The following is a 57,671-nucleotide window of genomic DNA, read 5'->3' as shown; positions in this document are numbered from 1 at the left end:
ACATCCGCTCATCGGGCGAGGTCGAGGCTCTCTGGGACGGCGGATGCACCGTGCTCTATGCACCGAACAAGAGCCGTCTGCAGGCGGGCAGCGTCTGCACCGCAGAGCAACTCGCGGCCTCCGACGCCAGGGTTGAGCAGCTTCGGTAGGCAGTGTTTTGAAAGCCGGCCAGATGCCCCTCGTGCTGGTCGTCCTCCTGCACCTCCATGTTGCTTGGACGCATGGAGGTGCAGGCCATTCCCAAGGTGAGCGGCGATGGATGGCCACAAGGCGCGCGAAAAGGCCGACAATCGAGGGTGAAAGCGGCCTCAATTGGATAAGCCAGTGCGCAATCAGGATAGTCGGCAGCCTCGCGGAGATTTAATCTGGCGTGACGCACAGCCGAAACCCCGCCGTTTCGCTCCAAGCCTTCCTTCGTAATGTTGTTCCGAAGGGTGGTTTCGATTTCGCCGCTACGACATTCAACGCCTGATACAACGCCGCTCAAGGAAAGGAACGCCGGATGAAATCGAAAACATCGAGGCTTCTCGGTACCGCAGCGATAGCGATTTGTTTTGCTGCCGGCGTACAGGCGCAGGACCTCCCGCCGCTGACGGCGGATGACTTGCTATTCTCGGTCGACAACATGGACCTGAGCGCCGATCCAAAGGAGGACTTCTATCGCTTTGCTGCCGGCGGATGGCTTGATCGCGTTGAGCGTCCCGCCGACAAGGCCTCCTACAGTTTCGTCTCGATCCAGCTTCAGCGGATAACCGATCAGGTCAAGGCGGTTGTGGTGAACGCCGCAGAAGAGGCGGCGGATGCACCTAAGGGCAGCCCGACGCAACTCGTCGGAGATTTCTACACCGCCTACATGGATGTGGATCGCCGCAACGCGAATGGCATGGCGCCGTTGCAGGAGGAGTTCGACCGCATCGCGGCCATCGACTCTCTGGAGGAGCTTGGACGCTATTCGGCCCATGCGTTGAGATTTGACGGGCTTTCGTTGTTCGCGGGCTTTTCTCCACAGGCCGATCTGGCGGACAGCACGCGATACGCCATCTATTCCGGCCCGGGCGGCACTGGGATCGAGGCGCGCGACGTCTACGCTTCAGAAGATGGTTCGCCGCGCCGTGCTGCCTATCGGAAATATGTCAACGATCTGCTGACCATCGCGGGGTACGATCCGGCCGAGGCAAAACGCGTCACCGGTCTCGTGCTTGAGCTGGAGACCGCGTTCGACGCTGCACAGCTGAGCGACGCCGAGAAGCTCGATTTCCAGAAGCTGAACAACCGGATGTCGGTCGAGGAGACGCAGGCCCTGATCCCGAATTTCGACATTCCGATCTACCTGGAAGAACTGGGGCTGGATCTGCCCGAAGAGATTATCGTGACGCAGCCGGATTACCTGATCGCCCTGTCGAAGATGCTGGAGGAGCGTCCACTGCAGGACTTCAAAGACTATGCGAAATTCCGTCTGATCGACGGGTTCGCCAGCGTGTTGTCGACCGATTTCGAGGAACCGATCCGGGCGCGACGGGAAGTGTTTGAAGGTGTCCCGGTGCTGCGCCCTCGGGACGAGCGTGCGCTGGAGCGGCTCCAGGGAACACTTGGGCATCCACTTAGCCAACTCTACGTCGACGCCTATTACGAGCAAGAGACCCGAGACAAGACGCTTGAACTGATTGATTATATCGTCGCGGCTTTCGAGAAGCGCATCCCGACACGCGACTGGCTGACCGAAGACACCAAGGCGGCGGCGCTGGAGAAGCTCCAGGCGTTCGAAAACAAGGTCGGCTATCCCGAACAGTGGATCGACTATTCCTCTGTCGAGATCGTTCCGGATGATCCTGTCGCCAACCTGCTGGCGGTCACCGCGTTCGGCGTCGGTCGCGAATTGGCCAGGTATGGCGGGCCGGTCGAGAATGACGATTTCAACAAATCGAGCACGCTTCCCGTGGCCTTGAACGCAGCCTACGTGTTTGCGCTCAACGGGTTCCGGGTTACTGCGGCGATCTCGCAGCCGCCGGCATTCGAACCTGACGCGGACCCGGCGATTCGATTCTGCCGCTTCGGCGGCATCATCGGGCACGAAGCTACCCATGGTTTCGACACGGCCGGCCGACAGTTCGACGCCAATGGAAACCTGCGCAACTGGTGGACCGAGGAGGATACCCAGGCTTTCGTCGCCGAGGCGAAAAAGTTGGTCGATCAAACCGAAAACACCGAACTCGTCGAGGGTCATACCGGCAACGGCGCGTTGTGGGTGACCGAAAACATGGCGGATGTGGGGGGCATCAAGCTCGGCTACTCGGCTTTGATGGACTACCTCGCTGATCATCCCGAGGAAGACGTCGAGATCGACGGATTCACACAGGCGCAACGCTGCTTCATAGGATGGGCGCAGCTCTGGGCCGAGAATGCGACGGAAGCGTCTCTGGTCAATTACGCCAGCAGCGCCAACCATCCGCCCAACATCTACCGAACAACCGCGCCTTTGCAGCACTTCGACGTTTTTTATGAAGCCTTCGGCATCGAGGAAGGCGACCCGATGTGGCTGCCGCCCGAGAAGCGGGTCCATGCATGGTAGCAATTCAGCGCCCAAGTGTTGGCAAAAGCCTCCGGTGCCGTCGTCGATCTCCCGCGTGCCGTGTTCCTCGATGGCGCGTTCGGGACCCGAAATACCCGAGGAAGGAGACCAAGATGAAAAAGACTCTGCTTGTATTGCCGATCCTGGCGCTTGCTGCAGGATGCGTGGAAACAGAAGGCAGCTATGGCTCGGGGAACAGCACCTCAGGCGGCACGTCATCTGCGTCCATCAATACGCGGAACGATGGAGGGTACACACTTGTCCTGAACCCCGGAGATGGAGTTTGCACGGCGGTCTATGACGAGCCGACTCCGGGCGGAACAGAGATGAGCGCGCTCGATTGCTCGGGCGACAGGAGTGGCAACGCAACGGTGAGCTATGACGGCGCTGGAACGCCCGCTCGGGTGACCTTCGGCGGCGTGGGGATCGGCGGCGGCACTATCACGTTCTGACCGCGAGTTGCTCAACGAAACAAGGCCTCGGGCGTTGAGCGTCAGCGCACGTGCCTTTTCGATTGGGCTGGCGGTGGGAAACGGAGCAGGAAAGAAATGACGAACAGAAAGAACAAGAACGGTCTGTGGAGCCGTCGCAAAACCCTTGCGGGGCTCGCAGGAGTGGGAATCGCAACGGGTCTCCCATTGGTCGCGAACGAGACCGAAGAGATCGTCTACAATATCGAAAACATGCTGCCCGGGGACTTCACCTGGCATCCCGATCGCTCGCCGGACGGTGCTGTCGCCGTCGTGGTTTCGATCCCGGAACAGAAGGTGCATGTCTACCGAAATGGCGTCCGGATCGCTGTCTCGACATGTTCGACCGGGAAAAAGGGGCATGGGACACCGACCGGTGTATTCACCATCCTTCAAAAGGACAAGGATCACCGGTCCTCGACCTATAACAACGCCCCGATGCCGAACATGAACCGGCTCACATGGGACGGGATTGCACTGCATGCCGGCAATCTGCCGGGATACCCGGCGAGCCACGGCTGCGTGCGACTGCCATTGGCGTTCTCTGAGAAACTCTTCACCGTCACCCATATTGGCACACCGGTCATTATTGCCAACTCCCGGAGCGACCCGTGGGAACTCGTCCACCCGGGCCTCGTGCTCGGCGGCGCGACTCAGGAGGAAATGTCGGCAGCCGTCGCGGCGCTGAACGAAAAATCCCATCCCTCGGATTGGGGACATGCCGCCGAATATCCGGTGACCACCGTTCTGGCGACCGGCGCGGACCGCCGTATCGTCCTGATCGAGGACGGCAAGGAACTCTTGGAGGCCGATCTGACTATCGAAGGCTCGCCCGAGCTTGGTGAACACGTGATGATGTTGGTTCAGCCGTCGCCCGGGAACACTTCCCTGGTCTGGCACGCGGTGACCCACCATCCGGATCCGGGCGCCGAGAACCTTGGCATGCCAGAGGCGGGCATCCTCTCTCGGCTGCGGACGCCGAACGATTTCCACGCTGCGATCAAGGCCAGGATGCATCCCGGCATGACGATGATCGTGTCCGACCTGGCGGCGACACCGGACCGGCGCTCAGGCCGGGACTTCGTCATCATGGCCGGAGAAAACCTCACCTCGCCCTGGCCAAAGAGCCGCGGCGACCATATCGACCCGGTATCGCCCTACGACGATCGTGGTTGAATGACCTGAACGTGCGGAAGCACGCCAGACCGAGTTCCATAACTTAAACAGGAGAAAATCAATGTCTTACAGGTTTATTGCCCCGGCGACCATCTTGGCTTCGATGCTGCTGGCCGGCTGCGTCGAATCCACCGGCACTGGATCCACCGACACTGTCACGCCGCCCGTTACTGGCGGGGATCTGAACTCCACCGCCGCCCGCGCCTGTCGCGCCGCCATCGCGCGGGAAACGGGCCTGTCGGAGTCCGATGTCGCAGTCTTCGACGTCGTCGAGGCCGAAGCCGGTGTCGGGGTTCGAGCCACGGTGGCGGGAGCGGATGCGCCCTGGTCCTGCCAGTCGAGCCCATCGGGCAAGGTGGCCGGGGTGATGTACACTGGTAGCGAAGGCACGCTCTGACGAATTGCGTCTTCAGTTCACCGCCGGTCTTTTCAGATTGGCGGTGAATGCCAAACCACGCGCCGTGTGAGCATGTCCATGCACCAAGAACCAGCGTCTGAGTATCACGTTCAATGTCCATGATGGCCTTGCTGACAATGGTATGCAGGCTTGGTGCCGGGCTATGTCTGGCGGATGCCTTGCTGATTATCGGCAGTGCGCTCGGCCGAGGGAACGGCCAAGCCATCGTCATCAGCTTCGTCGTTGGTATCGCCTATATCGCGGCCGTTGTTGTTCTTCTGGGACTTGCGCGCGCAATCCGCAGGATCGACGCAGAGGAAATGCGCCTTGGACGTCGTGTGTCTACAGCAGGTTTGCAAGATGGGGTAAGAGTGCTGGCGGCTTGGCTGCTTGTCGCCGCATCTGCCGCAGCGATTGTCTCGGTACTAAGCCTCGTTGCCATTCTGCAGCGAGTGTCCGAAGGGTTTGCGGTGTTCGGGTGAGCGCTTGTCGCGTCACTGCAACTTTGGGATGTCACGGTCATGCCGGCGTGTGTGAAGGTGCAGCTTGCAATTGCCAGCCAGACCGACGCAGCGATGGGAACACCGCCTCAACCTTTGCTACCGGCGCAGTCGCGTCGGTTTTACTACTGCGAGACGCTGCTTGCCAGCCAGACGGCCCCGAACAGGATCGGCTGGTGCAACAGGTAGAAAGCAAGGCTGTTTCGCCCGGGCCATGCCAGAACACTCTGGATTGTGCTCGGCGGTCGGGCTGGAGCGCGCCACCTTCCCGCGAATAAGCGTGCGAACAGAAGACCCGCAAGGCAGACTCCGAGCCAGGGAAATATCGGCTCGTAGTCCAGCATGCGAGGGCGGCTTGCACCAAGCCCAGTCCAGAGCCAGGCTGGTCCATCGAAGGCGGCTACGTCGATTCGTCCCGCCAGCAGCGCCGCCACGGAGGCCACCGCCAATACTGCGACCGGGACCCGAAGAAACAACAGGCTGATGGTTGTCGAGACGGCAATGGAATGCAGGATCCCGAACCGCACCCAAGCATGCGGCATCGCCAGGCGTGTTGCCGCTGATACGGCAATCGCGGCCAACAGGAGAATGCCCAGGCGGCGCAGAAATGCCCGCCATCGAATGGCGTCACCATGAGCCAGCCACAGGCTGACACCGGAAAGAAACAAGAAACTCCCGGCGATAGTCCAGGCAAAGACCCTCCACGCAACTGCCTGCATTGCGTCGGCCGGAAGGAATCCGAACATCGTGAGATCCCATGCCAGATGAAAGATGACCATCGCGAACAAGGAAACTGTGCGTCCGATGTCGATCGATAGCAAACGGTGCGATCCTGTCGGTGCGGAGGCACGCTTCGTTTCAATTCCACCGCTTTGAATACTCATGTGCCCAAACCCGATTCCGTACTGCATGACCTCCGCAGGCAGCAAAGTACAACAACACTATCTGACCCCCGAATGGTAACGTATCTAAGCCGGGCGTGCGATGGCGTGCGAGATCTGTGGTCGCGAAATGAGTGTAAACCAGTTCGATGTTTTCCAACCTGATATCGGAATCGTCCCCCTCTTGATCGAGAATGATCAGGCCTAGCCGCGGTGATCCGGCTATTCGGGTTATGATCACTGGGACGAGGCAATGATCCATCGGATGTGATCCCGCTTGACGCGCGGGATCGAGGGTTTAGTGGGCGCCGCACCCTCCGCTTCGCTCCGTGTACGTCGGGATTTACCCATTTGATAGGTCCGCCTGCCATTCGGCACCGCCCCTCAACAGGGGTTGTGATGCCGCGCAAGCGTGTCAGCCGGCGGGCAGAACATCGGCTCCCCGGCCCATGGGCGGTCCCCCAATATTCAGCCCTTGGCCCCCTGTCTGAGTTTCGGGTCCGGCCGCAGGTCAGGCTCCGCCCTTGCTGCTTCGCCCAGCCGAAATGCATGGGCATTTCGTCAGTCAAACCAGACGAGGCTCTGCCACTGGCGGATGGAGGCATCAGACCCGACCGCTTCACCAAAAAAGGAGGGTCCGACTATGGGATGCCCCACGCCTCAGCCCGAAAGGGCAGGGACCCAAGCCCACACGATCCAGCACGCCCGCTGGTCTGCTTGGACGAGACCTCCAAACAACTGACCAAAGAAACCCGCGCGCCGGTCCCCATGCAGCCAGGCCAGCCCGCGCGGTTTGACTATGAGTACGAACGCAACGGTGTGGCCAACCTATTCATGGTATTCGCGCCGCTGGAAGGCAGGCTGGCGCCATGTCGCTGTCCGCAAACACGCGATTTTACCACAGATTCCATGTCGTATAGGCCACAAAGTATAGGTACAAAGTTCTACGGGGACGGATGCGCGCGCGTATCCGGGAGATCATCATGCAGACCTGCAATGAGATGGGGGTACATATTGTGCGCGGCGTTTTGGTGCGAGATCACGTGTATATGTTTCTGTCGATCCCGCCCAAGCAATCGCTGTCTGACGTCATGCAGCGCATCAAAGGCCGATCATCGCGCCGCATCCAAATGGAGTTCCCAGAGTTGGGCAAGCGCTACTGGGGCAGGCGGTTTTGGGCCCGTGGCTACTTCTCCACCACGTCTGGGAATGTCATCGACGATATCGTCCTGCAGTATCTGGAATTACATTCCTCCAAATGATGCCACCGGCGTCAGCCGGTGTGTCGTTCACTATCCTCATGTTCTCAAGGACTTGGCTGACACCCACTTCCTGTGTCGCTTAGCAGTTAACTGTAAGAATGCGTTCATTCCGGCGAAATTTAGCACTCTAACCTGAGAATCATCAGCCCCTGATTTCACATCGGTTGCATTTGTCGGGGTGGCTGAGTTCCCGTTCGGAAGAAAGACCGGCAGCATCTGCCTCAGTAGACTGACCGGGATTGCCCTTCAGAAACTCGCGGATCGCACCCATTCGGCGACAGGCCTCTCCCCGAAGGTCTTGCTCTATGTCGTCGAGGAGCGGTTCGGTCATGGCAGAGTCCGGGAATGAATTCGGAGCCACGATTCTCAAATTAGGTGCCAAAGTCCAGCGGCGATTCTCAAATTAACTGCCAATTCTCAGATTTAAGTGATGAGCTAACGCATTGAAAACATATCGATCAAGTTATTGGCTTTAAGTGCTAAGTCACACCTGAGACCATACCCCGGATGCCTTCTTGGGTCACCTCCGGACGTGCGGAATCCCCCGAAGATGTGGCGCTTTTGTCAGGGGCCGCGCTGTGTTGTTGAAAGGCCAATCTCTCTTAAGGCAATGCATCGGGCGTCGCCGACGTAGACGCGGGGGTTTTAGCAGCGTCAATTTAGGCGCGGCGGAAACTTTGCGATACTACCTAAAGTCATGATCACGACTTCCTGCGATCGTTGACGAGTTCATCCCTCGAACAGAACGAAGGGCGACCAATTCTGCGGATCGGCAACGCGCGCGTCTGTCTGGCTGATGTACCAGAGCTTGGTCTGACGCAGGGCGGCGGACGGGTTGCTGACCTCTTGGGCGAGCCAGTTCTCGTAGAAGCGTTGCATAAAGTTGAGGGCGGCAGTGTCGCCGACAGACCAGAGCGCCGCGAGCACATTCTGCGCCCCAGCCACAAAGAAGGCGCGGGGCAGGCCCTCGAGCCCTTCGGAATAGTCGATCACACCCTGGCCGGTAGCACAGGCCGAGAGCACGACCAACTCGGTACCAAAAAGGTTCAGGGTCTGAACCTCAACCGCGTGAAGGACGCCGTTCTCTTCATCGGGTCCGGTGGCACCCCGCAATGCTTGGTTCGCGCCTGCGAGGGTGATGCCGGACTGGAGCAGCGGACGCCCTTCGATCGTTCCGCTGGCGAGGTAGAAGCCGTGGGTCGCGAAGTGCAACACCCGTGGCGGCAGCGCGAGCGACTTGACGGCGGCCTCGGTCGCCTCCCTACCGGTCAGCACGATCGGAGTTGGCTCGCCGGATCGGTAGGCGCTGTATGCGTCTCCGATGTAGGTGACCTCCGCTAGTGTCGCCGAGAGCGGCGGAAATCCGGCGAACTGTGCACGGGTGGCATCAAGAGCGGCGCGTTTCTCGGTCGGTGGGAGCAGGGACGCCGCGGCGACGGCGACCGCCGTCTCACCGAAGTCGATGCCGCCGAGCGCGACAAGGCCCTTGCCGCCAGGTCGGTGACCGCGGCCGACGAGATCACGGCCGGTCTGCAGCATGTGCACCTCGAAGCGTTGGATGAGATGGTGGCCATTGTCATCCACGAACGCCTCGAAAGGAACAGCTTGGAGCGGCCCATCGGGCGCGATGTAGAGCGTGTCGATGCCGGAAAGACGTGGCAAAAGCGGCGCGATCAGGCGGTCGCTGCCAAAATGCATCAAGTCAGTGAAGCCAACCTTCTTGGCTTGTCGCAGATCGGCGTCGACGACGCCCGCATAAAGCGCGAAAAACACTTGGGCCTCGCCGAGGTCCACCAGCGCGGGAGCTGCGTCAGCACGCATCACCAACGCGATAAGCCGGAGCGGATCATATGTGTCATCTTCGAAGTTAAATGGCTCGAAAAATCGGTATTCTATGAGCGCTGCGTCATCCTGAAGCGCCAGACTCACCGTTTCGGCAGTGGCAGCCTGAGCGGTAAGGTAGTCGCGAAAACGGCTGGATCGGGCGCGCAGGTCCGCCTCGGCGTTCTCAAGTGCTTCGCGGAACTGTCTCTTGTCCGTGGGAGAAGCGTTTTCGTCGAAGGCGACGTTCGAGAGTGCCCGTCGGCCAGAACGAACAGCGGCGATGGCCTCAAGAAACTCGGGTTCGTCGCGCTCGCGGGCGATGTTGCCAAGAAGAGCTTCGTCCTGGGCGAGACGCTTTTTCCACTTCAGCGCAAGATCAGCGGCGAAGTGCACCGAGGCCTCGGACGGATATTGTAACGCCAAGCTGAAGCTAATTGCCTGGAATTTGCTTTCAAGCGTGATGATCTGACGTTTGCGTGCCGCTTCGCGTGTGGTGCCAACCTCGACGTTTAGCCACTGCCCAAGCCGAAAGTCGAGAGAGCGTAACACGACAAGCGCCTGCTCAGACCTGTCGGTTTGGACAAGAAGGATCGCAAGTTTACCGAGTGTATTGATTGTCGCGGGATGGTCCGAGCCAAGAATACGTTCTTGCGCCTCCAATGCATGGCGGTAGAGGGGCTCAGCCTCAGCAAAACGCCCGGTGCTCTCATAGAGCGCCGCAAGGTTGGCTGCGCTTGCGGGCATCAGGGGATGTTCCTTGCCCAATACGCGTTCGCTTGTTTCGAGCACCCTCCTGTACAGCAACTCGGCATCCGCAAAACGCCCGGTGCGCGTGTAGAGGCCGGCGAGATTGCTGACGCTCGCCAGTGCATCAGGATGCTCAGCGCCGAGCACTCGCTCTTGCGCCTCCAGCGCTCGGCGGAAGAGCGGCTCGGCCTTAGCAAGCCGCCCAGTGCTTTCATAAAGCGTGGCGAGGTTGTTTATGCTGATGAGCGTGCCTGGATGTTCCGGGCCAAGCACGCGAACTTTAGTCTCGAGTGCGCGTTGATAGAGCGGCTCGGCCTCAGCGTAGCGCCGGGTGCTCGCATACAGGCCGGCGAGGTTGTTGATACTTACCAGGGTCTCTGGATGCTCCATGCCCAACACGCGTTCGCGCAATTGAAGGACGCGCCGATGCTGCACCTCGGCCTCGGCATAGCGACCTATGCTTTCATTTAAGGCGGCAAGGTTGGCTATGCTGTTGAGTGTATCGCGATGCTCAACACCGAGTACACGCTCTCGGACTTCGAGTGCTTGACGGTAAAGCGGTTCGGCCTCACGGTAGCGCCCCATGCTGTCGTAGAGGCTCGCGAGGTTGTTGATACTTGTGAGCGTGTCGAGATGTTCAACACCGAGCAGGCGCTCATGTGTCTCGAGAACACGCCGGTAGAATGGCTCAGCTTTGGAGTGACGCCCGGTGACCTGATAGAGCAGCGCGAGGTTGCCGACACTCAGGAGGGTATCGATGTGCTCGGGACCGAGGACACGTTCCTGCACCTCGATCGCGCGGTCGTAGAGCGGCTCGGCCTCGGAATAGCGTCCCATTTTCTGATACAACAAAGCAAGATTATTGAAGCTGGTTAGAGTGTCGGGGTGCTCGAGACCGAGTCCGCGTTTCTGGGCCTCGAGCGTATCGAGATAAAGCGGTTCAGCCTCTACATAGCGCCCGTTAGCCTGATAGAAATTGGCAAGGTCGCCGATGCTAAGGATCGTTGCGGGGTGGTCGGGACCAAGCGCATGCTCGCTGGCCTCCAGAGCGCGACGATAGAGGCGTTCGGCGTCCGTAAAGCGCCCCGTATTCGCGTAGTGGGCTGCGAAGTTGGCGATGCTGATCAGTGTATATGGATGCCCGGGACCGAGCACTCGCTCGCTTGCGTCAAGGGCCTGGCGATAGAGTGGTTCGGCTTCTGCGAAACGCCCCATGCTGTCGTAGAGAACGGCAAGGTTGTTGACACTATCGATGGTGTCGGATGCCTCCGCGCCAAGCACGCGTTCGCGGGCCTCGAGGGCGCTTCGGTGGAACGCTTCGGCGTCGCCATACCGCCCTATGTTCGCATATAGCAGGCCAAGATTGTCGATGCTGGTAAGTGTGTCGGGGTGTTCCGGTCCGAGCACACGTTTGCGGGCATCCAGAGCGCGGCGGTGTAGTCTTTCGGAGTCTGCATGACGCCCCATGCTCTGGTACAGAAGGGCAAGATTATCGGCACTGGTTAGGGTGTCAGGATGCTCGGCGCCAAGTGTCGCTTCCGCCTGTGCGAGCGTAGAAACGGCCAAGTCAGTTGCCTCGGCAATATCCCCGAGTTCGTAGGCCTCCATGATTGCCGCATTCGCCGTCGCGATGCTGTCCGGCACACTTTGTGCGGCGCAGGGATAGTTCGAACCAAACGCGACGGCCACAAAAGCCGCGAAAAACACGCGCGGGGTCATGATTTCTGACTCCCCTATGAATTGAAACAGGCATGGCTATACTCTCACGAATCGGGTGTTTGGCCAAATCTCGAAGATTGAGTTGCCAATGCGTATGTCACTAACTCTGATTGCATCTTTATCTGCTGCGGTTTGGAACAGCGGGGGTTATGCGCAGGAATCCTGCTTTTGCCTCGCACATGCGGTGACCCAAGATATCGTTCGTTATGGCTGCGAGGCGCGTTCAATCCCGAACCGTGCTGCCGAGCGAGTGGTCTGCCAGACAGCGGACCTGCAGTCTCGAGAAGCGATCCAGAATCAAGCCGAGTTTGGTCGCGTGCAGGCAGGGACTGGCGCTTGCAACCCCTGTACCGCGATTGCATGTGAGCCAGGCAATGCCTGCTCGGAGGACATTCCGAGGCTTCCGGACTCCGGTCCCTTGCGCGAGGAAGAGGCCGTTGACTGACGAAGTAGACGATTCAGCGGCTCTTTCGGGTGTCGTTATACTCATCATCAAGGCGGGGCTTGCTTCGCTTTATCTCGGAGCACTCGTCTTCCTCGCTGGCTGGTCCTATGCGGATAGATACTTTGCCGAACTCGGCCTGAATCTTGCGGCGATTGATGGTCTCGATACATCGACTTACTCGGGCTTCGCCCTCTGGGTCTTCAGGGACGGGGTTCTGACAATCTTTGCTTTCGCGGCAGCTATTGGAGTTGGCCTTTTCCTCGCACACAGATCCCTTGGGATGCGAGGTAGTCCAGTCTTACTACTTGTGGCTTCGGTTCTGGCACTTTTGATGCTTGTTGGTGCTGCGCAGATCGGTGCGGTTCGCGCCGGACGACAGGTTCCTGAACTGTTCGAGCAAAATTACCAGAACTTTGTTCGGATCAGGGTCGTTGCACGAGAGGATAGTCCTCTCAATGATGTCTTCGTCGTTCGTGGCAATCTCGGCGCCTCGACCTGCCTGCGGAAAGTCTTCATGGATCGACGGTATCTTTATGCATACGCTGGCTACATGAGCACAAGGGCGCCACGGCAGCCAATCATGATCATGCCGCTTTCCGAAATCGCACTGATCGAGACGGTGACCAACCAAGCCCTGTGCAGGCCGTGATTCAGTCATCGAACCAATGGAATTCACGTCGTTTGTGATCGATCCCTATACGTTTCTGTCCAGAGGCTGTTTGAAAACCCAGTTCAGCCAAATCTTTCGTTGATTGGGTTTGAACACGCGAAGACATGCTCGTTCTGATATTGGTGGAAGCTGCACCAAAGTGAGGATGACGAGGACTGAGTGGGGCCGTTTTCGTACTGAAGGGTGAGTTGATCAGATCGCCCGGGCGCCACCCGACGGCAGCTAAATCCTCTCTGGTCTGGTGACTTGAAGAAGGCGAGACTGATTCCACAAATCCAAATCGCCTGCGACACGATGTGGTTGCGATGCGCCCACCTAAAATCCTCTCGCCTATGGCCGTGTCCAGCCTGCTTCGATCATTCCGGCTATGATCTTGTCCATAATGTCCTCGCGTGTTCCGTATTGGCTCATGTATTCAAGCGGGGACGTTGCCATCAGGGTCCGGGACGCAGCCAGTTGAGCGAGAGCAGCCTGTGCGGCCAGGGCCGAGCCGGACTGCGCTCGGGTTTGGGCGATGGCTGCGAGGGCCAGCCCCACGGCAGAGCCGCCTGACGCGCTGATCTCGGCCGAGGACAGCATCTCTTCATAGTCATCCGCCATGAGGTCGTCGATCGCCACGAGGTTGTAGTAGCGCGCCGGCGGATCGATGGATCGGGCAATCGCCTCGCGGATATACCCCACGCCCTCTTCAAACCGGCCGCGCACCGCCAACCGCCAGCCCAACTGATGCAGCGTCTCTGGATCGTTCGGGTTGAGTTCCAGCGCCTTGCGGATCGTCGCCTCAGCTCCATCAAAGTCTCCGGTGGACTGGAGAATGGCGGCATGGGCCTGAAGGGCGGCAATGCTCAAGGGGTCCAGTTCGATGGCCCGCTCCACAGCCTTCAGTGCGCTGTCAAGTTTCGCCTGACGCGTTACCTCGTCTTGCTTCTCCATCACTGCCTGATCCCGTCTGATGAACCCGGCCATGGCCCAGGCTTCGGCATTCTGCGGGTCGCGCTTTACGGCGACTTCGACGCACTCGGCAACGCTCCCCCGCAGGCTCGACGCAACGGTCCGACGGTATTCATGTGCCTGGAGCAGGCAGGCAAAGGTCTCGTCGCTTGGCGCGTTCCGTGTGCCGATCCGGCCGGTCAAGTCGACCGTGACGACTCCGTAGATCTGGCCGAGCTGCACGGCAATGTCCGCAGCCAGCCGATCTTGCACCGAGATGAAGTTGGCCGCGTCGCGTGCGATGTCATAGTCGTGGCTCCAGACGACCTCGCCATCGGTGCGCAGCAATTGCGCCACCAAACGACCAGAACTGCCATCCAAGAGACCACGATAGGTGCCGGTCAGAATGTATTCGATCCCGTATTCGGTATTGAGCGCTTTGAGATTGGTTGACGTCGTCGCGATACGTTCCTCGGGCAACGCAAAGACGCGGATGGTGCCGAAAGGCTGCAAGTCGTTGACGACCTGATCCGACAAGCCATGTGCAAAGAATGTATCCTCGGGTGTTGAACTGCGCGCTTCGAACGGGGCCACGGCAAGACCGGGCGGGCCGAGTGGTTCCGGTGGCGTCCGGTCCGGCCACAAGCCAAGAACCACAATGCCAAGTACAACCAGTGCGGCGACAGCGACGGCAGAGATTCCAAGTCTCGGCAGATAAGATTTGTTTGGGTCGGTCCTTGCCGCCTCGGGCGGGATTGGCGCCGCCGGGACGGAGCGCTCTGTGCCCTCACGCCACGTGATCGTCGCGCGATACCCGCCTTTGGGAATCGCGATCAGCACGGGATCATTCGCCCCGGCAACCGCGAAATAATCATCCAGATCCTTGCGCAGGCGGCGCGCTTCGATCCGAACCACCGGATCGCACTGCGGGTCGAAATCGTCGCCACGATTGAACACCGCGACGGCGATCTCATCGCCCCGCAGCGCATCAAAGTTGCCGGAAACCGTGTTCTCGACCACATGGGTCAGGAACGCGCGCCTTTGTGCCGATCTCGTGAAGGTGGGTGAGGCGAGGATGCGCTGAAGCTGCTGCCGCGCCGCCTCATCGGTAACTGGAGCGGAAACAATTGTTCCCTGACGTGTCGCCGGCGCGTCGGACATTGGTCGAGTTCCTCCATCAAGCGATGTTGGCTCGCTCAATTCGATCAGATTCTTGGTTGCTGGCAGCTGGCTTGCGTCATCTTTGTGCCAAACGGCCCGGCAGCTGGCAACAATCCATCCTGAATTATCTCTGAAAAGATCAAAGGATTCATGCGTGTAACGATATTGCTACCTTGCGGTAACTTACCCAGAGACCGTTCTTTCGGCAGGATTGCCCCCAAGAACCGCCGATTGGCCCTTCTGGTTGAGGTAGCGGGAAAAGCGGGAACTTGTTTGGGATGAACGACGACGATCCATTCAAACAGCGCGAACTGGAAGTTCAGCGGCTGAGGCGTGAGAACGAAGAATTCGAGGCCGCCTGGAGCGACTATCAGGAGGTGCGCGAGGTGCTCAGGCGTCTTCACGCGCGTTCTGACCCTTCCGAGGCGATGCTCGACGATTACACCCGGCTGCAATCGGAGCTTCGTTGCGAAATCGAAGAATGGCTCGCGCCGCCACTGGCGCGAAGAACCGGGTCAAATGGAGGCCGTACATGACGCCCATGCTTGCAACGCCGGTTCCGGACCGGCCATTTACCGCTAGCGAAACAGATGCATCTTTGCGGAACCATCCGGGTCCGTGGAGGGCTAAATCCCACAAAAAGGACTTCAGATAATGACCCGCATGATCACTACGGCGACTTTGACCGCAGCGTTTCTTTGCACAACGGCACTCTCATGCCTCGCGCAGGATGCCATCCCACTTGATCAGGCGACGCTCAGTGGTGACGAGGTGATCGATACACCTGCGGGCACGATTGAATTGCAGGACAGCTATTTCGACGAGGACGCATCCCAGCGTCTGTTCGATGCGATGGACCTGCAACGGGCCGCGCAGGCCTATATCTGGTCGACACCGCTTGTCAGCACGACAACCTGGCGCGACAGTCAGGGCGCGGCCTATGGCACGGATGAACCCGGTGCCTTTGCCGTGCTGGAATCGCTCAAGGAAAAGCGTGGCATCGTTACCGCCAACCTGACCACGCCCTATATCTTCAACTTCACCGATCTGTCTGACGGTCCGATCCAGATCGACTATCCGGCAGGCCAGACCGCGGGCGGTGTTCTGGACATGTGGATGAGGCCGGTGTTCGATCTCGGCCTGACCGGGCCCGACAAGGGCGAAGGGGCCACCTATATCGTCGTCGGCCCCGAGGACGATCCGACGCAATACCAGGCCGATGGCATCTATGTCTACCAGAGTGCCACGAACAACGTGCTGGTCGGCATCCGCATCATCGATCCCGATCCGGCCTATTATGACACCTATGTTTCGCAATACAAAATGGGCCCTGTGGGCTCCACCACGACCAGCACTTTCGTCAACGGCAAGGATGTCGAATGGAGTGCAACGTCGCCACGCGGTCTGGCCTATTGGCAAAAGCTGGCTGGTATCGTCAACGAAGAGCCGGTGCGCGAGATCGACAAGCCGTGGATGGCCATGCTGGCCCCCCTTGGCATCGTGAAGGGCGAAGAGTTTGCCCCCGATGAGCGCCAGCAGAAGATCCTGATAGAAGGCGCCGCGCTTGGCGAACTGATGACCCGTAATCTGCAGGTCAATCCCCGCTATACTGATGTCTGGTGGGAGGGCACGTCCTGGTACAAGAGCTTCGATTTCACCGTCGAGCAAGAGACCGACACGATGCAGCAGATCGACGAACGCGCGACCTGGTTTTACGAGGCCGTCGCCTCCACCAAGGGCATGGTCAACCCACAGCCGGGTGAAGGCCAGGTCTACATGACCTCAAAGCGCGACCAGAATGGCGACATGCTGCGCGCCGACCGCAATTACAAACTGCATGTTCCGGCAGATGTGCCCGTGGGGCAGTTCTGGTCGGTCACGCTCTACAGCGAGGAAACGCGCCGCCCCTATGACAATGGCGGCACCGAGATTGCGGATGTCACCAAGGGGAGCCGTACCGAAAGCCTTCAGGTAAACGAGGACGGCAGCGTTGACCTGTTTTTCGGCCCTGATGCGCCTGCAGGGATGGAGAGCAACCACTTCAAAACCGTCGGCGACGACGGCTGGTTCATCTATTTCCGTCTCTATGCGCCGCTCGAGCCGTTCTTCGACAAGAGCTTCACACTCGACGATTTCCAACTCGTGGAATGATGAACGCGCCCGCCGGTCGTGCCGGCGGGTGAACTTCCAGCAAATGTTAGGACTGCGATCATGCGAACAACAATTGTCAAAGCTGCATTGTGGGGCTGTGTATTCACAGCCGCCGCTGGCACGGCCTCGGCGCAATCAGAACATATTCAGGATCTCGCCAATCTGCCCTTCGAGAACAATCGCCCGACCGAGGCAACCGCCCGGACGTTGATGGAGGAACTGACCTTTCAGCGCGCGACGCAATCCTATCTCTGGGCGATGCCACTTCTGAACACGATGGGCATGCGCGACGGTGCGGCCGAGGCCTTCGGCACGGGCTATAACATCATGCCGATCTGGACCCAGCGGCTGGATGCCAAGACAAAGATCACGACGCCGAACTCGGACCTGATCTATGGCATGGTGTTCGCCGATCTGGGCGAAAGTGGTCCGCTGGTGTTCGAGGCCCCTCCGAAACTGCAGGGGATCATCCTTGACGCATGGCAGCGCCCGATACCGGTCGATGGCGGGGCATATTTCGGCGATCTCGGGCTTCCGGGGCCCGATGCGGGTGCGGGTGGCAATTTTCTCATCGTTCCGCCGGGATGGGACGGCGACGTTCCCGCGGATCACTATGTCTATCGCTCAGGAACCAACAACATTTTCTTCTTTCTGCGGTCGTTCTATCAGAGCCTGGACAACATCAGCCCGGCCACCGACCTGCTGAAGCAATCGGTCATCTATCCGCTGGGCGAGAAGGACAGCGCGAAACCGATGGAATTCCCCGATGCGGCAGGCGGCTCCTATGACATGCTGCCGCGCTCTGACGCGACGGCCTTTGATCAGCTCAAGTATCTTGTCGATACCGAGGGCGAGAACCTTGCCGAGCCTGATTGGCTGGGGATGCTCCACGGCATTGGCATCGATGCCGACCGCGATTTCGCGCCCAATGACGAAACCCGTGCAATCCTCGATGCCGCTGCGAAAACAGGGTACAAGACCAGCCGCGTCATCGGCTTTCAGCATGGTCTGAACGATGCCGATTTCCGCGTCTACGAAGACCGCCAGTGGTTGAACCCGGTCAACAATGTTTCGGCGCGCTGGCCCGATGTTCCGGTTGGGCTCGACTGGATGTCAGCGGATGCCGGATACCGCGATCTTGATGCACGGGCATGGTTCTTCACCGACTACTTCTCGATCAGCCCGGGCATGGTGTCGATGACTCCGGGAAAGGGCGCTTATTACATGATCGGCTTCGAGGACGCCGACGGCGAACCGCTCTTGGGCGATCAGAGCTATGTTCTGAACCTCCCTGCCGACATCCCGGCAGAACTGTTTTGGTCGGTCACGCTCTATGAAGCCGAAAACGCCTCGGGCCTCGACAACGGTCAGCCCTTCCCCTCGCTCGGCAAACTCAACGAGCCCGCCCAGAACGAGGATGGCAGCACAACACTCTATATCGGCCCGCAAGCGCCCGATGGAAAAGAAGGCAACTGGTTGGCAACGGCGCCGGAGCGAGGCTTCTTCGCAATCCTCCGTCTTTACGCACCTTCGGCACCCGCATTGGACGGAAGCTGGAAGCCCGGCGATATCGAGAAGGCAGAATAGTAGCCTGAACAGGGGGCGAAGGCCTGAGGGATGGCGGATGGTCGCTTGATGCCCCGGCAGGCGTGCCCCCTGGATACTCGAGTTGACACAGAGGATTATCTTTTCATGAAGAAGACTTTCATTGCCGTGATTGCAGCGTCAATCATTTCAAATGGTGGCATCGCTGCCGCCCAAGATGCCGGTGCGCAGGCCAACAATCCATTGGCGAATACGACCGCCTTTAACATCCAGAACTACTATATCGGCGAATTGACCGGTGACAGCGACAAAGACGCCAATCAGTTCATCCTGCGTTATGCCAAGCCGTTTTCACTCGGGGACAGCAACTGGCTGATGCGCCTGTCTGTGCCGGTCAGCACCTTGCCTGTCGGCACGAATATGAGCGATGTCACCGATCTGGGAGATATCGATGTCTTTGCCGCCTATCTGTTCGACACCGGCAACCCGGCGGTCAGCTTTGGCATCGGCCCCGAAATCGTGGCACCCACGGCGCAGGATGACCGATTGGGAAACGAGCAGTGGCAGGTTGGTTTCGCAAACGTCTATTTCAACGCAACCAGTTCGAAGTTTCAGTATGGCTACCTGCTGACCTATCGAAATGGCATCGGCGACACGAACGGACGTGAACGGGTGAAGCTCGCCGCCCTTCAGCCTTTTGGCTTCTACCAGCTCGGCCAGGGCTGGTATACCGGCAGCGCACCTGCTTGGACGTTCGACCTGGACAACGGGGATTACAACATCCCGCTTGGTTTGCGGCTCGGCAAGGTGATCCAGGCCAATGACACCGTCTACAACATGTTTGTCGAGCCGCAATACAGCGTCGCTCACGAAGGGGACGGGCAGCCGAAATGGCAGATCTTCTTCGCACTGAACATGCAGTTCTGAGCGATCATAAGACGGGAGTGGGCAAAACCTGGTGGTCAGGCGGCCAGTTTCCTGTGAGCGACAGTCAATCGCCCGTCAAGAACGGCAGCTCTGGTGACGGCCACGCGGTGCGCGCCTTTCGGAGACCATCGCATCCTTCGACGTTTTCCCATACGAGCGTTTCCGATATCGTCGACACAGCCTTCGGCACGGGAGGATGAAATCGGAAAACCGTTGCGGTGCCACCAGCCGTAGTTGGTGAGTGCATCCCAGTTATTTGCCAGATAAGTGTACAGTTCGCGACAACGCGCCCAGACGCGTGCTGCAGCCGCGCGCACCATGGTGTCTTCTTTGGAGAGCCTGGAGCAATCGATCATCAGGCACTGAAGACGTGTACCAGCTGTCATGATTTTCCCATGCCACAGGCACCATCGCAATGTTTCCGATGGGCGTTTGAAGAGTTCCGGCATCCCCGGAAAATTCTCCGCCTGCAAAAGCCCGTTGACGGCGTTCGCAACATGTTGAACTCGCATTGAGATATGCCACCAGTCGAGGATGTGACGGACCGGCCCCCGAACGGCGCGCCGCACCAGATTGGAAAGCGCGGGTTCCCCGTCGGAAATGACGGTGACGGGGCGATGGTCGTCCCATCCTAGCGCGCATAGATCCTGCCGGAGTTCATTGGCCGGAGACCGAACGGCTTGTTGCGCGAGGCCGAAGCGGCGGCTCATATCTGGGCTTTCGATCTTCCCAACCACAAGATCGAGGTGCCGCTTTTGATATTCTGGCCGGCATCGAATATGCGCTCCGTCATCCACAGCAGGGACCGATTGTTCACGATCACTAAGTTCTTTGGCAATTCTGCCCAGCCGATTGCGTACCGTGGTGTTCATCTGCGTCGCGCAAGGCAGAAACGTCTCCATGATCCGTGCGGCTTCCCGAAATGAGTGGCGCGACCCAAGTTCGGCTTGAAGGCGGCGCAATTCCGGGGTTGCTCGATCCGGGAATAAGTGTCCGAGCAGGGTATGTGGTCCACCCGAGATAGCTTCCGGTTTGGCGGTACAGCCACAGCCGCGAATACGCGGCACTCGCACGCGAAATCGACCGAAAAGCGTGTCGAGAACCCGAGGCCGGTAATCATGAATGGCCCTCACCTTATTGCAGGCGGGGCAGCTCCGGCCTGCTTCCGATATCTCCTCGATCTGATCGAGCAGCATCGCTTGCTGCAGTTGCCGGAGCAGCGTCCTGGCATCCTCAAGCAGGAGTCCGAAGCTTTCGGGTTGGGCTTGCCGGAACGGGCGTGAGAAATGGCCGAGTTGATGGGAGCGTTTCCTTCCGTTTTCGAAGGTGGTCTCGACAGTTATTCGGACATCCATGGAAGTTCTCCTCGCAAAGAACCGATCCTAGCACGACCAGACCCCCAAGTTTTGCCCACTCCCTGAGGCGCATGGACAATCCTTCATAGGGCATGGGAAAAATGAAGGCGCGGCGATCCATCTGGGGCCCGATGGCGCGTCGCCGTGACGCCAAAGACTTCGGCAAGGAGAGCTTCGTCGAGCACGTCTTGGGGGGAGCCTGTCGCGACGAGCCTGCCTCCGTGCAGCACCCCGATGCGGTCACATTCCATCGCCTGATTCAAGTCGTGCAGGGCCACGACGCGCGTGATCCGAAGATCTCGCACCAGTGCCAAAAGCGAAAGCTGGTGGCGGATATCGAGGTGGTTCGTCGGCTCGTCCAGCAGCAGCAGGTCCGGCGATTGCGCCAGCGCGCGAGCGATGTGGACGCGCTGCTGCTCGCCGCCTGACAGGGTATGCCAGTGGCGCGTGGCAAAGCCCGCCATTTCAACCGCCCCGAGGGCGTCCCCGACCGCCATGTCGTCGGCCACCCCCCAGCCACGCAGGGGCGAGAGGTACGGTGTGCGCCCGAGTTCCACTGCGTCGCGGACGGTCAGCCGGTCGGTCGTGTCGGCTTGCTGCTCGACGAGGGCGATGCGCTGCGCACGTGTGCGGAGGGGCATCCAGGCAAGATCCTCGCCGTCGGCCAGGACGCGCCCCGATGACGGGCGGCGCAATCCTGCCAAGCATCGCATGAGGGTCGACTTGCCCGAGCCGTTGGGGCCCACAAGGCCGAAAAGCTCGCGTTCGTGGAGGCGGAACGACACGTCCGACAGGAGCGGCGTGCCATGGACGCGTGCGCAGAGGTCGCGGACCTCCACCTTCATCTCCGCGCGCCTCGCACAAGGATCAGCGCGAAGGTCGGCGCGCCCACCAGCGCCGTGACCACGCCGATGGGCAAGACCTGTCCAGGCACGAGGACGCGGCTGATCACGTCGGCGGCCACGAGGAACACCGCCCCCGCAAGCGCCGAGGCCGGCACCAGCTGATCGTGACGTGTCCCGACGAGGAACCGCATGGCGTGGGGGACGACCAGCCCGACGAAGCCAATTGCGCCAACCTTCGAAACCAGCACGCCGACCATGATCGCCGTGGCGGTGACGAGCGTGCCGCGCAGCGCCGGTACGTTGATTCCGAGGGAGGCTGCGCTATCGGCGCCGAATGTGAACGCGTCGAGCGCACGTCGGTGCCACAGGCAAAGGCTCACGCCTGCAAGGGAAACGAGGGCGCAGGCACCGACATCCTCCCACCGGATGCCCGACAGGTTGCCCATCAGCCAGAACATGATGCCCCGCGCCTGCTCGGCATTGGCGGAGCGGGCGATGGTGAAGGCCGTCAGGGCGTTGAACATCTGCGACCCGGCGATCCCGGCGAGGATGATCGCGGCCGCGGCCTGGGTGGCGCGCCCTCCCCCCGCGCCGCCGCTGACCGCACGGGCAAGCGCCGCGACGCATCCAAAGGCCAGCAGCGCCCCGGTCAGTGCGCCAAACGACATTGAGATCGCGCCGCCCCCCACGCCCGCGACCGTGACGAGGACCGCCCCGGTCGAGGCACCCGCAGAAAGGCCCATCAGGTAGGGATCGGCAAGCGGGTTGCGCAGAAGCGCCTGAAGCACCACCCCGGTCAACGCCAGCCCCGCCCCGCAACAAGCCGCCACGACGGCGCGGGGGAGGCGATAGCTCCAGATGATCCCCGCCTCTATCCCGTCCACCGGATAACCCGCCTCCCACAGGTGGTTCGCGAGCGTCCGCAGCACCGTGGCGAAGGGCAGCCGGGTCTCCCCGATTGCTGTGCCGGCCAGGATGGCGAGCCCGAGAACGAGGGGAGCAAGCCAGAGGCCGCGCCCCCGTGCGACGCGTGCAGGCGCGGCCACCATTGTCATTCGAAGGACATCTCCGAGAGCGCCTGCGACAGGGTTCCCAGCCCGTAGATCGACCGCATCGTCGCGCTCATGGCGTGGGCGTCCATCTGCACGATCCGCCGCTCCTGCACGGCCGTCATTTGGCTTGTCACGGGATCGGTGCGCAGGAACGCGAGTTTCTTCTCCACGTCGTCCGCCGGGAAGCGGCGGCGGTCCATGTAGGCGATGACGATGATGTCTGGATCCGCGCGGGCGATGCTCTCCCACCCGACCGTCGGCCATTCCTCGTCGGACTCGATGATGTTCTCGATCCCGAGATTCGACATCATGTACCCCGGCGCGCCGAGCCGCCCGGCCACATAGGGGTCAATCTCCAGATCTGCGGAAGAGAACCAGAAGACGGCCGTCAGATCGCCCGGCAGATCGAGGCCTTCCGCACGCGCGATAGCATCGCGTTCGGATGCCTCCAGTTCCGCGACCAGACCCTCGCCGGCCGACTGCACGTCGAAGATCGCCGCAAGCTCGCGGATGCCCTTGTAAACCGAGGCGGTGTCGAAGGCGCCCACGCGCGTGCCGTCCCCGCCGGTGGAATTGTCCTTGGTGTCGCAATCGGCGGGCATGATGTATGTCGGAACGCCAACGTCACGGAACATCTCGCGGGTGCCCACGATCCCGCTTTCGCCCACGTGCCATTCATATTGCACGGCGACCAGCCCCGGCTTCTTCGCGACCACGCTTTCGAAGCTGGGATCATTGTCGGCCATCCGCTCGATCCCCTCGTTCACCTCCGCGAACTCCGGCAGGACCGGATTGAACCAGACGGAGGTGCCCGAGACCTTGGGCGCAAGGCCGAGGGAATAGAGGATCTCGGTCGCGGACTGGCCGATGGTCACGGCACTGCCCGGGGCGGTGTCGAAGGACATCTCCACGCCGCAATTCGTCAGGTTCAGGGGGTAGGTTGTTTCTTGCGCATGCAGGGGCAGCGCGGCGCTGGCCAGCAGGGTGGCCGTGATCAGTGTCTGTTTCATCCGTTCTTTCCCGTCAGATGGGACCGGCAGGGACAAAACGCGAAACAGTGTGCGATCATACGGGACGCGACAGGTTTCCCGCCCCGGCACACCCCGTCCGATCGTGGTTTCACTCGCGTCGGCAGGTCTCCTGACTGGCGGGTCGCGACACCTCTCGCCTTCCCGGAACTCACCCAGTGGCATATCGAGAGGCGCTCGCCGCCTACAGTTGCGGGGGCAGTTCCGTTTCCCGGCCAAGGCCGGAACGGATTCCCTTTTCATTCCCGGAGGAAACCGACGGAACAAGCAATTGCAGGATCTACGGCCAGCGGCAAGCACAGAATGAGCAGGCCCTTCGCCAATCGCAAATTGCCGACAAAGCTGCCGTTCGGAGATTCCGCAGCATTCGGTAGAGTGGGCGCGCAGTCAAATTTCGCGGCACGGTGCCTCAACCCCACTCCCGCCGGAATGTGAAGAATCCAGACCAAACTCTGCAGCGATGTAGGTCCTGATCTCAGCTGTCGATCGGCAGAAGCGAGCCTGCAGCCAGTCGCATAGCACGGTTTCCTGATCAGAGGTCATGCGAGACTTGCCGCCCTTCCAGCCATCAAGGGCAAGCGCTTCCCAGCCACCGTCCCGATAAGACTTGTACCAACTGCGAATGGTGTCGTCGTCCAAGTACAGAAATTTCGCGATCTGCACGCAATTCTCGCCATCGTCGAGCAGCAGGATCGCATTCGCCCTCCGCGCGACGCCATGGTCCTCGCGCTGAATGCGCACGCAGCACTCAAGTTTGAGGCGTTCCGCTGGGGAAAGAAAGTTGTTCCGGATCATTGGCTTACCCGAATCGTTCCAAGCCTCAACGTCAAGTCGCCAAATTCGGCAAGTCAAAGACTCCGAGTATAACTGAGCAATTTCTTCAGCTTCCCGGACAACCCAGCGAGAGCCCGTTTGCGGAAATGGATAGCTTCAGGAACTCGGCCTGATAGCTATTGAGGTCCTCGCCCGTCGGTGCCTTCAGCAACAAGTTGTTGCGGTCCGTCGCATTGTTGGGATCGTGCCGCGGTTCTCCGGGCCGCAGCGGCTCTTTCGATATGTCTCTGTCAGGATGAAGAAGTCCCAGGCCATGACCGATCTCGTGGGCGATGGTATCGCCACCCCCCTCAACAATGCCCACAGGGGTCATGCGCTTGTCCCGGCGGTGCGTCTCCAGTGGACCGCCCACGCCGAGTACCTTGCCGTTTTGATCGTCAGGTTTCTGGGGCGAACGCTGAACGTCGGAGGCATAGAATATGTGAACACAGCGCCGCTTGAAGTCGAGGGTCGCATCGTACTGAAAACCATCGAACAACCATTGGAACGGCCGGATCTTCTTGGGTTCTGTATCGTCCTTGCTGTAGATGACTCCGGTGTTGGTGAAGAGCGTGTCGGCAAGGTTTGGGTCGCCCTGCGACGAATTCATTTCAGTCGGATCGAGCACGCGCACACCGCATAGACAAAATTGAAACCCCGACGGCGCGAAGATCGTGTTGGCGTGATGGATGTCTTCCACCACCTTGTCGACCGAGGCAGGGGCCGGGCGCAGTGAAATGCCCATGCCGGTCGCTCCGGCAGCTAGCGCAGAAGCGCCTACTTCCCGTCCACCGACCTGCCGACCCTTCAAAATCCAGACGTAGAGACAATAGCAGGGCGGAATGACTTCGACCCAATAGGTATGATGCCCGTAAGGGCCCGGCGCATCGCCCGGCGTCGTGGGTGGTCGGTGCATCCAACCGGATCGCAGTTCGTGGAGACTGACCTTCGCATCCGAAAGGCTCCGGTGTTGACCTTCAGCAAGAGGCGGAAGCCCGCCTCGCCGTTTGGCCGCCGGTTCATCACGGGCCTCCATCGCTGACATCGTCGAAAGGCCAGAAAAGAGCTGCGATAGGCCAGACAAGACTTCCGTTAATGGTGCCGGGTGGGCTGGGATCGAAGGACGAGCAATCGGAGGAGTGATTTCTTCGGGTAATGGCAATGGCTGCGGCGCCTGCGTGACCAATGGGTTCCCAAAGTTCAACAGGCCCATTTCGTCAAGCTCTTGCAGCCTTGCTGGGTCGACCTCGACAACCTCAAGCAGGTCGTCGCCCGACCAGAGGGGACGCTGGGACCTCCGATCGAGAAGGGGGGCCAAAACATCCTCGGACACATTAAGGAGAATGGCGATTTCTTCTGGCGGTAGATAGTTGATGTCGCGGTTCAGGCCGACCATATTTTGTCCTTCCAAAGGGCCCGACCAGTCGAAACCAATGTGAGTTCCCTTCCGATTGCGGGCGCCAAAATCAATTCATTCGTGTGCTCTTACTCATCCAAATTTGGGGAGCCGTGATGACGGCTCACCGGACGAACATGGAAAGCCAATTAGAGTTGGCTGGGGCATTCACTTCAGGGTCCGGCGCTTGCAGAGAATACTACAAAAACCGATCTTTTCAAAGAACTACCAAGTTCCTCCCGCTAGGCAATCAGCTCAGCCAAACACCGAGACTGTAGAATTCTGCGTTAAGCACGCAGTTTTCTCGATAGTATTTGTAGCGGTTGAAATTTGACGATTCTGCATTCGATCGCGAACACAATGCTGTTGGTTTTAAAGTCTCCAGGCTACACGATCCGGTGGCAGGCCTGCTCCGGCAGGCCGACCCGCCGGGGGGCCGTGTAAATCTGGCTGGCCGTTGCAACTGCAATTTGATTGGTTGCTGTTGCCAGATTAAACAATTTAGCCTGAAGACAATAATCGCGGATTTTCACAGAACGGTTCGGATAGACTTGCGCGCCCAATGTGATGAGGTACTTCTCAACCATTGGGGAGCAGCCGCTCCGTAACCTGCAACGGACGATGGGATTGAACGCATGGAACATCGCATGACGCAGACAGCGAACTATGCCGCTTTCGCCATTTCGACTGCGCTCATATCCGTATCGGCCCTGGCGGCGGATCGTATTGCAGGGCGCGTGGAGGTCGGCGGCGGGCGATTTCCGGGGCGGGGGTAACCCTTCGGCTGGCGGGATCAGACGCCCCCAGGAAGCTTGCAGAGGCGACGACGAAGGACGATGGCGGCTACGACAGCCAAGATGGCCCTTTGGATGGAAGCGGTACAATGGCCGCAACTCATGTTCGGTACGCTTAATCTGATCATCGCAATCTCCTTTGACGACATGCATGTAGGGCGTTCCGGCGCAGGAAGGTCGATGGCCAGAATTTTATTTTACATGCCTATTGACCTTCCAGTAACTGGAGACCCTATCTGTCGGAGGATCAGATCAAGGAGATTCTCATGTCGGATCCGCGCCCCCTTCGACTTTCCCTGCAAAACATGTCCTGTGCTTCCTGCGTGGGGCGCGTGGAACGTAGCCTCACGGCTCTGCCGGGGGTCAGCGATGTCCGTGTCAATCTCGCCAACGAGACCGCTCAGGCGCAGATCGACGCACCGGAGCGCATCACCGAAATCGCGACAGCCCTTCAGGAGATCGGCTATCCGGCCCGGACCCGGAGCGTACGTCTGAACATCGCATCCATGTCCTGTGCCTCGTGCGTCGGTCGGGTGGAAAAGGCACTGGCCGTGCTGCCGGGCGTGCTGGACGTGAACGTCAACTTAGCATCGGAAACCGCAACGGTCACCTATCTGGAAAGCGCGGTCGCGGTTGTCGACCTCATCAAGGCTGCCAGCGACGCAGGTTACTCTGCCACGCAGGCTGCAGACAATTCATCGGAAGACGCAGGAGCCCGCAAAAGCGAAGAAGCGCGGGATCTGGCGCGCCGGACTGTCGTGGCAGCGACCCTCGCCCTGCCCGTGTTCCTGCTCGAGATGGGCGCACATCTGATCCCTGGCATGCACGGTCTGATCGGTGACACCATCGGCCATCGGGCCAGCTGGATGATCCAGTTCGCACTGACCACGGCGGTCCTGTTTGGGCCGGGACGTACTTTTTACACACGCGGTTTCCCGGCACTGTTGAAAGGCGCGCCGGACATGAACAGCCTTGTCGCGGTTGGCACATCGGCGGCCTACATCTATTCGCTCGTGGCACTTTTCGCCACGACGCTGCTGCCCGCGGGATCGCGCGCGGTCTATTTCGAGGCGGCGGCCGTCATCGTCGTGCTGATCCTTCTGGGCCGCTGGCTGGAGGCCCGCGCGAAGGGCCGGACCGGGGCAGCGATACAGAAGCTGCTGGGCCTTCAGGCAAAGACAGCCCGTGTGCTGGTTGACGGGGAGTCGCAGGATGTGGCCATCGACCGCATCGTCGCGGGCGACATTCTGATCGTGCGCCCCGGCGAGCGGATTGCAGTGGATGGCGAGCTGACCGAAGGCAGTGCCCGTGTGGACGAGAGCATGATCACCGGCGAACCGGTGCCGGTCGCCAAATCCGTGGGCGATCCCGTCACCGGCGGCACCGTCAACGGCAGCGGTGCCTTCCAGTTCCGCGCGACGCGTGTGGGTGCCGACACGACGCTGGCCCAGATCATCCGGATGGTCGAAGAGGCACAGGGCGCCAAGCTGCCGATTCAGGGTCTGGTGGACCGGATCACGCTCTGGTTCGTGCCCGTAGTCATGGCATTGGCGCTGTTGACGGTGATTGTCTGGCTGTTGGTCGGTCCTTCGCCCGCGCTGTCCTTTGCCTTGGTGGCCGGGGTATCCGTGCTGATCATCGCCTGCCCCTGCGCGATGGGTCTTGCCACGCCGACGTCGATCATGGTCGGCACGGGACGTGCCGCCGAGATGGGCGTGCTCTTTCGCAAGGGCGACGCGTTGCAACAGCTATCCAGCGTGGATGTGGTGGCGCTGGACAAGACCGGAACGGTTACTCAGGGCCGCCCGGAACTGACCGATCTCGTTCTTGCGGACGGCTTTGACCGCGCCGAGGTGCTGGCATTGGTCGCCGCTGTCGAGGCGCAATCGGAACACCCCATCGCCGAGGCAATCCTGCGCGCGGCAAAGGTCGAGGGGGTCGCGCGGCATGACGTCATGGATTTCGCATCCATCACCGGCCACGGCGTGCGGGCAAAAGTGGCGGGCCGCGAGGTGCTTGTCGGAGCCGACCGCCTGATGACCCGCGAGGGGCTGGAGATCGGCGATCTGGCCGACGAGGAGCGCCGCCTGGCCGAACAGGGCCGCACCGCACTCTTCGCGGCGATCGACGGTCGTGTCGCCGCCGTCATCGCCGTGGCCGATCCGGTGAAGCCGTCGAGTGCCGCTGCAATCCGCGCCTTGCACGCACAGGGACTGAAGGTTGCCATGATCACCGGTGACAAGCGCGAAACGGCAGAGGCTATCGCCCGCGAAACCGGCATCGACCATGTGATCGCCGGCGTTCTGCCCGACGGCAAGGTGGCGGCGCTGGACGATCTGCGCGGCGCGGGCCAGCGCATCGCGTTCGTTGGCGACGGGATCAACGACGCACCCGCGCTTGCCCATTCGGACGTGGGTATCGCCATCGGCACCGGTACGGACGTGGCCATCGAATCTGCGGACGTGGTGCTGATGTCCGGCGATCTGCGCGGCGTCGTGAACGCCCTGGAGGTGTCGCGAAGCACCATGCGCAACATCCGCCAGAACCTGTTCTGGGCATTCGGATACAACGTCGCCCTGATCCCGGTTGCGGCGGGCGTGCTTTATCCGGTGTCAGGGCTGTTGCTCTCACCTGTTCTGGCCGCGGGTGCGATGGCACTCAGCTCTGTCTTCGTGCTGACGAATGCGCTGCGGCTGCGCCGCGTGCGCCCGGCGATGGACGAGACAGTGCGTCCCGTCTCCGAAGCCTCGGCATCCCCAATTTCAGCTGAATGAACTTTAGGAGGAAACGATCATGAACATCGGAGATGTGGCCGACCTTTCCGGCCTTCCCGCCAAAACGATCCGCTACTACGAAGACATCGGTCTCGTCGAACCACTGCGCAGTTCAAATGGCTATCGCAGCTTCCGGCAGAGCGACGTGCACAAGCTGGCCTTTCTCGGCCGCGCCCGCGCCCTTGGATTCACCATCGAGGATTGCCGGAGCCTGCTGAAGCTTTATGCCGACACCGACCGCGCCAGCGCCGAGGTAAAGCAGATCGCAGAAGAGCACCTTGACCGGATTGACAGCAAGATCGCGGAACTGACCGAAATGCGTGCCACTCTGTCGCATCTTGTGGATGCTTGCGCGGGTGATCACCGCCCCGATTGCCCGATCCTGGCCGATCTGGCCACGGAACCTAATGCGGGCAGTATCAGCAAGGCGTCCGGGTAGCTCCGTCGTTCGCAAAAGTCGGACCTTTTTCTCAAAAGCGACGGAACATTCCAGCGCTGGAATGTTGTTCCTTCAATAGGACATCAACTTTTCGAGACTGGAGGTCGCCAATGACATACCTACGCTTTTTCGCAATGATCGCCACATCCACGGTGGTGATGTTCATCCTGATGTATCTCAACACCTATCTCTGGAGCCATATGTTCTGGTCCGAAACCCGCGCCTATATGGCCGTGCTGATGGGTGCCACAATGGCGATCATCATGCTGGGTTTCATGCTGTCGATGTATTCCAGAAAGGCGATCAATGCCGCCATCTTTCTTGGCGCCGCCGTGGTCTTTATCGGATCCCTCTGGCTGGTCCGGAGCCAGGTGACCGTTGGCGACACAAGCTACATGAGGGCGATGATCCCGCACCATTCAATCGCGATCATGACGTCGGGCCGCGCCAATATTTCTGACCCGCGGGTGCGCAAACTGGCCGACGAGATCATCTTTGCCCAGGACAAGGAAATCGCCGAGATGCGGTATCTGGCGAATGACATCGACGCGAATGGTGACGCGGCTGATGAGGGTCCTGATGGTCCAGCCCGCATCGTCGATCTGAACGAGGCACTCTCATCCGCCGAAATTGCCATCCTCGATCTGGAATTCCTGACCGGCGATGAGATCGCGCAGCTTTTCCCGGATGGGGCCACCTGCACCTACAAGTATACCACGACCAGCAAACCTGTGCTTGCCGCAGGACAGATCGACGGCGCCCCGGCGGCGCTGGCCAAGATCAGCGGCGATCTGGTGCGTCTTGGTTCAACCGACGAAACCGGCACCCTGAGCGCTGAAGGGATGTCCGTGGCCCTCAGTGCGCCGGATGGGGCTGCGGCGCTGGTAAACAGCGGTGAAATGCAGAACGCCAACCTCGTTCTCGAACTCGATGCCGGCCTGCGGGCAGGCTATCGCGGCTTTTATGGCTGCGACGCCTGAACCCTGAAACGGAGGATATGACATGCCAAAAGACACACCCCCGACAGCCAGGCTTTATCGGATGGCAATGCCCGACCACCTCTGTCCCTATGGACTCAAATCCAAGGACCTGCTGGAGCGCGAGGGTTTCGAGGTCGAGGATCATCCTTTGACCACGCGTGAGGAAACCGACGCGTTCATGGAAAAACACGGCGTCGAAACCACCCCGCAAACTTGGATCGGCGACGATCGGATCGGCGGATATGACAACCTTCGAGTCCATTTCGGCATCGATGCGCCCGAAGACGAACGCTCGGACACGTCCTACCAGCCGGTGATCGCGATCTTTGCCGTCGCGTTCCTGATGTCGTTCGGTTTGTCATGGTACAGCTTCGAGACCTTTTTCACCCTGCGCGGGCTGGAATGGTTCATTTCCATCTCGATGTGCTTTCTGGCCGTACAAAAACTTCAGGATGTCGAAAGCTTTTCGACCATGTTCCTGAACTAAGACCTGCTGGCGCGTCGGTGGGTGCGATATGGCAAGATCTATCCGTTCGGAGAGGCGTTCGCAGGCATACTCATGGTCGCCGGGGCGCTGACCTGGCTTTCGGCACCGGTGGCCCTGTTCATCGGCACCGTTGGCGCAGTGTCGGTTTTCAAGGCGGTCTATATCGACAAGCGTGAATTGAAATGCGCCTGCGTCGGTGGTGACAGCAATGTGCCGCTTGGCTTTGTCTCACTCACAGAGAACCTGATGATGATTGTCATGGGGATCTGGATGCCGATCAGGCTCTATCTGATCGGCTGAAAGGCGGGTGCCTTTTTCGCACCCCTCAGACTTGTTTTCCCGACAGGTTTGCAGATCAGACAGCACAGAAAAAGGGGTTTAGTTGAATGGACCAAATTCTCGAAGCATTCACGACCGGGGCGGGCATGCTCTGGAAGGCGCTCTGGGCGCTGATCTTCGGCTATATCATCTCCGCAGGCATCCAGATCTTCGTGACACGGGATCAGATGGCGAGCGTTTTGGGTGATCGTGGTGCCAGGAAGGCAGGCATTGCCGGGTTCTTTGGTTTCGTGTCGTCGTCCTGTTCCTTCGCGGCTCTTGCCGCGTCGCGTTCGATCCTCGTGAAAGGTGCGCATCCGGTCAATTCCATCGCCTTCCTGATTTCATCAACAAATCTGGTGATCGAGCTTGGAATCGTCCTTCTGGTCCTGCTGGGTTGGAAATTCATGGTGGCGAATTTCATGCTTGGCATCCTGATGACGATCTACGCCTATGCCCTTACCCTGATATGGTTTCCAAGGTCATTTATCGAAAGCGCGAAAGAGCATGCGGAGAAGGCCCAGTCCGACGAAGGTATGAACACGGACCAGACCATGAAGGGATCGTTCCGCGACAAACTGCTGTCCCGCGAAGGATGGGACCGGATCGCCCGCGCTTTCTTCATGGAATGGAAGATGGTCTGGAAGGAGATCCTCTTCGGCTTCACGGTCGCGGGTTTCATTTCCGTCTTTGTGCCGCAAAGCTTCTGGAACGTGATCTTCCTGGTTGGAGATGGCGGTGCGCAGGACGCGCCGGGCTTCCTGATCGTTCTTGAAAACGCGCTGGTGGCTCCCGTCGTGGCCTTCTTCACCTTCATCGGGTCGATGGGCAATGTCCCTCTGGCCGCGATGCTCTGGTCGCGTGATGCGTCGTTCGGAGGCGTGATCGCCTTTCTCGGAGCCGATCTTGTTGCTGCCACGGTGATCTGGGTGCACGCAAAGTATTATGGCTGGCAGTATGCGCTCTATCTTTCAGGCTTGCTGTACCTGTGCATGGTCGCTGCGGGAATTACGGTGCATTACCTGTTCGCTCTCGTCGGGATGATCCCGACCGAGCGGCCTTCGCTTCAGGAGATGGTCCGGTTCAGCATCGACTACACGTTCTTCCTGAACCTGATATTTTTCGTCATCGGGGCAATACTGATCTGGCTTCACCTCAGAAATGCCAAGGAGAATTAACCGATTGAGGCCAGGAATGGGAAGGTTCCCAAGAGCCAGTAGGCAAACCGGGACAATTGGCCGGTCATGATGGCAACGCCCATGATGATCATGACGACGCCTGCGCCCTTGTAGAGCCAGCGACCGGCCTTGCCGATCTGTCTGACCCGTGCGGCAATGGCGTCAGTGAACAGCGCGGCCAGCAGAAACGGCACGCCCAACCCCGCGGAATAGATCGACAGCAGCCAGATGCCGTCCGACATACCGCCGGAGGTCGAACTGAGTGTCAGGATCGCGCCAAGGATCGGCCCGATGCAGGGCGTCCATCCAAAGGCGAAGGCCAAGCCCAGGACGTAAGCTCCAAGCGGGCGACCCCCCGGAATGTCGAGTGTGAAGCGGGTGTCACGCGAGAACGCTTCCAGACGGAAGGCACCCAGCATGACCAGTCCGAACAGGATGATGATCGCCCCGCCCAGATAGTTGAGCTCAGTGCGCCAGGTCAGAAGCAGCGACCCGAGCGCGCTGGCCCCGGCCCCCAACGCGACAAAGACCGTGGAAAATCCAAAAACGAAGCAGGCGCTCAGCCCAAGTGCCCCGGCGCGTGCCCGCAGGCCGACCGATCGCGTCATGCGCAAATCCGGCTGGCCCGCAATATAGGAGACATAGCCCGGCACCAGCGGCAGGACGCAGGGCGACAGGAACGAAATGGCTCCCGCCAGAAACGACGCGACGATGCCGGAAATATCCATCATGCGTTACCATGTCCGCTGAAGGGCCGTGATGCCCACCAGAAGGCAATCAGCGGGATTACGATCCATTGCAGTACCGGCGACAACCCTGCATCGAGAATCGGAATGATCGGCATCATGTCCGAATAGGCCCATGCCGCGCGGATCACGATGTTGAGCCATTCACTGAACAGCGTGTATCCCAAACCGAACAATACTGTCAGGACGATCACCGAGCGTCGTGTCGGAGCCACGAAGGGCCAGCCATGGCCGGTCAGCATCAAGGCAAGCATCAGCGCGCTCATGGCAATAAGAATGTCGCCACCGGTGCAATGAACCGCGGCGAAGACGATCTCATCCCAGGTGCCCTCGTCCCAGATCGTGTAGAGCGGCATGTGGGCGAACTCCCAGATCAGATTGGCCGGAATGATCACCGAAAAATATCGACGGAGTGCTGTCAGGGAAATTCTATCCGTCGCGGATTGCATGACGCCAATCGCGATATCACTCATTGAAAAGCCCCTGTCAGGCGGTCCCACCAACCGCGTTCCCGGCGTCGGTGCTGGGCATTGTTGATCAACTCGCTGACATAGAGGATCAGGTTCACGTTCTTGAATTCCATGCCATGGAACTTTGCGGCGAACCGCCCCCCGATATCCACGACATGGGTGACCGCACCGTGCATCATCATGTCGCTGTCGGCGGTCATCGTGAACTCCAGCCCATAGTCCCGCGCCAGAAGGCGCGTTGCGTCGTCAGCTTGATCAGGCCGTTTGGTCAGCATGACCCAGTTGGTCGGATCGAATCCATGCCGGTCCCCATATTCGCGCAGGACGTCGGGCGTGTCATTCACGGGATCGGTCGTGATCGAGATGAATTGCACCAGATCCCTCATCGGCCCGTCGTTGACCGAAGCCTGGACCGCCGCGAACTTTTCCGCATGGAGCGGGCAGATATCCGGGCAGTTGGCGTAGATGAAATGCAGGATGACGACCTTGTCGCTGAAATCCGCCAAGCGCACAGGATTGCCCTCCGCATCCTGCAACTCGAAATCCGGGGCCTGTGCTGCGTCGAGGGCCTGGAAATATGGCTCCATCTCGAACATCCGCGCATCCAGATTTTCACCCGGATGATCGGCGGAGGCCGGAAAGGAGATCGTGGCCGCGAATGTCGCCAAGGCGGCGCGCCGGGTCAGACAGACAATCAACTGCATCACCTTTCGAATTGATCGGGCTTGCCACTACCCGCACCGTTGCATTTCCCGCCGGACCCACCCTTCATGCACAGACCAAGCCCGCACATCGCGGCACAGGGTGCCAGCGAGACCAGAACAGGCGCGAGACCGATCGCGGTGAGCCATCCCCAGTTCAGGGCCATGCCGCCGCCCATCACGGTTGCCGCACCGACGAACAGCAATCGTCTGCGCGTCAACCACCGGAGCCGGTCGCTGGCGCTTTTGAAGCCTGCCGTGCCCGCATCGTTGGAAGATGATATGTCGGTCATCCGGAAAATCCTTTTGAAGTTTGAGTACTGGTCATTTTGAGAACTGGACGGTCAAGGGCGGGCGGCGCTCTTTCAGGGACGCTTATTCGATAAACTCTCGCAAGAAAGACACCATATCGGGCTCGTCCCATTCGGCAGGGCCGACCAGCCGTCCCAGTTCCTGCCCCTGCGCGTCGATCAGGATCGTTGTCGGCAGACCGACGGTGCGCAGCGCGGTCATCGACAGCATGGTCTTGTCGACATACATCCTGAGATTGGTGACACCGATCTCGTCGTAGAACCGCCGCACGACGGGCGACCCGGCCCTGTCGATGGACAGGGCGACAACCTCGAAGCGGTCGCTGCCAAGTTTCGCCTGAAGCGCATCCAGCGTCGGCATTTCCTCACGGCATGGCACGCACCAGGTTGCCCAAACATTCACGAGGATCACCTTGCCGCGAAAATCCTCCATGTCCCCACGGCTGCCGTCTTCGGTCTCGTAGCGCACATTGATCACCGGCTGCGGCGTGTCGTGCAGTGCGAAGCCTTGCGGCCCGGCAAACGCCGCGCCGACGGACAATGCCCAGACGAGCAGCGCCGTTTTGAGATATTTCATGGCGTTGGCTCCTTGAAAGATTGGTTTTTCAGATCCCGGACGATCGGCAACAGGGTTTCGCGCAAGATTGCCCGAGTGATCGGTCCGACATGGCGGTAGGCGATGGTGCCGTCGGACGTGATGACATAGGTTTCCGGCACGCCGTAAACGCCCCATTCGATGCCAACACGTCCGTCGATGTCGGCCCCGATGCGCGCGTAGGGATCGCCCAATTCGTCGAGCCAGGCGCGCGCCTGCTCGGGTGGGTCCTTGTAGTTGATCCCGTAGAGCGGCACCTCACCGGTGGCGCTCAGTTCCATGAACAGCGGGTGTTCGGCCCGACAGGGCACACACCACGAGGCAAAGACGTTCACCAGCGAGACATGGCCGATCAGGTCCTGCGTCGAAAGACCTTCCCCGCGACCGAGAACCGGGGGAAGCACAAATTCCGGCACAGATTTGCCGAGAAGCGCCGATGGCAGGTCGTCAGCACCCCTGAAAAGCCCCCAGCCGAACAGGACCATGAGGGCCAAAGCCAGCACGGGCACCAGCACAAAGCCCAGATTTCTCCGGCGGGGCGCGGGAACAACCTTGTTGTCGCGAATGCTAGTCATGGCTGTGCTTGCTGGTCCTCGTGGGTCCGCTCACTCTGAAAGGCACGCTCTTTGTCGGGCCAGCTGCTCTTGATGTAGTCGATTATCGACGTGATCTCGTCGTCTGTCAGCACGCCCTCATACCCGGGCATGTCGCTTTCATAACCGGTCCCGACAATCGCCGCCGGTCCGCGTTTCACGATGTCGAACAAAACGCGGTCCGGATGATGCCATGTATGACCAGAGGCGTCATGCGGCGGGGCAGGCACCCTGCCGTTCGGCAATCGGGTGCGCCAATCAGGCTGCCTCTCCAGGTTTGCACCGTGGCAACTGGCGCAATTCTCCTGATAAAGGCGTTCGCCCGCGAGCAAGTCACCCTGCGCCGAAACGGGTAAGACCGTTGCCGCCAGCAAGAGTGCGGCGAGCCTAATGGTGTTTTTCATGTCGCTTGTGTCTTCTTCTGGCTATCCAAATACAACGAGAGTGCGACTATCGATGCCACGACAAGCAGGACGCACGCCCCCAGACCAATCCCATCGACAACACGCCGTCGCCGTTGCTGTCGCCCTCATTCCGCATCTTGGCGCATTTCTATTTTCCGCTGTCCGAGCGGATGTATTTGACCAAGGCGATTGCCGCGAGCACCAGCACCGCCACGATGAGTAACCAAACCAGTCCCATCGCGATCATCATGCCGCCACCCATCATTCCACCATCCATCATCATGCACTTCATCCATTGTTTTCCCTTGAAACCGGTCAGGCACGGGATCGCACCAGACCGCGCAATTGATCATTCGACCGCATAGACGGTCGGGTTCACACCTTCTTCGACGGTGTAAATCTTGAACGGTTCCTGCTTCGCGCCCCCCATACCCGGCGATCCCAACGGCATGCCGGGAAGTGTCAGACCGGCAATGTCCGGGCGCTCATCAAGCAACTTCTTGACGACATCAATTGGCACATGACCGCTGACGACGTAGTCACCCAGAAAGGTCGTATGGCAGCCTTGGAAATCCTCCGGGATACCTGCATCACGGCTGATCTGAGCCAGATCATGGGTCGGCTTTACCTCGACCGTGAAGCCATTTTCGCGCAGGTAGTCCGCATAGCTCTCGCAGCATCCGCATTGCGGGTTCTTGTAGAGTGTGGCCTCTTGTGCTGCGACAGGCGCGGCATTCAAGCTCAGGGCGAACACGGCGGCGGCACCTGCGGTGCCAAGACTGCCAAGTCCAATTAACTTCTTCATCGGTTCTTTCCTTTCGTGGTGGTCGATACGTGGGATTGTTTCAGGTTTTGGTCGTGCCGGAATCGACACGTATGACGCCCATCATGCCGGCCGCCTGATGTTCCAGGATGTGACAATGGAACATCCAGTCTCCCGGATTGTCCGCCACGAAGGCGATCTCGACCCGTTCCTCGGGTGCCATCAGGACGGTGTCCTGCCATTCGCGATGCCGTGTCGGTTGCCCGTTCCGCGCGATCACACGGAACGAATGTCCATGAAGATGCATCGGGTGATGCCACGCGGTGCGATTGTCCATCTCGAGCACATGCGACGTGCCCTGCGGCAGGACCAGCAAGGGGTCCATCATATGCCCCGTTGCTGCTTCGCCGTTGATAAACCACATGTTGCCTTCGCGCATCTGCTCCAGCATCGACCCCATGCCGCCGCCCATCATCATCTGCCCCATCATGCCGCCATTGAAGACAATCCGATGCCGCTTGGCCGCTTGCATATCGGGTTCGGCCAGCGGGTTGGGTGGCAGCGCCATCGACCAGTCCGGGACCGCGTCCCGTAACCGATCCGGCTCGTAGGCGAGATCGACCAGACGGTATTCCAGATCCCTGTAGAAGACATCGGTCACGGTCACGCTCTCTCCGGGCTTGCCGGTCATATCAATCACCAGATCGACACGCATGGCCGGGCCGACCAGCACGACGTCACCGTCTGGTGCATGAGGTGCCACGGGTTGACCGTCCAGAGCGACCACGACCGGCGCAAGCCCCCCGAAATCCAGCCCGAATATCCGGGCATTGGCTGCGTTGACCAACCTCAGGCGGATGCGTTCCCCGGATCGCACGGCGATGCGTTCCGGTATCTGGCCGTTGATGGTCACGGAATTGCCGATACGCCCGCCGTGCGCGGCGTCGTGTCGACTTCCGAAATCTGTCGCAATCTGTCCGTCGCCGGTCATCCGCCAGTCATCGAGCATCCAGGTCAGATCGCGATCTACGCGGATCGGGTTTGCTTCCTCGACGATCAGCGGCCCGTAAAGCCCGCGCCCGACCTGTTCCGAACTGCGCTGGTGCGGGTGGTACCAGAACGTGCCAGCATCCGGCGCATCGAATTCGTAGAGAAGATCGCCACCGACAGGGATGGGATCCTGCGTCAGGAACGGCACTCCGTCCATCGCATTGGGTGTGCGAATGCCATGCCAGTGGACCGTAGTCCCTTCATCCAGCCCGTTCCGGGCCAGAACCCGAATGCGGTCGCCCTGGCGTACCCGGATCTCGGGGCCGGGGACGGACCCGTTGTAGCCCCAGACGTTGGTCGGGCCGTAGGGTGCCGGACGCAGGGCGGCCTGCCCGGCCGCCGCGCGCAGCACGAAAGGATCCTCTGTCGGACCTGCCATCGCTACTCGTGCCGGTGACAGGGCGGACATGGCCGTGAAAGCGGCACCGGTGCGCAGCACCTGCCGTCGTGAAATCAGTCTGTTGAGGGTCATTGCATGTGCCTTGATCTGAAAGGGTCGCGCTCAGCCAGCTTCGGCAAAGGCAACGGTCAGGCCTCGCTGCTGGCGAGGCCGATATCGTGTTCAGACAGGCTGCTTGGGAGGAAATGGATCAAGCGAGGGAATCGCGCCATTCGGGATCACAGGTCCCGCGACCGGGATGACAACACCAAAGGCCATCTCAAGCGGCATCGCTGACGTACGAGCTACGATACCGGCCGTACATCCCGCGCCACAAGGGACTGTACACCCCCCATCGCAGGATATCCCGTCAGCAAATCCGATCGGATCGCATGCGCCGCAATGGTCGTCCGCACTTTCGGCGCCCCCAATCTGAGCCATTGCTGCCTCAGCCGCATTCACTGCCGATACATCCGGCGCAACCACGGCACCGAAGCTCAATGCAAGAATCAAAATGAGGCGGAAAACGCGGATCATGCAATTCTTATGCAAGCTTCCAGTAGGGGGAGGTCAAGAAGTATCCTGTAACATAGGCGTGACATTGCCACGCGGGTACTCACTGATTGGCCAACGGATGCCCGAAGTTGGTTTCAGGGGAAAATTCGAGGCGAGATTTACATACTCTTCCAAGGTCTGCTTCGGAGCTAGGCAGCCACCCGCACCCTCTTATGCGGATGGCTTCCCTTGTGTCAACTTGCGTCTTTGAATTCGGTAGTATTCGCCGCGCACCTGGATCGTCACGGTCGCGGGCTGGCTGTCCCGATTTCGCCAGAAACAGCCCTGTTCGCCTTCGTCGCCCGTCGAACCGCGGCTCTTTTCATAGGTCACCGAATTGCCGCCGTCGTGACGGTCTATGGCGAAATTCACCCGACCTCCATCGACCAGCATTCGGTATTCCACTGTCTGGCCCTCTTCCATGACCAGCTTCCACTCGGCACTGTCGCCGGGTGCAAGCGTAAAGGTGGATTCGTCACGCCAGACTTCGGCCTCCTGCGCGTAGGCAGCACCGACAAAAAGTCCGAAGATATCGTCGATAAGGCTCGATGGCATTGTCGGGTTGTTGAGGGCCGGATTGCCGTGTAGCGGCTGGGTATGTTGAATTTGTGTGATCTGTCCCGGCTCAAGGGTTTTCGGTTCCCACGTTCCGTCATTGTCTACGCAGCCTGGGCCTTTCGTCGTCTTGCCCTCAGTCTGCGTGATGTTGAGGATTTCCTGGCATCTCGCGGCATCACGGTTTCCTACGAAACGATCCGGGACTGGGTGTCTCGCTTCGCCGTTCAGTTTGCCGCGAAAGTCTGCCGGGACCGACCGCGCCCTGCCGGCAAATGGCATCCTGGAGAAGTGGTGGTGCCGATCAACGGGCGCAAAAACTGGCTCTGGCGCGCGGTCGATGCCAATGGCGACGTTCTGGATATTCTGGTTCAGTCCCACCGAAACAAGGCGGCCGCGACTCCTTTTTCAGGAAATTGTTCAATATCTGGGGTCAACCAAGGGTAACGGTCACCGACAATCTGCGCTCCTACGGTGCGGCAAAAGTAAAACTGGTCCCGGGGATCGGGCATCGCCAGCACAAGGGGCTGAACAATCGCGTCGAGGCCTCACACAGACATAGGCGGCGGCGAGAGAAGATAATGGGCCGGTTCAAGTCGCCTGGTCAGGCACAACTGTTCTTGTCCGTTCACAATCAAACCCCTCCGTGTTTCGCCCCAAACGCCACCAACTTTCAGCCAGATCTTATCGCCACGCACGCGCCGATGCCTTCGATCTTTGGGTCGAGTATGCACACGAGTTGGCGGCTTGAAATCAACACCTAGTGTTCGCCACCTGACACAAGATTCCCATCGTCGGCTTGATGTGCCACATCCCGGGCATGAGACGCGATGACATCTGCCTTTACCTTGGCCCCGCCGACCGTGCTGAGCTTCAAGCTCTGATCAGCAACCGCAACACCGTGCGCAAGCTTGTTTGGAGGGCCGAGATCGTGCTGGCGACGGCGGATGGTCATGGCACCTTCGAGATCATGCGGCGCGCGAGGACCTCGAAACCCACGGTCTGGCGCTGGCAGCAGCGGTATCTCGAGGAAGGCGTCGCCGGTCTCAAGCGCGACAAGACACGACCGTCACGTGTGCCGCCGCTGTCCATGGAAACGCGGCTGAAGGTCATCGCCAAGACGGTGCAGGAGACGCCGCCCAACGCCACGCACTGGAGCCGTGCTCTGATGGCCGAAGCAATCAACATCTCGCCGTCCAGCGTGGGTCGCATCTGGGCGGAAGCTGGTCTCAAGCCGCATATCACGAAGGGTTTCAAGGTCTCGAACGATCCGAAGTTCGAGGAAAAGGTCACCGATATCGTGGGCCTCTACCTCGACCCGCCGGACCGGGCGGTCGTCCTTTGCGTGGATGAGAAATCGCAAATTCAGGCGCTCGACCGGACGCAACCGGGATTGCCGCTGAAAAAGGGCCGCGCCGCAACCATGACCCATGATTACAAACGGCACGGAACGACCACGCTGTTCGCGGCACTGGATGTGAAGTCGGGCATGGTCATCGGTGAATGCCTGCCTCGCCACCGCGCCAAGGAGTTCCTGAAATTCCTGCGCAATATCGACAAGGCCGTGCCAGCACGGCGCGATGTCCATCTGGTGCTCGACAACTACGCCACCCACAAGACGCCTGACGTGCAGGCTTGGCTGGACAAGCACCCGCGATTCAAGCTGCACTTCACGCCCACCAGCGCGTCATGGCTGAACCTCGTGGAGCGATTCTTCGCCGAGATCACGTCGAGGCGCATCCGACGTGGCAGCTATTCCAGCGTCAATGACCTTGAGGCCTCGATCTACGACTATCTGGCGCAGCACAATGAAAAGCCGAAGCCCTTCAGGTGGACCAAAACCGCCGAAGACATCCTCAACCGGGAACGTCGCGCCCTGAACGCCCTCGATGAACTCCGCGGGAATAGGTAGGATGTGTCAGACTCGGAACACTAGCTTCGTTCTTACGCGCCGCCGAAAACAACCTGACAATGCTGCTGTAGGTGCTATTCCATTCTGGAATGGGCGAATCCCGAGGTCAATCCACGTCTTCCAATTGGCCCCTGCGTCCATCACAAACACGCTCACGACCGGTCAGATGAGTATGAAAAATCTCACGGAGTGAGTGGCGCTTGTTGCGGTGCTGGCACGAACGCGGGCCCCGCAAAAATAGGGCTTGACTGACCGTATTTGGACGGGCACAAAACAATGTGTGCGTAAACCTGTGTCCATAACTCAACTTTTGCAGCTCACCTTGATGGTGGTGAGCCTTTGTGCACTGATTCTTTCCACGACTTCTGCAGTGCATGCCGAGATGGGGCATCATGAAGGCACGTTTGCCGCTGAAGCGGCGGATGGGCATGCGATAGTGGAACATGACACAACCAAGTTGGCTGATTGTACCTCATCGGAACAGGACAAAACCTCCACTGATGGCGGATTGAATTGTTGTTCGGTCATGTGTTCGGCGGTGTTTCTGGTTGAAACTGTTGTCAACACGGCTTCTGATCAGCAGGGCGACCATTTCGGACTGCCGCTGCAGGCGCTCACCTCGCACGAAACGCATGGACTTTTGCGGCCCCCAAGAATCTGAGACATAGGGCCTTCTGGCCCTGATGCTGAACCAGGTCGACGCTTGCGCGTTGATTATTCTTCTATAGTTCTCAGGTAAATACCCATGAAAATTCCAGCGTTGCTCGGGGCTTCGGCCCTGGCGCTTGCTGCGTGCTCGTCCGAGCCGACACCGCTGCCGGACAGTACTGCGCAACTGGCAACCACGTTGCCCTCTTCTTCTTCGTCAGCCGTCGGGTATCAAAACCCGTTTGCCGGCTATCAGGGCTATGGCCCAACAGAGCCAGCCCCGTGGCGGGCTGTGAATGACGCACAGTCGGAGGCGAACTGATGGCGATGATGAGATGGCCGGTCTTGCTGGCCACACCGCTTTTGCTGTCGGCATGTGCGCCGCAGGTGCCAACGAAATACACCGATGCCAAGGCCGGGTTTCTGGATGTGTCCACCCAGACGAGTGGTGCAATCGGCAAGCGAACGGCCTTTGCACAGACCCGGGCCGAGAATGACGCGCTGACCAGAGAGGTGCGCGGCATGGTGCAAGGCAAGACCATCTCGGCGGATACGGCTGTGCAGGCGGCGTTATTGAACAACAAAGGGTTGCAAGCCTCTTACGCGAATGTCGGATTGTCTGCGGCCGAGGTCTGGCAACAGTCAACGCCGCAGAACCCTGTTATCTCGCTGGGTCTGTTTGGCGTCGGAGCCCCTGAACTGGGGTTGTATCAGACGCTTGAGACGATGATCGCCTTCAACCTGCTGGATGTGAAGACGCGTAAACAGCGGATCGCGGTCGCCGACGCCCAGTTTCAACAGGCGCAGTTGAATGCCGTCAATGACACCTTGTCGCTGGCCAATCAGACCCGGCAGGCGTGGATCAACGCCGTGGCGGCTTTCGAAACCCTGAGCTATTTGCGCAAGGCTGGTGAGGCCGCAGGGGCTGGGGCGGAACTGGCCGAACAACTGGGCAAGACCGGAGCGCTGAACAAGGCGGGGCAAGCGCGCGAGTTTGCGTTCAATGCGGAACTCGCCGGACAGGTCGCCAAGGCACGACTGGACGCCACATTGGCGAAAGAAGAGTTGACCCGTCTGATGGGGCTTTGGGGAAGCGATGTTGACTATTTTGTCCCCGATGCGCTGCCAAGCCTACCGAAATCTCTGGGGCATGTTTCCTCAATCGAAGCAGCGGCCTTGTCCAACCGCGTTGACCTGAAGGTCGCCAAGACCGGATTGGAAGCACAGGCGCGGGCGTTTGGATTGACGGATCAGACCCGGTTGGTGACCGATTTGGAACTGATCGCCGGTTTTGAATCCGAGCGCGAGCGTGAGGATGGGAATACCGACACCAGCACCCGGCCACAGATCGAACTGGAGTTCGCAATTCCGATCTTCGACACTGGTCAGGCGCGGATGCGCAAGGCCGAACTTGCATATATGCAGGCCGCGAACTCACTGGCCGAAAAGGCTGTGAACGTGCGTTCCGAGGCCCGTAGCGCCGAGGTTTCCTATCATTCGTCCTATAAAATCGCTCGCCATTATCGCGATGTGGTCGTGCCGCTGCGCACGACCATAGAGGAAGAGGGACTACTGAGCTATAACGGCATGATCACCAATACCTTCGAGTTGCTGACGGATGTCCGCGAAAAACTGGCCAGTTCGCTGGAAGCGGCAAATTCCAAGCGTGAATTTTGGGTGGCTAAGGCCAACCTGACGGCTGCGATCTATGGCGGCGGTAATGGTGCTGTAGGCGACGGCGGCGGCATGACAATCGCCGCTGGTGGCGGTGCAGGACATTGAAAGGGCTGATACAATGATGAACAGACGTCAAATATTGGGGGCCGGGGCCGCAGGAGCTGCACTGGTCTCGTCAAAGGCCTGGGGCCAGACCACCAACATGGGGTTGCCCGAAGCGGCCTTTATGGACACAGCGGCAACCCAATCACCTACGCGTCCGACGACGGGGCCGGATTACACTCCGGTCGTCACGCTGAACGGCTGGACCTTACCGCATCGGATGAATAACGGGGTCAAGGAATTCCACCTGGTTGCCGAACCGGTCGAGCGCGAACTGGCCGATGGGATGATTGCGCATCTCTGGGGCTATAACGGGCAATCGACAGGCCCCACCATCGAAGCGGTGGAAGGTGATCGAGTACGGATTTTTGTCACCAACAGGCTTCCGGAACACACCACTGTCCATTGGCACGGCATGATCCTGCCTTCCGGGATGGACGGGGTCGGCGGGCTCAGCCATCCGGGCATCCCACCCGGCAAGACCTATGTCTACGAATTCGACCTGATCAAATCGGGCACCTTCATGTACCACCCGCATGCCGATGAGATGGTGCAGATGGCAATGGGGATGATGGGCATGTTCGTTGTCCACCCCAAAGATCCGGCCTTCATGCCGGTAGATCGGGATTTCCTGATCATGCTCAACGCTTTTGACATTGATCCGGGCACCTATGTGCCGCGCATCATGGAAATGACCGACTTCAACTTGTGGACCTGGAACAGCAGGATCTTTCCGGACATCGACCCTTTGGTGGTCAACAAGGGCGACCGGGTGCGGGTGCGGGTCGGCAACCTGACAATGACCAACCATCCGATCCACATGCATGGCTATGATTTCAAGGTGACCTGCACCGATGGCGGCTGGGTGCCACCCGAGGCGCAATGGCCCGAGGTGTCGATCGACATCCCGGTAGGGGCGATGCGCGCCTATGAATTCGACGCCGAACATCTGGGCGACTGGGCGATCCACTGTCACAAGTCGCATCATACGATGAACGCGATGGGCCATGACGTGCCGACCTTCATCGGTGTCGACAAGCGCAAGCTGACCAAACAGATCCGCGAGTTGCAGCCCGAATACATGCCGATGGGTACCGCGGGGATGGCCGACATGGGTGTGATGGAGATGCCATTGCCCGACAACACGGTGCCGATGATGACCGGTTGGGGCCCCTACGGCCCGATCGAAATGGGCGGCATGTTCTCGGTCGTGAAGGTTCGCGATGGCATCGGTGCCGACGATTATTCGGACCCCGGCTGGTACGAAAACCCGCCCGGAACGCAGGCCTATGAATGGACCGGTGAACTTCCCGATTTCGCGCAGGTTCACGACGCCAAAACCCGGATTACTCCCAAAACCACTTCAAGGGGCTGACGGGCCCCTTGATCCCTCACTTTGTCGAAACCCAAACATACAGGACATGATCATGAAGAAACGACTTCTCACAACCGCCATCACGCTGGCGCTGGCCGCGCCCGCATTTGCCGGTGGCACCCATGGTGGCGGACATGGAGATGAAATGGATATCGGCCGCCCAGGCGATGACCATCACGCAACCCGCACGGTTGAAATCTCGATGCTGGAAACCGATGACGGTGAAATGCTGTTCGAGCCCAGAAACCTGGAATTTGTACCGGGCGAGACGGTCAAGCTGATCATCACCAACAATGGCGAACTCGAGCATGAGTTTGTAATGGATACCTATGAGGAAAATGAAGAACACAAGGCGATGATGGCGAAGTTCGACATGGAACATGACGACCCCAACTCCGCCCGTCTGGAACCGGGTCAAACCGCCGAAATCGTTTGGACCTTTTCCAATGAAGGCCGGTTCCAGTTCGCCTGCTTGATCCCGGGACACTACGAATCCGGAATGCACGGCGCACTCGATGTTGGCAAACGGGGCTCTTGAGGATTGGATCAGATATGAAACTTTTGAAAATCAGCGCTGCAGCTGCAGTAATTCTGGCGTCCTCGCTGTCGATGGCGATGGCCGGAACCTTCACCAAGGGCACTGTCAAGAAAGTCGATGAAAAAGCTGGGAAGGTTACCATTATTCACGAAGAACTCATCGATCTGGAAATGCCCGCAATGACCATGGTGTTTCGTGCCGACGAGGAAATGATCTCGAAGATGTCTGAAGGTCAAGACATTGAGTTCGTTGCCGATCGGGTGAATGGCAAACTGACCGTCGTCGAGTTGAAATAGCTCTTGAAACCCGCGCGGGCTTTGATGGTCTCAAGGCCCGTGCGCCACGATCCGAAAACGGAAACGACCATGAACAGATACATTGCCGTGTTCGCCGCACTCGCAATTGCCGCAGGCATTGTGATCTGGATGCGTCCTCGGCCACCGCAACCAACTGCCGTCACAACGGAATTAAAGATCCCGCCCCTGACGGAAGCGGAAACCCTGGGTAAACTTGTGTATGATGCAAAATGTGCCACTTGCCACGGCCAAAACGGCGCAGGGGCGGACGGTGCGGGTCCGCCGCTTGTTCATAAAATCTATGAGCCCGGCCATCACGGCGACTATGCGTTTCAGATGGCCGTCTCAAACGGTGTGCAAAGCCACCATTGGTCGTTCGGCGACATGCCTCCCGTTGAGGGTCTGACACAGGCCGACGTCAAGAACATTGTCAGCTATGTCAGGGCATTGCAGCGCGCCAACGGCATTCAGTAGTATGTGTGCTGTTGGACTGGACCGAAGGGAGCTCATCTGGAAGTTTACCGATGTCACCAATTTCAAATTTGCTTGCCTGATTCCAAGCCACCGTGAAGCCGGAAAGTTGGGCATCATCATGCATGATGATCTCGCCGCACACGAAGTGAACTAAGGCCTCCGCAAATGTCTCTCCTGGAAAGATACCATCTGTTCGTTCATCGCGTCGCTTCGATTATCGGGTACAATTACGATGACTCTGCGCCGGAATGGATACGTCCATTCGTCCACTTGATACTTACACTTGCGCCCAGCTTTCTGCTGGGGGTGTTGATTTACCTGGGTATTCGCTTTCTGCTCTCATCTGCCCGCTCACCACGCAAGGAAGCGCTGCCTGAGCTCGTTGCGATCCAAGGAGCCGAACCGAACCTATTCAAGGCAGTGCTTGCCCATTCCCTCCGGCCGCAGCTAATCATGATCGCTCTCAGCTTGACCGCCCTGCCAATCCTCTATGCAACACTTGAGCTACCCAAGCTGATCGTCAACAACGCATTGGATTCGAACAGGTTTCCGGTCAGTTTCATTGGTTGGGAGTTCGATCAGGTTTCGTTGCTAATGCTCTTATGCGGGCTTTATCTGGTCGCGATCTTTGCTTCGGGATTGAACAAATATGTCCTGAACACCTTTAAGGGGTTCGTATCGGAGAGGTTTCTGCGCAGGTTGCGCTTGGCTATTTATCGCCACTGGCGTTTCCGGGAACACTCATCAGAAACTAGGGACGTGTTTCCGGTACTCGCCCAAGAAGTGGAGCCGATTGGCGGATTTGCTGCAAACCTCCTGACGCTGCCTGTTCTTCAGGGCGGCACGCTCTTAACCATCATGCTGTTCATGTTTGTTCAAGATCCACTGTTGGGTGCTGCGGCGCTGTCGGTATTGCCGATACAGATCATCCTGTTGCCCAAGTTACAACGGCATCTGAACAGACTTGCTCGCACGCGAATTCACGAGGTCCGAGCCCTCGGGACCCATTTGCGTCGTTCGGGCTTGGCAAGCGCGCAGCAAGGCCAAGAAATCAGAAGCGTCGCTGCAAGCCTGAAGGAACTGGAACGCATTCGACGCAGAATCTTTAGGCTCAAGTTCTTTGTCAAAGCGTTGAACAACTTTCTGACCTCTTTGACGCCCTTCCTGTTCTATTCTCTCGGCGGCTATTTTGTGATTGAAGGCCGGATATCTCTTGGTGCGCTGGTTGCCGTTCTCGCGGCACACAAGGACTTTTCGGCGCCTCTGAAAGATCTGTTCGCCTACTATCAACAAGTGGAGGATTCCCGAATTAGGTATAAGGAAATTTTCCTGTTTTTCAGGCGACATGGCGACGTCGTCAAACCGACTACGACGGGGAAATGCAAAGCGCTGCGTGACTTCAAGAACGAGGATCACCCACTACCGTGTCGCCGCATGAGTCAGCGATCCGGCGCCAATCCAGTCTGTTAGTGCAGATGCATGAATTTCCCGACCGAGGGTGTGCCGCCCAGATCGACGAGAAAAACCATATACCAACTGCGCTGCGCCAGCGAATGTGGATGCCATCCGTTGGGTGCTGTCGCGGTGATCGTCGTGGGGCCTGTGATGGCGAAATCCAGATGCACAACACGCTGTTCGCTGTCTGTCTGATGCGTTACCGCCATCGGTCGCACCAGAACGATCTTATCGATGGCAGCCGGGTCCGGGGTTTCGATGTCGAAGTCGAGCCCGTGATGCACCTGTGAGGGCAAGCTGGTGATCTCTGGCCGTGCTGCCAATGTTCCGTCGGGTGCAAAAAGATAGGGTGGACTGAAAATCTCGTAGGTCGTGTCGGCCGGGCATTCATTGCCGGCCGTGGCGACTCGCCCATCCGGCAGCAACACCGCCACCGAATGATAGGCCCTGCGATTGGCCAGCACATCACATTCCTGCCATGTCATCGCAACCGGATCATAGATCCAGCAGGCCCCGCCGCCCACGGGGGTGCCGGCTGACGGACGCCCGCCACTTACGAACACGGTGCCATCAGGCAGCGCCACGACATTGACATTGACCCGCGCCAGACCATCCGGCAAGGTCACCGGCGGACCCCATTCGGGGGTCAGCGTCGAAAGGTTGATCATCTGGAATGTGGTCGCACTTTCCGGATCCTGACCTCCGCCCACAACCATGACCTGAACGAAGGGGTAACTTGGCTGCAACAGCAGAACCGACATGCCCTTGACCCGGTCGAGCGCCTGTTCGGCGGCCGCGTCCTGGGTGCCGACATCGGTCCAGGATCCGCGCACTGGCGGCGCGGCACTGATCAGATCGAAATAGGCCGACGGCAGAGCCGAGGGGAAATTCGCCGCCCCTGAACAGCCGCCCGAATGCCAGCCCGTCGGCGTGTAGAATATCTCTCCGCCGGGCAGCAGATTCAAGCCTGGATAGATCTGCGGAAAGGACCGGTCGGCGCTGGTATCGCCGACGCCGGCAGGCCCCCAGACGAGTTCGAACCGATCTGTCGTTTCCATATACATTTCCATCTGCGCCACGTCGGTGCCGCCGGTGTCGTCTCCAGAGACCACAAGGACCCGCCCCGGTTCGTCGCCCATGGTGACAAGTGTCGGGTACCAGCGGTAATAGGCCATATCGCCGTCTCCGGGGCTGCCATTGCCCGCGGTCCGGGTCCAGGTCTCGGACACTGGGTCGAAGATCCAGCCATGGTTGTGGCGCGGTCCGGTGCCGTCGCCGCCGCCCCCGACCACCAGAAGCCGCCCGTCCGACAAGAAAGCGTGACCCGAGCAAAACAGCGAGTCGGTGGGTTTGTTGGCGGTTGGCGCGATCGTCCCCGCGCCCGCGTCAGGAGTCCAGAGCCAGGCATCCTTGCCCGTCGGCAGCCCGAAGAACAACACCTTGCCTGTGTGCAGCACCGCCGCGTGGACGGGGCGGTCGAACCCGGCACCGGGATTCGAGTAGGGTCCGGCCCAGTCGCCTTTGGCGGCCATCGAAAACATCCAGAACCAGCTGCGCAGACGCTCTGCCAGAAAGCCGTGACTTAGAAGATCCTCAATCCTCTGAAATCCGGCGAGCGGAAATGCATTGCGCGCTTTGAGCACTTTTGAAGCTTCGTCAAAACCAGTCTTGTCTGGGTGGTGCATATTCTCAGCGTGCCCGCCATGTTCGCCCTCGACCGGCGGATGCGTTTCAGGGAATTTGCGCTTTCGATATTCCACATGCAGGTGAGTCAGCACGTCAGGCGGGCTCAGCAGATCTTCGGGCCGCTTGGCTGCATTGACCCAAAGCAGCATGCGGCGCGCGGTCTTGACGTCCAGCGTGACTTCCGTGTCACCCGCCTTGCGACGACCAGGCACCGTCAGCTTGGTACCCAGAAGCCTGTCGTCTGGCAGCGCATAGATACCTTTGCGGCGCTTGACGGTGTAGTGGGCATTGGAACTGCCGGCTGGTTCCAGTTCTTCGTTGCCAGAATATTCGGCGCGGATCCGGTGCAGGCCAGGCGCCAGATCGTCGATCGTGATTGCGGCCCGTCCTTTGGCGTCAATCTTGGCCGGTCTGGCCGCACGCGCGCCGTCCACAAAGAACGTAACCGTGCCGGTAAGTTTGGGCGCGTATTTCCCTTTTTCCGGTCGGGTCGTTCCATGCAGCCGCGTCACTGTTGCTGTCGCCTTGACCTGCTCCCCCTGCGGGCCTTCCGCTTTGTCAGTCGAGATCAGCACAGCGGTTCCCGCCAGCATCAGCTGCTGCGCATGAAGATAACCTTCCACCATGGTCTTGTCGCCGGTGGTGGCCACGTCAAAGACGCAATTCTCATGCAGGCCTTTGAGCGTCACGTCCTGACAGATTTTCTTAGCATCCTCAGGGTCGATACCTTCCAGGATCGGATTCGCGCCCGGCACGATGAATTGTTGCTTGAGCTTGCAAGGCGGCTTTTCGGCGGGCCAGTCGCGATCGGTGAAAGTCGCGCTAGAGGCGCCCGAATCGTAGGTGAAGAGGCTGGTTGCGTCGCTTACGCGCCAGGCATCGGCAAAGGTTCGGTAGAGCGTGACATAACGATCCTGCAGCGCCTCGGGCCGGGGGCCCAGTGATGCACCGCTGGGCAACAGCGGCAACCAGTTGCCGTCGTGGATTTCGCCCATGATCCCTTCGACCGCCTGCGTATGGGCCACGTCGACATCCATGATCCAGACTTTCTGGCTGTTCCAGAATCGCGGCGACGCAGTCACGACCGGCCCATGCGCATAGGCGACCCGCAGGGCCGATGTGCCATTGGCCAGCACCTCTGACGTCAAGCGATGAACCCCGAGGTCGAGACCGTCTTGCGGCAGATGCGCCTGTTTGCCGTCGACAAAGAAGCGCAGCACACCCTGTTCGCGGCCGGGCTGGTAGGAAATTTGGTGCGCACCCACACGCAACGCAACGGCCGTGTTGACGCTCACGCAGGACTTCAGCCCGCTATAGCTGTCGGTGATCGGGTTGGCGGTGGCCACGGGCCATTGCCGCGCCTGAATTTCCATTCCCTGGCGGTCGCGCAGCAGGGTAAACTCGCCCACCGCCTGAAAATCGTATCGCTTGCCGTCTACAGTGTGGATGTGCGGATCGCCGATGTCCGCCCCGTCATCCGGGGCACCGACCTTGAGACGGAACACCGCCTGATCCTGCCGCCCGTCGCTGTCGGTCGCAGTGATGTAGACATAGCGCACGCCATCCGGCTCGCCGGCGGAATCGAACTCCCAGTCCCAGGTACCGGCGGCGGCCGGCGCGAGGGGCGGATTGAACGCCCCGTCGCTGGCGGTCAGGGTGACATTGTTGCCATCGGGATGCGCGAACGTGCCCTTGCGTGTCGCTGTACCGCCCGCCGGCGTATAGGTCCAGGACCCACCGACATTGACATAAGGCCGCTCGCTGCCGTCGGCCGATGTGACGACCAGTTCGCTGATCATTCCTTGATGAGCGTGAAAGAAGATGTGGCAGTGAAACAGCCAGCGCCCGAAGGCCCCGCCCATGGTAATGCCATCAGTCAGCGGCCTGTCCTCAAGTCGCACCCTGAAATTCAGTGTGTAATTCGAGGGCATATCGACATTGTCGCGGAATTCGGCGTAGGGCCAGACATAGTCGGGCCCGCCCGGCGTTGTCAGGGATATCGGCTGGAAGGAAAACCCGTGCAGATGGAACGGATGATGCGCCAACGATGTGTTCTGGATCGACATCTCCAGAACGCCACCCGGCGCGGCATAGCGCGACGACCCGACATGCGGCGCGTTGGTATAGGGCATGAACCCTGAAAAACTGCCAGCCACACCGTCGATCGTCACACCGCCGCCCGCTCCGAAAACGATGGTCTGCGTTGGAGCCACGACGCCCGGCTTGGCCGGGGTAAACCCCGCCGGGTCGAGAAAACTGTCGGTCGGTGCAGGCAGCACTTCGATCGCCTGCCCGGGAATGCCGGCGCGCAGCTGGGTTCCGGCGGGCAGTGAAAACGCCGGTGCGACCACGGCTCCCGAGACCTCGAAATGAGCCACCGGAACCGACGGCACCCTGCTGAAGCCCTGTCCCGTCCGCGCGTAGTCGCGGGTCCATAAGGTCAGCGTGCCCGTCGCCGTATCCGGGATCGACGCCACCACATCAACTCGGCTGGCGGGCGGCAAAAGAACCTCGCCCAGATCGTATTTGGTATCGAATCCGCCCGGCGTGCCGCCTTCTTCCACAACCGCGTCGAGCAATCCACCTTCGCCACCCACCCGCATCAGCAAGATCTGAGTCCCGTCGTTATTGGTCAGACGCAGGCGGAAATAGCGCGTGACCGCACAATTGACGATTTGCAGCCGCAGCCCTTGCCCTGGCTGCACCGCATAGCCGATCGCCGCGCCATCGAGCGCGCCGGGCGCATCCGGCGGGCCGGCGCGACCGCCCACATTCATGCCGTTGGTCAGAACCGTCTGACCTTCGTTAGTGCGTCCCGGACCAGCGCGTTGAATGTTTGGCGCCTGCCCGGCCAGAAAGGACGCGGGCGCAGGAGAACCGTCTTCGGCCATCGCACTGCCTGCCGGGGCAATCTCGCACAGGCTCAGGGGCGTCGGACCGGGCTGCGATGTCTGCCCGCTAAGCCACTCGGGCCGGTCGGCAACGGGAAGTGTCGTCGGGTCCACATAGGTCGCCGCATCGTTCGACCCGGCGGTCTCGCAAACGGTCGTATCGCCCAGCACCAGTTGCAGCGTATCGGTGGCGTTCGGCAGCGTACCGGCGGCAATTAACGCAGCCTCGTTCGGGTCCGTGACTATGATCATGCCGTAGAGCCCGCGAAACACCCGGTTAGTCGAGTGGAAGTGATGCGGGTGATACCAGTAGACCCCCGGGCGGGGTAGCTGGAACTTGTAAAGGTAAGTGCCGCCCGCCGGTGCCGGTGCTGGCGGTGGCGCCGCGAAGGCGGCGGCCAGACCGTTCTGTGTGACCGGCGTGCCATCGGTGGCGTTCGCCAGTTCGATCCCATGCCAATGGATGCCAGTCCGGTGCGGTAGGAGATTCACCAGCCGGATGATCGCCGTGTCTCCGACGTTGAACCGCAGTGTCGGGCCGGGAATGGCTCCGTCATAGGTCTCGGCTTCCATCATCACGCCGCCGCCGATGTCGACGGTTTGAATGCTGGCCGTGATGGTCGTCTCGACAACGTTTGCGGCGGGGTCCGAATCTGTGGGGGCAGGGGTGACATAGGGTGTCATGCCAGTTGTCATGGCTCAATATCTCCTTGATGGTCAAATACTTGAGTAAGCATGACTCACGCGGCACAAGAGGCTTTGAACGGGCACCAAGCTTGTGCTGTGACGCACAAACAAATGGAAACAAATTAGCGTATCTTGCGCATACCCCGGAGTGGTGCACACCTGTACCCGGGTAAGAATCCGAGGCCTGAGACCCACTTTTCCCGCTATGAGGGTATCACTTTTTATACTTTCAAGATAGCCGCTTCGTTGCGCTCTCTTGCCGGGAGCGTCGATGATCCGCCGTTTTCGGCGGGCCGGATAGGTGCGGGCCAAGACATTGGGACCCGAATCACGGTGCCCTGACATCGTGCTGACTGCATCTGTTGCAGGGGGTGGCGTTCCGCGCCGACTGCGAGGCTGACGGTGCGGTCTGATGTGGAAAACCGAGGACGATGGAACTTCGGGTATGCCATTGATCGAAGGGATATCTCGTGTAGGTGGAGGGGGGCCTGCCCCATTGATCCTGGCACGGTTCCGTCAATCTGAGGTTGCACTGCTTTTCACCGAGGCGAATTTATGGTAGTATTTGAGGATCTTCTGGTGGTGCCGTAGCGTCCGACCGTTCTGCCTTTGATTGCACGGTCTGACACGCCTTGGGGGGGTGTGTCTGTCGCTCCGGGACGACACAAAGAACCTTGGAACTCAAAGCATTTTTCGCAGGTGAACCTGTGTGGATCCGTAGACCCACTGAGATGATGTGACGGAGTAATAAATAGCGACCAACAACGCGCACCATGAAAATTGTATATGCAGCATTGTTTCTCCTGTTTCTGGCGGCCTTCAGTCTCCTGATCGGGAGCCCAGACAGATTGGAGAAAGAGATGGCGGGAAAAACCCAAAAGAAATCCCAAACAGCCAAGCCCGATGCCTTCAGGATCGGAGACGCCGAGGTGGTGATCACGCAAACCGACGTGCGCGAGGTTTTGCAGATCAACGGCCGTGTCGAGCCGTACTTCAAGACGGACGGCGGATACCGCCTAAAGCGCGACGTTTATCAGAAACCGGCCAAGTCATTGCGCTCCGCAGTAGAGCGCTACCTCAAAGCAGAGGAAGCCCGGTAGACGCAAACTGAACTCTTTATTTTAAGGAGAATTTCACATGCATTGCAGAATTGATTTTATCGAAATGGCTCAGGATAGCGATGCACTGGATCGTCTCGCGGACGGGCTGAACGATCTCTGGGACCGGGGGATCATTCAGGCACGTGCCAATGAGCACGACATCAATTTCATGAACGGCATCCACTGGGCACCGCAATTTATGACCTGGCACCGGCATTTCCTGCTACGCTTGGAACAAGACCTGCAAAGTTTCGACGCACGCATTGTGCTTCCCTATTGGGACTGGACCCGTGCGGATTCGCGCGATCTGGACGTCGAGCCATGGAAATCCTTCTTTGGCGGGCGCAACAATACTGACGGCCGTTTTGACCATTGGACTTATACCCGCGCGGCGACTGGCGGTGCAACCGTGTTGCCCGATCTCGATGTTGTTCAAAGCGAACTCGCCGACAAGGCAGACTATACCGCGTTCCGCGCCATCGAATGCGGTAGCCATTTTCCGGGACACAACTGGATTGGCGGTACCATGGCTTCAGGTTCCTCTCCGCTCGATCCGCTATTCTATTTACATCACGGCAACCTCGACCGGATATGGGCGATCTGGCAGCTCAACAATCCCGGCGCTGTACAATACGACACGACAGCGATCGGCTGCGATGATCCTGTGCCGGTTGTGGAGCTGAACGATCCGATGATCGGCGGTGCAACCCCCGCTTCAATGCTGGATCACACCGCATTGGGCTACCGCTATCCGCGCGATATCCCCCTTGAATTGCATGTTGCCGGCGATCCTGATTTTCCCAACTTCCAGTCCGGCGACCCGATCAACGCCACGCTCGTGACGCCGCAGGTGGTGTTCAATGATGTACCCGCTGACGAAACCGTTATGCGTGCGGCTCTCTTTGACGTCGAAACCTGCGCACCGCTGAGTTTCGAGGTGGAATCCGGGCCGACGGGCGATTTCTCGTTGTTCCAGCCCGGCCCTCATCCGTTCCCGAGCTCAGAGTTCGCCACCAACGAATTCCGCATTTGGGTCATGTTCACAGGTGCCGGCGCCGCAACCATTCCGATGGGCGGCACGGTCAATGACCCCGGCGGGACGATGACAGTCGTCGGTCGTGATCCCGATGGCAACGAGGTGCTGCGCGAAGATATTCTTCTGCTGGCCAACACAGTCGCCCGTCCGACGGCGGCCGTCGCGCTGGTGCTCGATGAATCCGGCAGCATGTTGTCGGACGCTGGCAACAACCGGATCAGACTGGACGTCCTGAGGAATGCGGCCAAATCACTTGTGGACACACTATATGACGACAATGGCCTGACGCTGATCTCTTTCTCCGACACGGCCGCAAAGCTGACCGATCTGACCGAGGCGGGGCCACTTGGGTCGACCGCACGCATGGCCGCCCACGACGAGATTGACCTGCACGGGCCGCCCAATGCCCAGCCGCTCACATCGATCGGGGCGGGGCTGGAAGTGGCGGCCAACGAATTTGCGACCGCACCGTTGGCGGGCAATTTCGATGTCCAGGCCACGGTCGTCTTCACTGACGGTTACCAGACGGCGGCGCCTTATGTCGACGATGTCGCCGCACTGCTGACCGACAGAGTCTATGCCGTGGGCATCGCGGATGCCGATAATGTGCAGAACGACACGCTGGAGGCGCTGGCCAGCGGCAGCGACGGCTTCATGCTGGTCACCGGCGCGCTGACGCAGGATGACGAATTCCTGCTGGAGAAGTTCTTTATCCAGGTGCTGGTCGGCGTTACCAACCAGCAAATCGTCAAAGACCCTTCCGGCTGGCTGAGCCCGGGCGCAATTGCACGCATACCCTTTGACATCGCGGAGTCCGACTATGCCTTTGACACCATCGCGCTGTCGCAGGCACCTCACTATGTTATGACAGCTCTCGAAGCTCCCGATGGAACAATCATCCGGCCTCAAGACCTGCCTACCGCGGCGCATCGGATCGGCCATAACCTGAATGGATTTCGGGTGAATTTGCCGGTCGTCAAGGAAGGCACTGGCCATTGGGCAGGGCGTTGGCATCTCCTGATGACACTTGGCATCAAACGGCCAAAGACCGCGGCGGCGGCCCGTTTCAACGATGATGTCGGTCTGCCCAACGCCACGGTGCTGCGATACGCGGCCATCGTGCACGCGCGGTCCAATCTGCGCATGCGGGTGCGTGCGGAACAGGCAAATACCAACCCCGGTACAGCGATCCGGCTCATGGCATGGCTGACGGAATACGGCCAACCGTTCCGGGGCAGTTCCACGATCGACGTGGCGGTGACTGATCCCGGGGGCGACACCGGCACCTTGAAAATGACCCATCAGGGCAATGGCAGGTTTGCCGCGCAGCACGTGCCGGATCAAAGCGGCGCCTTTCGGTTCCGGCTGATGGCTCGGGGGCTCAGCGCCCGCGGTAGCGCGTTTACCCGCGAGCATCTGGTCACCGCACTGGTTGGCAGGCGCAGGGAAGGGCCGACCGGCGGCGTACCCGTTCCCACGGATGGGGGCGCTGAGCTGATCTGTAGGCTGATTGAGTGCTTCAATAAGAACGGGGTTTTCGATGACCGGTTCCGCAAACAGCTGGAGGAACTGGGAATTGACTGGAAAGCGATGCAGGCGTGTTGGCGAAGAGCCTGCCGCTGATGTTCCACATCTGGCGCCCTTTCGCAGCGCTCGCTACGAGCTACGACCCGCCATTTATAGAGAGCGCCGCGAAAGGGCGGTAGGTATGCCGCAGATTCCGCCAAGGCAGAACGACCGGCATCCGGCATCAGGCATGGCGTGATTTGCAGAATCGCGGAGAATGGCATGCCACGCATGCGAAGTTTTCTGCGCGAGCATTCGCCGCGTCCGCAAGAG

Annotated in this window: 50 protein-coding genes, 3 pseudogenes and 1 riboswitch (1 of these 54 running past the window's edge); of the genes and pseudogenes, 30 read left to right on the top strand and 23 right to left on the bottom strand. The window is 59.7% G+C overall.

The window, feature by feature from the left end:
* The 6 genes from QO231_RS16725 to QO231_RS16700 form a co-directional block, all read left to right on the top strand.
* A protein-coding gene (locus QO231_RS16725; protein ID WP_316778922.1) for an SH3 domain-containing protein crosses the window boundary here: on the top strand, window positions 1-149 show its 3' portion. The gene continues 1,036 nt to the left of window position 1, outside the view; 149 of the gene's 1,185 nt are visible here — the last part of the coding sequence; the start codon falls outside the window, past its left edge; the stop codon is at window positions 147-149.
* Window positions 150-502: 353 nt separating this feature from the next.
* A complete protein-coding gene (locus tag QO231_RS16720; RefSeq protein WP_316778919.1) occupies window positions 503-2,569 on the top strand; it encodes a M13 family metallopeptidase in 2,067 nt (688 codons plus the stop codon).
* A gap of 113 nt (window positions 2,570-2,682) precedes the next feature.
* Entirely contained in the window at window positions 2,683-3,021 is a 339-nt protein-coding gene (locus QO231_RS16715) for a hypothetical protein (RefSeq protein ID WP_316778917.1), read from the top strand.
* Window positions 3,022-3,117: 96 nt separating this feature from the next.
* Window positions 3,118-4,215, top strand: coding sequence for a L,D-transpeptidase (locus tag QO231_RS16710; RefSeq protein WP_316778913.1), 1,098 nt, complete (start codon window positions 3,118-3,120; stop codon window positions 4,213-4,215).
* A 61-nt stretch (window positions 4,216-4,276) separates the two neighbouring features.
* The gene (locus QO231_RS16705; RefSeq protein WP_316778911.1) at window positions 4,277-4,612 is read left to right on the top strand and encodes a hypothetical protein; all 336 of its coding nucleotides are present in this window, start codon (window positions 4,277-4,279) and stop codon (window positions 4,610-4,612) included.
* Window positions 4,613-4,725: 113 nt separating this feature from the next.
* Window positions 4,726-5,094 (top strand): hypothetical protein, encoded by a 369-nt coding sequence (locus tag QO231_RS16700; RefSeq protein ID WP_316778907.1) that lies wholly within the window; start codon window positions 4,726-4,728, stop codon window positions 5,092-5,094.
* 143 nt (window positions 5,095-5,237) lie between these two features.
* On the opposite strand, the gene QO231_RS16695 is transcribed toward QO231_RS16700, so the two are convergent.
* Window positions 5,238-5,996: a heparan-alpha-glucosaminide N-acetyltransferase gene (locus QO231_RS16695; RefSeq protein WP_316778906.1), complete on the bottom strand. Its 759-nt coding sequence runs from the start codon at window positions 5,994-5,996 to the stop codon at window positions 5,238-5,240.
* An 866-nt stretch (window positions 5,997-6,862) separates the two neighbouring features.
* Here QO231_RS16695 and tnpA point away from each other — a divergent pair.
* A pseudogene (gene tnpA, locus QO231_RS16685) lies at window positions 6,863-7,255 on the top strand (IS200/IS605 family transposase).
* A gap of 142 nt (window positions 7,256-7,397) precedes the next feature.
* Here the strand turns inward: tnpA and QO231_RS16680 are convergent.
* Window positions 7,398-7,586, bottom strand: coding sequence for a hypothetical protein (locus tag QO231_RS16680; RefSeq protein ID WP_316778904.1), 189 nt, complete (start codon window positions 7,584-7,586; stop codon window positions 7,398-7,400).
* Between the two features lie 398 nt (window positions 7,587-7,984).
* Window positions 7,985-11,545, bottom strand: coding sequence for a CHAT domain-containing tetratricopeptide repeat protein (locus QO231_RS16675; protein ID WP_316778901.1), 3,561 nt, complete (start codon window positions 11,543-11,545; stop codon window positions 7,985-7,987).
* A 437-nt stretch (window positions 11,546-11,982) separates the two neighbouring features.
* On the opposite strand from QO231_RS16675, the gene QO231_RS16670 reads away from it, so the two are divergent.
* Window positions 11,983-12,639: a hypothetical protein gene (locus QO231_RS16670; protein WP_316778899.1), complete on the top strand. Its 657-nt coding sequence runs from the start codon at window positions 11,983-11,985 to the stop codon at window positions 12,637-12,639.
* A gap of 351 nt (window positions 12,640-12,990) precedes the next feature.
* Here QO231_RS16670 and QO231_RS16665 read toward each other — a convergent pair whose 3' ends face one another.
* Window positions 12,991-14,751 carry a tetratricopeptide repeat protein gene (locus QO231_RS16665; protein WP_316778897.1) on the bottom strand — a complete coding sequence of 587 codons (1,761 nt, stop codon included), beginning with the start codon at window positions 14,749-14,751 and terminating at the stop codon, window positions 12,991-12,993.
* A gap of 278 nt (window positions 14,752-15,029) precedes the next feature.
* On the opposite strand from QO231_RS16665, the gene QO231_RS16660 reads away from it, so the two are divergent.
* The 4 genes from QO231_RS16660 (at window position 15,030) to QO231_RS16645 (ending at window position 19,374) form a co-directional block, all read left to right on the top strand.
* Window positions 15,030-15,287, top strand: coding sequence for a hypothetical protein (locus tag QO231_RS16660; protein ID WP_316778894.1), 258 nt, complete (start codon window positions 15,030-15,032; stop codon window positions 15,285-15,287).
* Between the two features lie 118 nt (window positions 15,288-15,405).
* Window positions 15,406-16,902, top strand: coding sequence for a DUF1214 domain-containing protein (locus tag QO231_RS16655; RefSeq protein ID WP_316778891.1), 1,497 nt, complete (start codon window positions 15,406-15,408; stop codon window positions 16,900-16,902).
* A gap of 60 nt (window positions 16,903-16,962) precedes the next feature.
* Window positions 16,963-18,489, top strand: coding sequence for a DUF1254 domain-containing protein (locus QO231_RS16650; protein ID WP_316778889.1), 1,527 nt, complete (start codon window positions 16,963-16,965; stop codon window positions 18,487-18,489).
* A gap of 105 nt (window positions 18,490-18,594) precedes the next feature.
* The gene (locus QO231_RS16645; protein ID WP_316778887.1) at window positions 18,595-19,374 is read left to right on the top strand and encodes a hypothetical protein; all 780 of its coding nucleotides are present in this window, start codon (window positions 18,595-18,597) and stop codon (window positions 19,372-19,374) included.
* Between the two features lie 35 nt (window positions 19,375-19,409).
* Here QO231_RS16645 and QO231_RS16640 read toward each other — a convergent pair whose 3' ends face one another.
* The 7 genes from QO231_RS16640 to QO231_RS16610 all read right to left on the bottom strand — a co-directional run bounded on the left by QO231_RS16640 (window position 19,410) and on the right by QO231_RS16610 (window position 26,450).
* Window positions 19,410-20,729 (bottom strand): ISKra4 family transposase, encoded by a 1,320-nt coding sequence (locus tag QO231_RS16640; protein WP_316778884.1) that lies wholly within the window; start codon window positions 20,727-20,729, stop codon window positions 19,410-19,412.
* Between the two features lie 83 nt (window positions 20,730-20,812).
* On the bottom strand, window positions 20,813-21,574 hold the full coding sequence (locus tag QO231_RS16635; protein ID WP_316778881.1) for an ABC transporter ATP-binding protein: 762 nt from the start codon (window positions 21,572-21,574) through the stop codon (window positions 20,813-20,815).
* The gene (locus tag QO231_RS16630; RefSeq protein WP_316779012.1) at window positions 21,571-22,623 is read right to left on the bottom strand and encodes a FecCD family ABC transporter permease; all 1,053 of its coding nucleotides are present in this window, start codon (window positions 22,621-22,623) and stop codon (window positions 21,571-21,573) included. Before QO231_RS16630 ends, QO231_RS16635 begins: the two co-directional genes overlap by 4 nt.
* 2 nt (window positions 22,624-22,625) lie before the next feature.
* Complete coding sequence (locus QO231_RS16625; RefSeq protein ID WP_316778879.1) at window positions 22,626-23,636, bottom strand: ABC transporter substrate-binding protein; 1,011 nt, start codon at window positions 23,634-23,636, stop codon at window positions 22,626-22,628.
* 103 nt (window positions 23,637-23,739) lie between these two features.
* Window positions 23,740-23,929: riboswitch (cobalamin riboswitch) on the bottom strand.
* A gap of 112 nt (window positions 23,930-24,041) precedes the next feature.
* Window positions 24,042-24,449 carry a helix-turn-helix domain-containing protein gene (locus QO231_RS16620; protein WP_316778876.1) on the bottom strand — a complete coding sequence of 136 codons (408 nt, stop codon included), beginning with the start codon at window positions 24,447-24,449 and terminating at the stop codon, window positions 24,042-24,044.
* An 85-nt stretch (window positions 24,450-24,534) separates the two neighbouring features.
* On the bottom strand, window positions 24,535-25,863 hold the full coding sequence (locus QO231_RS16615) for a hypothetical protein (protein ID WP_316778873.1): 1,329 nt from the start codon (window positions 25,861-25,863) through the stop codon (window positions 24,535-24,537).
* A 386-nt stretch (window positions 25,864-26,249) separates the two neighbouring features.
* Entirely contained in the window at window positions 26,250-26,450 is a 201-nt protein-coding gene (locus QO231_RS16610) for a hypothetical protein (protein ID WP_316778870.1), read from the bottom strand.
* A gap of 60 nt (window positions 26,451-26,510) precedes the next feature.
* Here QO231_RS16610 and QO231_RS16605 point away from each other — a divergent pair, with 60 nt between their 5' ends.
* The 6 genes and pseudogenes from QO231_RS16605 (at window position 26,511) to QO231_RS16580 (ending at window position 32,833) form a co-directional block, all read left to right on the top strand.
* Window positions 26,511-26,639 carry a hypothetical protein gene (locus QO231_RS16605; protein WP_316778867.1) on the top strand — a complete coding sequence of 43 codons (129 nt, stop codon included), beginning with the start codon at window positions 26,511-26,513 and terminating at the stop codon, window positions 26,637-26,639.
* Window positions 26,640-26,923: 284 nt separating this feature from the next.
* Window positions 26,924-29,431 carry a heavy metal translocating P-type ATPase gene (locus QO231_RS16600; protein WP_316778864.1) on the top strand — a complete coding sequence of 836 codons (2,508 nt, stop codon included), beginning with the start codon at window positions 26,924-26,926 and terminating at the stop codon, window positions 29,429-29,431.
* 19 nt (window positions 29,432-29,450) lie between these two features.
* The gene (gene cueR / locus QO231_RS16595) at window positions 29,451-29,870 is read left to right on the top strand and encodes a Cu(I)-responsive transcriptional regulator (protein ID WP_316778862.1); all 420 of its coding nucleotides are present in this window, start codon (window positions 29,451-29,453) and stop codon (window positions 29,868-29,870) included.
* 110 nt (window positions 29,871-29,980) lie between these two features.
* Window positions 29,981-30,850: a DUF305 domain-containing protein gene (locus QO231_RS16590; RefSeq protein WP_316778859.1), complete on the top strand. Its 870-nt coding sequence runs from the start codon at window positions 29,981-29,983 to the stop codon at window positions 30,848-30,850.
* Between the two features lie 22 nt (window positions 30,851-30,872).
* Window positions 30,873-31,637, top strand: a pseudogene (locus QO231_RS16585) (MauE/DoxX family redox-associated membrane protein).
* 86 nt (window positions 31,638-31,723) lie between these two features.
* The gene (locus QO231_RS16580) at window positions 31,724-32,833 is read left to right on the top strand and encodes a permease (RefSeq protein WP_316778858.1); all 1,110 of its coding nucleotides are present in this window, start codon (window positions 31,724-31,726) and stop codon (window positions 32,831-32,833) included.
* Here the strand turns inward: QO231_RS16580 and QO231_RS16575 are convergent.
* From QO231_RS16575 to QO231_RS16525, 11 genes are all read right to left on the bottom strand, one after another.
* Window positions 32,830-33,564 (bottom strand): cytochrome c biogenesis CcdA family protein, encoded by a 735-nt coding sequence (locus QO231_RS16575; protein ID WP_316778855.1) that lies wholly within the window; start codon window positions 33,562-33,564, stop codon window positions 32,830-32,832. The genes QO231_RS16580 and QO231_RS16575 overlap by 4 nt on opposite strands.
* Window positions 33,561-34,052 carry a hypothetical protein gene (locus tag QO231_RS16570; RefSeq protein ID WP_316778852.1) on the bottom strand — a complete coding sequence of 164 codons (492 nt, stop codon included), beginning with the start codon at window positions 34,050-34,052 and terminating at the stop codon, window positions 33,561-33,563. Before QO231_RS16570 ends, QO231_RS16575 begins: the two co-directional genes overlap by 4 nt.
* Window positions 34,049-34,753, bottom strand: a complete 705-nt coding sequence (locus tag QO231_RS16565; protein WP_316778850.1) for an SCO family protein — start codon at window positions 34,751-34,753, stop codon at window positions 34,049-34,051. Before QO231_RS16565 ends, QO231_RS16570 begins: the two co-directional genes overlap by 4 nt.
* Complete coding sequence (locus QO231_RS16560; protein WP_316778849.1) at window positions 34,753-35,043, bottom strand: hypothetical protein; 291 nt, start codon at window positions 35,041-35,043, stop codon at window positions 34,753-34,755. Before QO231_RS16560 ends, QO231_RS16565 begins: the two co-directional genes overlap by 1 nt.
* 82 nt (window positions 35,044-35,125) lie before the next feature.
* A complete protein-coding gene (locus QO231_RS16555) occupies window positions 35,126-35,638 on the bottom strand; it encodes a TlpA family protein disulfide reductase (protein WP_316778847.1) in 513 nt (170 codons plus the stop codon).
* Window positions 35,635-36,231 carry a DsbE family thiol:disulfide interchange protein gene (locus QO231_RS16550; RefSeq protein WP_316778844.1) on the bottom strand — a complete coding sequence of 199 codons (597 nt, stop codon included), beginning with the start codon at window positions 36,229-36,231 and terminating at the stop codon, window positions 35,635-35,637. Before QO231_RS16550 ends, QO231_RS16555 begins: the two co-directional genes overlap by 4 nt.
* The gene (locus tag QO231_RS16545; protein WP_316778840.1) at window positions 36,228-36,653 is read right to left on the bottom strand and encodes a c-type cytochrome; all 426 of its coding nucleotides are present in this window, start codon (window positions 36,651-36,653) and stop codon (window positions 36,228-36,230) included. Before QO231_RS16545 ends, QO231_RS16550 begins: the two co-directional genes overlap by 4 nt.
* A gap of 148 nt (window positions 36,654-36,801) precedes the next feature.
* Complete coding sequence (locus QO231_RS16540; RefSeq protein WP_316778838.1) at window positions 36,802-36,945, bottom strand: hypothetical protein; 144 nt, start codon at window positions 36,943-36,945, stop codon at window positions 36,802-36,804.
* Between the two features lie 57 nt (window positions 36,946-37,002).
* Window positions 37,003-37,458: a DUF411 domain-containing protein gene (locus tag QO231_RS16535; protein WP_316778835.1), complete on the bottom strand. Its 456-nt coding sequence runs from the start codon at window positions 37,456-37,458 to the stop codon at window positions 37,003-37,005.
* A 40-nt stretch (window positions 37,459-37,498) separates the two neighbouring features.
* Complete coding sequence (locus tag QO231_RS16530) at window positions 37,499-38,938, bottom strand: multicopper oxidase family protein (protein WP_316778832.1); 1,440 nt, start codon at window positions 38,936-38,938, stop codon at window positions 37,499-37,501.
* Between the two features lie 633 nt (window positions 38,939-39,571).
* Window positions 39,572-39,955 (bottom strand): hypothetical protein, encoded by a 384-nt coding sequence (locus QO231_RS16525; protein ID WP_316778830.1) that lies wholly within the window; start codon window positions 39,953-39,955, stop codon window positions 39,572-39,574.
* A gap of 42 nt (window positions 39,956-39,997) precedes the next feature.
* On the opposite strand from QO231_RS16525, the pseudogene QO231_RS16520 reads away from it, so the two are divergent.
* The 10 genes and pseudogenes from QO231_RS16520 (at window position 39,998) to QO231_RS16475 (ending at window position 48,447) form a co-directional block, all read left to right on the top strand.
* Window positions 39,998-40,706: pseudogene (locus QO231_RS16520) on the top strand (IS6 family transposase).
* Window positions 40,707-40,775: 69 nt separating this feature from the next.
* Window positions 40,776-41,867: an IS630 family transposase gene (locus QO231_RS16515; protein WP_316778827.1), complete on the top strand. Its 1,092-nt coding sequence runs from the start codon at window positions 40,776-40,778 to the stop codon at window positions 41,865-41,867.
* A 244-nt stretch (window positions 41,868-42,111) separates the two neighbouring features.
* A complete protein-coding gene (locus QO231_RS16510) occupies window positions 42,112-42,528 on the top strand; it encodes a hypothetical protein (RefSeq protein ID WP_316778824.1) in 417 nt (138 codons plus the stop codon).
* 84 nt (window positions 42,529-42,612) lie between these two features.
* Complete coding sequence (locus QO231_RS16505) at window positions 42,613-42,837, top strand: hypothetical protein (protein ID WP_316778822.1); 225 nt, start codon at window positions 42,613-42,615, stop codon at window positions 42,835-42,837.
* Between the two features lie 8 nt (window positions 42,838-42,845).
* Window positions 42,846-44,297, top strand: coding sequence for a TolC family protein (locus tag QO231_RS16500; RefSeq protein WP_394356614.1), 1,452 nt, complete (start codon window positions 42,846-42,848; stop codon window positions 44,295-44,297).
* 13 nt (window positions 44,298-44,310) lie between these two features.
* A complete protein-coding gene (locus QO231_RS16495) occupies window positions 44,311-45,669 on the top strand; it encodes a multicopper oxidase family protein (RefSeq protein WP_316778816.1) in 1,359 nt (452 codons plus the stop codon).
* Window positions 45,670-45,721: 52 nt separating this feature from the next.
* A complete protein-coding gene (locus QO231_RS16490) occupies window positions 45,722-46,207 on the top strand; it encodes a cupredoxin domain-containing protein (protein ID WP_316778813.1) in 486 nt (161 codons plus the stop codon).
* A 14-nt stretch (window positions 46,208-46,221) separates the two neighbouring features.
* Complete coding sequence (locus QO231_RS16485) at window positions 46,222-46,503, top strand: copper-binding protein (protein ID WP_316778809.1); 282 nt, start codon at window positions 46,222-46,224, stop codon at window positions 46,501-46,503.
* Window positions 46,504-46,572: 69 nt separating this feature from the next.
* Complete coding sequence (locus QO231_RS16480; protein ID WP_316778805.1) at window positions 46,573-46,977, top strand: c-type cytochrome; 405 nt, start codon at window positions 46,573-46,575, stop codon at window positions 46,975-46,977.
* Window positions 46,978-47,142: 165 nt separating this feature from the next.
* Window positions 47,143-48,447 carry an ABC transporter transmembrane domain-containing protein gene (locus QO231_RS16475; RefSeq protein WP_316778802.1) on the top strand — a complete coding sequence of 435 codons (1,305 nt, stop codon included), beginning with the start codon at window positions 47,143-47,145 and terminating at the stop codon, window positions 48,445-48,447.
* Here QO231_RS16475 and QO231_RS16470 read toward each other — a convergent pair.
* On the bottom strand, window positions 48,444-53,705 hold the full coding sequence (locus tag QO231_RS16470) for a multicopper oxidase domain-containing protein (RefSeq protein WP_316778800.1): 5,262 nt from the start codon (window positions 53,703-53,705) through the stop codon (window positions 48,444-48,446). The genes QO231_RS16475 and QO231_RS16470 overlap by 4 nt on opposite strands.
* An 851-nt stretch (window positions 53,706-54,556) precedes the next feature.
* Between QO231_RS16470 and QO231_RS16465 the strand changes: the two genes are divergently transcribed.
* Together QO231_RS16465 and QO231_RS16460 are read left to right on the top strand one after the other, a co-directional pair.
* Entirely contained in the window at window positions 54,557-54,796 is a 240-nt protein-coding gene (locus QO231_RS16465; RefSeq protein ID WP_316778797.1) for a hypothetical protein, read from the top strand.
* Window positions 54,797-54,833: 37 nt separating this feature from the next.
* On the top strand, window positions 54,834-57,455 hold the full coding sequence (locus QO231_RS16460; RefSeq protein WP_316778796.1) for a tyrosinase family protein: 2,622 nt from the start codon (window positions 54,834-54,836) through the stop codon (window positions 57,453-57,455).
* The last annotated feature ends 216 nt before the right edge of the window (window positions 57,456-57,671 follow it).

Origin of the sequence: Sedimentitalea todarodis (assembly GCF_032595355.1) — a bacterium.
Lineage (GTDB): Bacteria > Pseudomonadota > Alphaproteobacteria > Rhodobacterales > Rhodobacteraceae > Sedimentitalea > Sedimentitalea todarodis.
This window is presented reverse-complemented; position numbering and strand designations above follow the sequence as displayed.

What these genes read in the sequence shown, in the direction of transcription:
- QO231_RS16720 (WP_316778919.1), top strand. Translation starts at nt 503, where the DNA reads ATGAAATCGAAAACATCGAGGCTTCTCGGTACCGCAGCGATAGCGATT.
- QO231_RS16715 (WP_316778917.1), top strand. Translation starts at nt 2,683, where the DNA reads ATGAAAAAGACTCTGCTTGTATTGCCGATCCTGGCGCTTGCTGCAGGA.
- QO231_RS16710 (WP_316778913.1), top strand. Translation starts at nt 3,118, where the DNA reads ATGACGAACAGAAAGAACAAGAACGGTCTGTGGAGCCGTCGCAAAACC.
- QO231_RS16705 (WP_316778911.1), top strand. Translation starts at nt 4,277, where the DNA reads ATGTCTTACAGGTTTATTGCCCCGGCGACCATCTTGGCTTCGATGCTG.
- QO231_RS16700 (WP_316778907.1), top strand. Translation starts at nt 4,726, where the DNA reads ATGTCCATGATGGCCTTGCTGACAATGGTATGCAGGCTTGGTGCCGGG.
- QO231_RS16695 (WP_316778906.1), bottom strand. Translation starts at nt 5,996, where the DNA reads ATGAGTATTCAAAGCGGTGGAATTGAAACGAAGCGTGCCTCCGCACCG.
- QO231_RS16680 (WP_316778904.1), bottom strand. Translation starts at nt 7,586, where the DNA reads ATGACCGAACCGCTCCTCGACGACATAGAGCAAGACCTTCGGGGAGAG.
- QO231_RS16675 (WP_316778901.1), bottom strand. Translation starts at nt 11,545, where the DNA reads ATGACCCCGCGCGTGTTTTTCGCGGCTTTTGTGGCCGTCGCGTTTGGT.
- QO231_RS16665 (WP_316778897.1), bottom strand. Translation starts at nt 14,751, where the DNA reads ATGTCCGACGCGCCGGCGACACGTCAGGGAACAATTGTTTCCGCTCCA.
- QO231_RS16660 (WP_316778894.1), top strand. Translation starts at nt 15,030, where the DNA reads ATGAACGACGACGATCCATTCAAACAGCGCGAACTGGAAGTTCAGCGG.
- QO231_RS16655 (WP_316778891.1), top strand. Translation starts at nt 15,406, where the DNA reads ATGACCCGCATGATCACTACGGCGACTTTGACCGCAGCGTTTCTTTGC.
- QO231_RS16650 (WP_316778889.1), top strand. Translation starts at nt 16,963, where the DNA reads ATGCGAACAACAATTGTCAAAGCTGCATTGTGGGGCTGTGTATTCACA.
- QO231_RS16645 (WP_316778887.1), top strand. Translation starts at nt 18,595, where the DNA reads ATGAAGAAGACTTTCATTGCCGTGATTGCAGCGTCAATCATTTCAAAT.
- QO231_RS16640 (WP_316778884.1), bottom strand. Translation starts at nt 20,729, where the DNA reads ATGGATGTCCGAATAACTGTCGAGACCACCTTCGAAAACGGAAGGAAA.
- QO231_RS16635 (WP_316778881.1), bottom strand. Translation starts at nt 21,574, where the DNA reads ATGAAGGTGGAGGTCCGCGACCTCTGCGCACGCGTCCATGGCACGCCG.
- QO231_RS16630 (WP_316779012.1), bottom strand. Translation starts at nt 22,623, where the DNA reads ATGGTGGCCGCGCCTGCACGCGTCGCACGGGGGCGCGGCCTCTGGCTT.
- QO231_RS16625 (WP_316778879.1), bottom strand. Translation starts at nt 23,636, where the DNA reads ATGAAACAGACACTGATCACGGCCACCCTGCTGGCCAGCGCCGCGCTG.
- QO231_RS16620 (WP_316778876.1), bottom strand. Translation starts at nt 24,449, where the DNA reads ATGATCCGGAACAACTTTCTTTCCCCAGCGGAACGCCTCAAACTTGAG.
- QO231_RS16615 (WP_316778873.1), bottom strand. Translation starts at nt 25,863, where the DNA reads ATGGTCGGCCTGAACCGCGACATCAACTATCTACCGCCAGAAGAAATC.
- QO231_RS16610 (WP_316778870.1), bottom strand. Translation starts at nt 26,450, where the DNA reads ATGGTTGAGAAGTACCTCATCACATTGGGCGCGCAAGTCTATCCGAAC.
- QO231_RS16605 (WP_316778867.1), top strand. Translation starts at nt 26,511, where the DNA reads ATGACGCAGACAGCGAACTATGCCGCTTTCGCCATTTCGACTGCGCTC.
- QO231_RS16600 (WP_316778864.1), top strand. Translation starts at nt 26,924, where the DNA reads ATGTCGGATCCGCGCCCCCTTCGACTTTCCCTGCAAAACATGTCCTGT.
- cueR (WP_316778862.1), top strand. Translation starts at nt 29,451, where the DNA reads ATGAACATCGGAGATGTGGCCGACCTTTCCGGCCTTCCCGCCAAAACG.
- QO231_RS16590 (WP_316778859.1), top strand. Translation starts at nt 29,981, where the DNA reads ATGACATACCTACGCTTTTTCGCAATGATCGCCACATCCACGGTGGTG.
- QO231_RS16580 (WP_316778858.1), top strand. Translation starts at nt 31,724, where the DNA reads ATGGACCAAATTCTCGAAGCATTCACGACCGGGGCGGGCATGCTCTGG.
- QO231_RS16575 (WP_316778855.1), bottom strand. Translation starts at nt 33,564, where the DNA reads ATGATGGATATTTCCGGCATCGTCGCGTCGTTTCTGGCGGGAGCCATT.
- QO231_RS16570 (WP_316778852.1), bottom strand. Translation starts at nt 34,052, where the DNA reads ATGAGTGATATCGCGATTGGCGTCATGCAATCCGCGACGGATAGAATT.
- QO231_RS16565 (WP_316778850.1), bottom strand. Translation starts at nt 34,753, where the DNA reads ATGCAGTTGATTGTCTGTCTGACCCGGCGCGCCGCCTTGGCGACATTC.
- QO231_RS16560 (WP_316778849.1), bottom strand. Translation starts at nt 35,043, where the DNA reads ATGACCGACATATCATCTTCCAACGATGCGGGCACGGCAGGCTTCAAA.
- QO231_RS16555 (WP_316778847.1), bottom strand. Translation starts at nt 35,638, where the DNA reads ATGAAATATCTCAAAACGGCGCTGCTCGTCTGGGCATTGTCCGTCGGC.
- QO231_RS16550 (WP_316778844.1), bottom strand. Translation starts at nt 36,231, where the DNA reads ATGACTAGCATTCGCGACAACAAGGTTGTTCCCGCGCCCCGCCGGAGA.
- QO231_RS16545 (WP_316778840.1), bottom strand. Translation starts at nt 36,653, where the DNA reads ATGAAAAACACCATTAGGCTCGCCGCACTCTTGCTGGCGGCAACGGTC.
- QO231_RS16540 (WP_316778838.1), bottom strand. Translation starts at nt 36,945, where the DNA reads ATGAAGTGCATGATGATGGATGGTGGAATGATGGGTGGCGGCATGATG.
- QO231_RS16535 (WP_316778835.1), bottom strand. Translation starts at nt 37,458, where the DNA reads ATGAAGAAGTTAATTGGACTTGGCAGTCTTGGCACCGCAGGTGCCGCC.
- QO231_RS16530 (WP_316778832.1), bottom strand. Translation starts at nt 38,938, where the DNA reads ATGACCCTCAACAGACTGATTTCACGACGGCAGGTGCTGCGCACCGGT.
- QO231_RS16525 (WP_316778830.1), bottom strand. Translation starts at nt 39,955, where the DNA reads ATGCCATCGAGCCTTATCGACGATATCTTCGGACTTTTTGTCGGTGCT.
- QO231_RS16515 (WP_316778827.1), top strand. Translation starts at nt 40,776, where the DNA reads ATGAGACGCGATGACATCTGCCTTTACCTTGGCCCCGCCGACCGTGCT.
- QO231_RS16505 (WP_316778822.1), top strand. Translation starts at nt 42,613, where the DNA reads ATGAAAATTCCAGCGTTGCTCGGGGCTTCGGCCCTGGCGCTTGCTGCG.
- QO231_RS16500 (WP_394356614.1), top strand. Translation starts at nt 42,846, where the DNA reads ATGAGATGGCCGGTCTTGCTGGCCACACCGCTTTTGCTGTCGGCATGT.
- QO231_RS16495 (WP_316778816.1), top strand. Translation starts at nt 44,311, where the DNA reads ATGATGAACAGACGTCAAATATTGGGGGCCGGGGCCGCAGGAGCTGCA.
- QO231_RS16490 (WP_316778813.1), top strand. Translation starts at nt 45,722, where the DNA reads ATGAAGAAACGACTTCTCACAACCGCCATCACGCTGGCGCTGGCCGCG.
- QO231_RS16485 (WP_316778809.1), top strand. Translation starts at nt 46,222, where the DNA reads ATGAAACTTTTGAAAATCAGCGCTGCAGCTGCAGTAATTCTGGCGTCC.
- QO231_RS16480 (WP_316778805.1), top strand. Translation starts at nt 46,573, where the DNA reads ATGAACAGATACATTGCCGTGTTCGCCGCACTCGCAATTGCCGCAGGC.
- QO231_RS16475 (WP_316778802.1), top strand. Translation starts at nt 47,143, where the DNA reads ATGTCTCTCCTGGAAAGATACCATCTGTTCGTTCATCGCGTCGCTTCG.
- QO231_RS16470 (WP_316778800.1), bottom strand. Translation starts at nt 53,705, where the DNA reads ATGACAACTGGCATGACACCCTATGTCACCCCTGCCCCCACAGATTCG.
- QO231_RS16465 (WP_316778797.1), top strand. Translation starts at nt 54,557, where the DNA reads ATGGCGGGAAAAACCCAAAAGAAATCCCAAACAGCCAAGCCCGATGCC.
- QO231_RS16460 (WP_316778796.1), top strand. Translation starts at nt 54,834, where the DNA reads ATGCATTGCAGAATTGATTTTATCGAAATGGCTCAGGATAGCGATGCA.